48 protein-coding genes and 2 tRNA genes (2 of these 50 only partly in view) are annotated in these 57671 nt (G+C 64.9%); 24 read left to right on the forward strand and 26 right to left on the reverse strand.

The features are described from left to right. The 5 genes from ASF77_RS20595 to ASF77_RS20615 form a co-directional block, all read left to right on the forward strand. A protein-coding gene (locus tag ASF77_RS20595) for an H-NS family nucleoid-associated regulatory protein (protein ID WP_056343802.1) crosses the window boundary here: on the forward strand, positions 1 to 91 show its 3' portion. The gene continues 221 nt to the left of window position 1, outside the view; only the last 91 of its 312 coding nucleotides appear in the window; its start codon lies off the left edge, out of view; the stop codon is at positions 89 to 91. Between the two features lie 353 nt (positions 92 to 444). After that, positions 445 to 1830, forward strand: coding sequence for a phosphomannomutase/phosphoglucomutase (locus ASF77_RS20600; protein ID WP_056343805.1), 1386 nt, complete (start codon positions 445 to 447; stop codon positions 1828 to 1830). Between the two features lie 12 nt (positions 1831 to 1842). Further along, positions 1843 to 2823, forward strand: a complete 981-nt coding sequence (gene waaC, locus ASF77_RS20605) for a lipopolysaccharide heptosyltransferase I (protein ID WP_056343808.1) — start codon at positions 1843 to 1845, stop codon at positions 2821 to 2823. Next, on the forward strand, positions 2820 to 4100 hold the full coding sequence (gene waaA, locus ASF77_RS20610) for a lipid IV(A) 3-deoxy-D-manno-octulosonic acid transferase (protein WP_056343812.1): 1281 nt from the start codon (positions 2820 to 2822) through the stop codon (positions 4098 to 4100). Before waaC ends, waaA begins: the two co-directional genes overlap by 4 nt. Positions 4101 to 4147: 47 nt before the next feature. Continuing rightward, positions 4148 to 4687 (forward strand): YcxB family protein, encoded by a 540-nt coding sequence (locus tag ASF77_RS20615; RefSeq protein ID WP_056343814.1) that lies wholly within the window; start codon positions 4148 to 4150, stop codon positions 4685 to 4687. Positions 4688 to 4792: 105 nt separating this feature from the next. Here the strand turns inward: ASF77_RS20615 and ASF77_RS20620 are convergent, their stop codons facing one another. The 7 genes from ASF77_RS20620 to ASF77_RS20650 form a co-directional block, all read right to left on the reverse strand. After that, a complete protein-coding gene (locus ASF77_RS20620) occupies positions 4793 to 5722 on the reverse strand; it encodes a M48 family metallopeptidase (protein ID WP_056343818.1) in 930 nt (309 codons plus the stop codon). A 41-nt stretch (positions 5723 to 5763) separates the two neighbouring features. Further along, positions 5764 to 6456, reverse strand: a complete 693-nt coding sequence (locus ASF77_RS20625) for a 1-acyl-sn-glycerol-3-phosphate acyltransferase (RefSeq protein WP_056344234.1) — start codon at positions 6454 to 6456, stop codon at positions 5764 to 5766. A gap of 83 nt (positions 6457 to 6539) precedes the next feature. After that, positions 6540 to 7094, reverse strand: coding sequence for a D-glycero-beta-D-manno-heptose 1,7-bisphosphate 7-phosphatase (gene gmhB, locus ASF77_RS20630; protein WP_056343821.1), 555 nt, complete (start codon positions 7092 to 7094; stop codon positions 6540 to 6542). 9 nt (positions 7095 to 7103) lie between these two features. After that, positions 7104 to 9191 (reverse strand): glycine--tRNA ligase subunit beta, encoded by a 2088-nt coding sequence (gene glyS, locus ASF77_RS20635; protein WP_056343823.1) that lies wholly within the window; start codon positions 9189 to 9191, stop codon positions 7104 to 7106. Between the two features lie 27 nt (positions 9192 to 9218). Further along, positions 9219 to 10142, reverse strand: coding sequence for a glycine--tRNA ligase subunit alpha (glyQ, locus tag ASF77_RS20640; RefSeq protein WP_056343826.1), 924 nt, complete (start codon positions 10140 to 10142; stop codon positions 9219 to 9221). Between the two features lie 81 nt (positions 10143 to 10223). After that, a complete protein-coding gene (gene lnt, locus ASF77_RS20645) occupies positions 10224 to 11801 on the reverse strand; it encodes an apolipoprotein N-acyltransferase (protein ID WP_056343829.1) in 1578 nt (525 codons plus the stop codon). Next, on the reverse strand, positions 11801 to 12688 hold the full coding sequence (locus ASF77_RS20650) for an HlyC/CorC family transporter (protein ID WP_056343832.1): 888 nt from the start codon (positions 12686 to 12688) through the stop codon (positions 11801 to 11803). The genes lnt and ASF77_RS20650 overlap by 1 nt, the downstream gene beginning before the upstream one ends. A gap of 159 nt (positions 12689 to 12847) precedes the next feature. On the opposite strand from ASF77_RS20650, the gene ASF77_RS20655 reads away from it, so the two are divergent. Beyond that, positions 12848 to 13300, forward strand: a complete 453-nt coding sequence (locus tag ASF77_RS20655) for a (2Fe-2S)-binding protein (protein WP_056343835.1) — start codon at positions 12848 to 12850, stop codon at positions 13298 to 13300. Between the two features lie 22 nt (positions 13301 to 13322). Further along, positions 13323 to 15554, forward strand: a complete 2232-nt coding sequence (locus tag ASF77_RS20660) for a xanthine dehydrogenase family protein molybdopterin-binding subunit (protein WP_056343837.1) — start codon at positions 13323 to 13325, stop codon at positions 15552 to 15554. A gap of 69 nt (positions 15555 to 15623) precedes the next feature. Here ASF77_RS20660 and ybeY read toward each other — a convergent pair whose 3' ends face one another. Genes ybeY through miaB form a run of 3 tightly spaced genes read right to left on the reverse strand, consistent with a single transcriptional unit; the run spans position 15624 to position 18512 of the window. Beyond that, on the reverse strand, positions 15624 to 16094 hold the full coding sequence (gene ybeY, locus ASF77_RS20665) for an rRNA maturation RNase YbeY (RefSeq protein WP_056343840.1): 471 nt from the start codon (positions 16092 to 16094) through the stop codon (positions 15624 to 15626). Next, positions 16069 to 17154 (reverse strand): PhoH family protein, encoded by a 1086-nt coding sequence (locus tag ASF77_RS20670; protein WP_056343843.1) that lies wholly within the window; start codon positions 17152 to 17154, stop codon positions 16069 to 16071. The genes ybeY and ASF77_RS20670 overlap by 26 nt, the downstream gene beginning before the upstream one ends. Further along, on the reverse strand, positions 17151 to 18512 hold the full coding sequence (gene miaB / locus ASF77_RS20675) for a tRNA (N6-isopentenyl adenosine(37)-C2)-methylthiotransferase MiaB (RefSeq protein WP_056343846.1): 1362 nt from the start codon (positions 18510 to 18512) through the stop codon (positions 17151 to 17153). Before miaB ends, ASF77_RS20670 begins: the two co-directional genes overlap by 4 nt. 626 nt (positions 18513 to 19138) lie before the next feature. Here miaB and ASF77_RS20680 point away from each other — a divergent pair. The 3 genes from ASF77_RS20680 (at position 19139) to ASF77_RS20690 (ending at position 21101) form a co-directional block, all read left to right on the forward strand. Further along, the gene (locus tag ASF77_RS20680) at positions 19139 to 19522 is read left to right on the forward strand and encodes a hypothetical protein (protein ID WP_056343850.1); all 384 of its coding nucleotides are present in this window, start codon (positions 19139 to 19141) and stop codon (positions 19520 to 19522) included. Between the two features lie 366 nt (positions 19523 to 19888). After that, a complete protein-coding gene (gene gstA / locus ASF77_RS20685) occupies positions 19889 to 20494 on the forward strand; it encodes a glutathione transferase GstA (RefSeq protein WP_056343853.1) in 606 nt (201 codons plus the stop codon). Between the two features lie 40 nt (positions 20495 to 20534). Beyond that, entirely contained in the window at positions 20535 to 21101 is a 567-nt protein-coding gene (locus ASF77_RS20690) for a DUF1697 domain-containing protein (RefSeq protein ID WP_056343856.1), read from the forward strand. A 24-nt stretch (positions 21102 to 21125) separates the two neighbouring features. Here ASF77_RS20690 and ASF77_RS20695 read toward each other — a convergent pair whose 3' ends face one another. After that, positions 21126 to 21371 carry a PEP-CTERM sorting domain-containing protein gene (locus ASF77_RS20695; protein ID WP_056343859.1) on the reverse strand — a complete coding sequence of 82 codons (246 nt, stop codon included), beginning with the start codon at positions 21369 to 21371 and terminating at the stop codon, positions 21126 to 21128. 554 nt (positions 21372 to 21925) lie between these two features. On the opposite strand from ASF77_RS20695, the gene ASF77_RS20700 reads away from it, so the two are divergent. Continuing rightward, entirely contained in the window at positions 21926 to 23884 is a 1959-nt protein-coding gene (locus ASF77_RS20700) for an AAA family ATPase (RefSeq protein WP_056343862.1), read from the forward strand. A gap of 164 nt (positions 23885 to 24048) precedes the next feature. Here the strand turns inward: ASF77_RS20700 and ybaL are convergent, their stop codons facing one another. Next, positions 24049 to 25752: a YbaL family putative K(+) efflux transporter gene (ybaL, locus tag ASF77_RS20705; RefSeq protein WP_056343865.1), complete on the reverse strand. Its 1704-nt coding sequence runs from the start codon at positions 25750 to 25752 to the stop codon at positions 24049 to 24051. A 170-nt stretch (positions 25753 to 25922) separates the two neighbouring features. Between ybaL and ASF77_RS20710 the strand changes: the two genes are divergently transcribed. From ASF77_RS20710 to ASF77_RS20730, 5 genes are read left to right on the forward strand one after another with little or no spacing between them, the layout of a single operon-like run. Continuing rightward, a complete protein-coding gene (locus ASF77_RS20710; RefSeq protein ID WP_056343868.1) occupies positions 25923 to 27104 on the forward strand; it encodes a lipid-transfer protein in 1182 nt (393 codons plus the stop codon). A gap of 7 nt (positions 27105 to 27111) precedes the next feature. Then, on the forward strand, positions 27112 to 28257 hold the full coding sequence (locus tag ASF77_RS20715) for an acyl-CoA dehydrogenase family protein (RefSeq protein WP_056343871.1): 1146 nt from the start codon (positions 27112 to 27114) through the stop codon (positions 28255 to 28257). Positions 28258 to 28277: 20 nt separating this feature from the next. Beyond that, entirely contained in the window at positions 28278 to 29429 is a 1152-nt protein-coding gene (locus ASF77_RS20720; RefSeq protein ID WP_056343873.1) for a CaiB/BaiF CoA-transferase family protein, read from the forward strand. A gap of 35 nt (positions 29430 to 29464) precedes the next feature. After that, positions 29465 to 30733 (forward strand): DUF445 domain-containing protein, encoded by a 1269-nt coding sequence (locus tag ASF77_RS20725; RefSeq protein ID WP_056343875.1) that lies wholly within the window; start codon positions 29465 to 29467, stop codon positions 30731 to 30733. A gap of 30 nt (positions 30734 to 30763) precedes the next feature. Then, a complete protein-coding gene (locus ASF77_RS20730; RefSeq protein ID WP_056343877.1) occupies positions 30764 to 31084 on the forward strand; it encodes a putative signal transducing protein in 321 nt (106 codons plus the stop codon). Positions 31085 to 31125: 41 nt separating this feature from the next. Here the strand turns inward: ASF77_RS20730 and ASF77_RS20735 are convergent. From ASF77_RS20735 to ASF77_RS20755, 5 genes are all read right to left on the reverse strand, one after another. Further along, positions 31126 to 31202 (reverse strand) — tRNA-Met (locus ASF77_RS20735). Between the two features lie 71 nt (positions 31203 to 31273). Next, positions 31274 to 31350 (reverse strand) — tRNA-Met (locus ASF77_RS20740). A 36-nt stretch (positions 31351 to 31386) separates the two neighbouring features. Beyond that, the gene (miaA, locus tag ASF77_RS20745; protein ID WP_056343880.1) at positions 31387 to 32394 is read right to left on the reverse strand and encodes a tRNA (adenosine(37)-N6)-dimethylallyltransferase MiaA; all 1008 of its coding nucleotides are present in this window, start codon (positions 32392 to 32394) and stop codon (positions 31387 to 31389) included. After that, positions 32395 to 34278: a DNA mismatch repair endonuclease MutL gene (gene mutL / locus ASF77_RS20750; RefSeq protein WP_056343884.1), complete on the reverse strand. Its 1884-nt coding sequence runs from the start codon at positions 34276 to 34278 to the stop codon at positions 32395 to 32397. It abuts the gene before it with no gap. Positions 34279 to 34414: 136 nt separating this feature from the next. Further along, positions 34415 to 35335 carry a peptidylprolyl isomerase gene (locus tag ASF77_RS20755; RefSeq protein WP_056343888.1) on the reverse strand — a complete coding sequence of 307 codons (921 nt, stop codon included), beginning with the start codon at positions 35333 to 35335 and terminating at the stop codon, positions 34415 to 34417. Positions 35336 to 35494: 159 nt separating this feature from the next. On the opposite strand from ASF77_RS20755, the gene ASF77_RS20760 reads away from it, so the two are divergent. Together ASF77_RS20760 and ASF77_RS20765 are read left to right on the forward strand one after the other, a co-directional pair. Continuing rightward, entirely contained in the window at positions 35495 to 36139 is a 645-nt protein-coding gene (locus tag ASF77_RS20760; RefSeq protein WP_056343893.1) for a VTT domain-containing protein, read from the forward strand. A gap of 181 nt (positions 36140 to 36320) precedes the next feature. Beyond that, entirely contained in the window at positions 36321 to 37445 is a 1125-nt protein-coding gene (locus ASF77_RS20765; protein ID WP_082493963.1) for a carbonic anhydrase, read from the forward strand. 127 nt (positions 37446 to 37572) lie between these two features. On the opposite strand, the gene ASF77_RS20770 is transcribed toward ASF77_RS20765, so the two are convergent. The 3 genes from ASF77_RS20770 to tsaE all read right to left on the reverse strand — a co-directional run bounded on the left by ASF77_RS20770 (position 37573) and on the right by tsaE (position 40286). Continuing rightward, on the reverse strand, positions 37573 to 38376 hold the full coding sequence (locus ASF77_RS20770; RefSeq protein WP_056344237.1) for a D-hexose-6-phosphate mutarotase: 804 nt from the start codon (positions 38374 to 38376) through the stop codon (positions 37573 to 37575). Between the two features lie 69 nt (positions 38377 to 38445). After that, positions 38446 to 39837, reverse strand: coding sequence for an N-acetylmuramoyl-L-alanine amidase (locus ASF77_RS20775; RefSeq protein WP_056343899.1), 1392 nt, complete (start codon positions 39835 to 39837; stop codon positions 38446 to 38448). Then, entirely contained in the window at positions 39807 to 40286 is a 480-nt protein-coding gene (tsaE, locus tag ASF77_RS20780; protein ID WP_056343902.1) for a tRNA (adenosine(37)-N6)-threonylcarbamoyltransferase complex ATPase subunit type 1 TsaE, read from the reverse strand. The genes ASF77_RS20775 and tsaE overlap by 31 nt, the downstream gene beginning before the upstream one ends. Positions 40287 to 40355: 69 nt before the next feature. Between tsaE and queG the strand changes: the two genes are divergently transcribed. After that, on the forward strand, positions 40356 to 41438 hold the full coding sequence (queG, locus tag ASF77_RS20785) for a tRNA epoxyqueuosine(34) reductase QueG (protein ID WP_056343905.1): 1083 nt from the start codon (positions 40356 to 40358) through the stop codon (positions 41436 to 41438). Here the strand turns inward: queG and ASF77_RS20790 are convergent. From ASF77_RS20790 to ASF77_RS20800, 3 genes are all read right to left on the reverse strand, one after another. Next, on the reverse strand, positions 41433 to 41786 hold the full coding sequence (locus ASF77_RS20790) for a DUF3052 family protein (RefSeq protein WP_082493934.1): 354 nt from the start codon (positions 41784 to 41786) through the stop codon (positions 41433 to 41435). The two genes, queG and ASF77_RS20790, sit on opposite strands and share 6 nt — an antisense overlap. A 212-nt stretch (positions 41787 to 41998) precedes the next feature. Further along, positions 41999 to 42580 (reverse strand): response regulator transcription factor, encoded by a 582-nt coding sequence (locus ASF77_RS20795; protein WP_056343911.1) that lies wholly within the window; start codon positions 42578 to 42580, stop codon positions 41999 to 42001. A gap of 24 nt (positions 42581 to 42604) precedes the next feature. Beyond that, entirely contained in the window at positions 42605 to 44608 is a 2004-nt protein-coding gene (locus tag ASF77_RS20800) for a sensor histidine kinase (RefSeq protein WP_056343914.1), read from the reverse strand. Between the two features lie 107 nt (positions 44609 to 44715). Between ASF77_RS20800 and ASF77_RS20805 the strand changes: the two genes are divergently transcribed. Beyond that, positions 44716 to 45708, forward strand: coding sequence for a TRAP transporter substrate-binding protein (locus tag ASF77_RS20805; protein ID WP_056343917.1), 993 nt, complete (start codon positions 44716 to 44718; stop codon positions 45706 to 45708). Positions 45709 to 46250: 542 nt separating this feature from the next. On the opposite strand, the gene ASF77_RS20810 is transcribed toward ASF77_RS20805, so the two are convergent. After that, positions 46251 to 49157 carry an EAL domain-containing protein gene (locus tag ASF77_RS20810; protein ID WP_082493935.1) on the reverse strand — a complete coding sequence of 969 codons (2907 nt, stop codon included), beginning with the start codon at positions 49155 to 49157 and terminating at the stop codon, positions 46251 to 46253. Positions 49158 to 49280: 123 nt separating this feature from the next. Between ASF77_RS20810 and ASF77_RS20815 the strand changes: the two genes are divergently transcribed. The 3 genes from ASF77_RS20815 to ASF77_RS20825 all read left to right on the forward strand — a co-directional run bounded on the left by ASF77_RS20815 (position 49281) and on the right by ASF77_RS20825 (position 50945). Then, the gene (locus ASF77_RS20815) at positions 49281 to 49805 is read left to right on the forward strand and encodes a methylated-DNA--[protein]-cysteine S-methyltransferase (RefSeq protein WP_056343919.1); all 525 of its coding nucleotides are present in this window, start codon (positions 49281 to 49283) and stop codon (positions 49803 to 49805) included. Further along, positions 49778 to 50680, forward strand: a complete 903-nt coding sequence (xerD, locus tag ASF77_RS20820; RefSeq protein WP_056343922.1) for a site-specific tyrosine recombinase XerD — start codon at positions 49778 to 49780, stop codon at positions 50678 to 50680. Before ASF77_RS20815 ends, xerD begins: the two co-directional genes overlap by 28 nt. 76 nt (positions 50681 to 50756) lie before the next feature. Further along, positions 50757 to 50945 (forward strand): hypothetical protein, encoded by a 189-nt coding sequence (locus ASF77_RS20825; RefSeq protein WP_056344244.1) that lies wholly within the window; start codon positions 50757 to 50759, stop codon positions 50943 to 50945. A 268-nt stretch (positions 50946 to 51213) separates the two neighbouring features. On the opposite strand, the gene ASF77_RS20830 is transcribed toward ASF77_RS20825, so the two are convergent. Both ASF77_RS20830 and ASF77_RS20835 read right to left on the reverse strand, forming a co-directional pair. After that, positions 51214 to 54333, reverse strand: a complete 3120-nt coding sequence (locus ASF77_RS20830; protein ID WP_056343925.1) for an efflux RND transporter permease subunit — start codon at positions 54331 to 54333, stop codon at positions 51214 to 51216. Between the two features lie 4 nt (positions 54334 to 54337). Next, complete coding sequence (locus ASF77_RS20835; protein WP_056343928.1) at positions 54338 to 55552, reverse strand: efflux RND transporter periplasmic adaptor subunit; 1215 nt, start codon at positions 55550 to 55552, stop codon at positions 54338 to 54340. A gap of 310 nt (positions 55553 to 55862) precedes the next feature. On the opposite strand from ASF77_RS20835, the gene ASF77_RS20840 reads away from it, so the two are divergent. Then, positions 55863 to 57671, forward strand: partial view of a bifunctional diguanylate cyclase/phosphodiesterase gene (locus ASF77_RS20840; RefSeq protein WP_229445521.1) — the 5' portion only. It continues 345 nt past the right edge of the window; only the first 1809 of its 2154 coding nucleotides appear in the window; its start codon is at positions 55863 to 55865; its stop codon lies off the right edge, out of view.

Below are 57671 nucleotides of genomic sequence, written 5' to 3' on the forward strand. Positions count from 1 at the left end.
GTCGCAGCAGTGGACTGGCCGCGGCCGCCAGCCGAAATGGGTCAAGGAATGGGTTGAAGGCGGAAAGTCCCTAGACAAACTCCGCGTCTAATGATGGGGCCTCGATAAACCTACTGCGCGTCGAATCTTTGGCCTGCGGTGCTCGCTGTACATTCGTACAGCTGCGCTTCTCGGCCAAACCTTCTTCCGCTCGCTACGGTTTCTCGAGGCCCCGTTACGTTAGTGGCTAATCCTCTTTAGGAGATTCAAAGCCATTAACGTCCAGGTGTCACGTACCCAGCACTCGCTGGTAACACCTACACCGGCCATTGGAGTTACCCGAGGGCCGCGCTTGCCGCTACAATACTCCCTGTTTTGTCATCCTCTCATCATTTTGGCGTTGGCCGCCTGCCGTTGGATTCGGCTGGGCCGTGCATGACGACGTCCGACTCTTCAAGGTAGAACATGGTTGCTCTCTCAAAAACGATTTTCAAAGCTTATGACATTCGCGGCGTGATCGACAGCACGCTCGACGCCGGCGTGGCGCGCAGCATCGGCCAGGCCTTCGGCCAGGCAGCCTTGGCCAAGGGAGAGCGCAAGGTCGTGATCGGCCGCGACGGCCGCCTGTCGGGCCCGAGCCTGTCGGCAGCCCTGGCCGAAGGCCTGCAGGCAGCCGGCGTCGATGTGATCGACCTGGGCATGGTCGCCACGCCGATGGTGTATTTCGCCACCAATGTGCTGGAAGGGACGCGCTCGGGCATCATGGTCACCGGCAGCCACAACCCGCCGGACTACAATGGCTTCAAGATGGTGCTGGCCGGCGAAGCGATCTACGGCGATGCCATTACCGGCCTGTACGAGAGCATCCAGGCGCACGACGGCAGCAGTGCCGCCGAACAGGGCAGCTACAGCACCCACGACATCCGCGCCGCCTACCTCGAGCGCATCATCGGCGACGTGAAGATTTCGCGTCCGATCAAGATCGCGGTCGACTGCGGCAACGGCGTGGCCGGCGCCTTCGCGGGGGACCTGTACCGCGGCATGGGCTGCGAAGTGATGGAACTGTTCTGCGAAGTCGATGGCCACTTCCCGAACCACCATCCGGATCCGGCGCACCCGGAAAACCTGCAGGATCTGATCCGCGCGCTGCAGACGAGCGACGCCGAAATCGGCCTGGCCTTCGACGGCGACGGCGACCGCCTCGGCATCGTCACCAAGGATGGCCACATCATTTATCCGGATCGCCAGATGATGCTGTTCGCAGCCGATGTCCTGTCGCGCAATCCGGGCGCCGAGATCCTGTACGACGTCAAGTGCACGCGTCACCTGGCGCCCTACATCGAGCAGCACGGCGGCCGTCCGTTGATGTACAAGACCGGCCACTCGCTGGTGAAGGCCAAGCTGCGCGAAACCGGCGCGCCGCTGGGCGGCGAAATGAGCGGCCACATCTTCTTCAAGGATCGCTGGTACGGCTTCGACGACGGTCTGTATTCGGGCGCACGCATGCTCGAACTGCTGACAAAAGCCGACGATCCGTCGGCCCTGCTGAACGCGCTGCCGATGGCGATCAGCACCCCCGAGCTGCACCTGCACCTGAACGAAGGCGAGAACGTCGCCCTGATCGACAAGCTGCGCACGGACGCTTCGTTCCCTACCTCGGACAAGATCAACGACATCGACGGCCTGCGCGTCGAGTATCCGGACGGATTCGGCCTGGCCCGCTCGTCGAACACCACCCCGGTCGTGGTGCTGCGTTTCGAAGGCGAGAATCCGGAAGCGCTGGCGCGTATCCAGGACGAGTTCCGCAGCGTGATCCTGGCCGCCAAGCCGGACGCCAAACTGCCGTTCTGAAGCGGGCGCGTTGTGAAGATCCTGCTGGTGCGGGTCTCGTCGCTGGGCGACGTCCTGCACAACCTGCCGATGGTGGCCGACATCCTGCGCCACCATCCGCAGGCGACGATCGACTGGGTCGTGGAAGAGGGCTATGTCAGCCTCGTGCGCCTGCATCCGCAGGTGCGCAACATCATTCCGTTCGCACTGCGGCGCTGGCGCAAGGGCCTGCGTGATCCAGCCGTGCGCGCCGAAATAAAAGCCTTCTTCCGCACCCTGCGCGAAGAAGAGTATGACCTCGTGTTCGATACCCAGGGCCTGCTGAAAACGGGCGTCATCATGGGCGCCGCGCGTGTCAAACGCGGCGGGCGCAAGGTGGGCCTGGCCAACGGCAGCGAGGGGTCGGGTTACGAAGGTATTTCGCGTGTGTTCCATACCGAGAGCATCCCGCTCGATCCGCGCACCCATGCGGTCGCGCGCGGACGCCTGGTCGCGGGCGCCGCGCTCGGCTACCCGGTGGACACGCCGCCCGACTTCGGCCTGCCGCCGCCCGAAGCGAGCAAGCGCCCCGACTGGCTGCCGCGCGAGGACTATGCCGTCTTCTTCCACGGCACCGCGCGCGACGCCAAGAAGTGGGCCCCGGCCAACTGGATCGCCACGGGCAAGGCGTTGGCGCCGATGCCGGTGCTGCTGCCCTGGGGTTCGGAGAACGAGAAGCGCGAAGCAGACAGCCTGGCGGCGCAATTGCCGAATGCGCGCGTGCTGCCGAAGCTGTCGATGATGGATGCCGTCACCGTGGCGCAGCAGGCGGCGCTGGCGATCGGCGTCGACACGGGCCTGACCCACATCGCCGCCGCCTTTTACCGGCCGACGGTGGAGATCTATGCCGACTCGCCGAAGTGGAAGACCGAGGGCAACTGGTCGCCGCGCATCGTCAACCTGGGCGACAAGGGCCTGCCACCGTCCTCCGACGAGGTGATCGCCGCCGCGCGCCGCCTGCTGGACGCGCGATGAACCGCCCCCTGTATTCCTTCCTGTGGTGGCTGGCGCTGCCGCTGGTGCTCGCGCGCCTGTGGTGGCGCGGGCGCAAGGAACCCGGCTACCGCGCGCAGTGGGGCGAGCGCCTCGGTTTTTACGGAACGGCCCCGAGCGCGCGCCGCACCTTCATGGTGCATGCCGTCTCGGTGGGCGAAACCCGCGCCGCCGAACCGCTGGTCGAAGCGCTGCTGGCCGGCTGGCCCGACAGCCGCGTGCTGCTGACCCACATGACGCCCACCGGCCGCGCCACCGGCCGCGCGCTGTTCGCCCATCACGGCGAGCGCGTCATCCAGTCCTATCTGCCCTACGACACCGGCTTCATGGTGCGCCGCTTCCTGCGCCACTTCGCGCCGCGCATCTGCATCCTGATGGAGACCGAAGTCTGGCCGAACCTGATCGCCGGATGCGCCGCGCAGGGCGTGCCGGTGGCGCTGGTGAACGCGCGCCTGTCCGAGCGCTCGCTGCGCCGCGGCCGCAAGTTCGGCAAGCTGATGGGCGAAGCCGCGCAGGCGATCACGACGGTCGCCGCGCAGACCGAGCCCGATGCGGCCCGTATCCGCTCGCTGGGCGCGCCGAAGGTGGCCGTCACCGGCAGCATCAAGTTCGACGTGGTGCCGCCGCAAGCGGCGCTCGAGACCGGCGCCTGGCTGCGCGCGCGTTTCGGCACGCGCCCGGTGCTGCTGTGCGCCAGCACGCGCGAAGGCGAAGAGGCCTTGATCCTGGACGCCTGGACGCGCCTCGCCGACAAACCGGCGAATATGCTGCTGGTCGTCGTGCCGCGCCACCCGCAGCGCTTCGACGATGTCGAAGGTTTGGTGCGCGCGCGCGGCCTGTCCGTGCAGCGGCGTTCGGCGATGACGGCTGCAATGACCGATACTGCGGTCGGCGCCGACGTGGTGCTGGGCGACTCGATGGGCGAGATGTTCGCCTATTACGCGGCCTGCGATTGCGCCTACATCGGCGGCAGCCTGCTGCCGCTGGGTGGACAGAACCTGATCGAGGCCTGCGCGCTGGGTAAACCAGTGCTCGTTGGCGAGCACACGTTCAACTTCCTGGATGCCACGGAGGAAGCGGTGGCGGTCGGTGCGGCCGTGCGCGTACCCGATGCGGATCGTTTGTTGGCGCAGGCCGTATCGCTTTTGTGCGACACACATGCGCGCAGCGCAATGGGTACTAAAGCAGCCGAATTTGCAAGCCGCCATCGTGGCGCGACCCTGCGCACTGTTGAACTCCTGCAACGGGAATTTGACTAGGTTTTGTTACCATTGTTTTTTGAGTTCGGTAGAAAAAGGGGGCGCGCATGTCGTCATTCAATCACCTGGGGCAAGGCGGCAGCGGCAAGCCGATGACCATGATGGCGCATGGAGCAACCGACGGTGCCGGTGACGGTTTCTATGGCGCTGCCAGCGCGCCGGCCGTGCCGGCGGTCGGCACCAAGCTGGGCGACCTGCATTTCTTCGTACGCTATTCGCTGCGCGAATACATCGGCTTCATGTGGCAGCACGGCGGCTTCCTGATCCGGCGCCGCCGCATCCGCTGGCCAGCCAGCCTCTACCTGCGCATCAAGAGCACCGCCAGCGCGGCGTTCAATTTCGTGATGCTGGGGCGCGGTCGCCGCACCTACGAATTCACCATCGACGAACACGGCATCGTGCGCACCAGCGGCGGCGTGACCCTGATCGACTGGGCCGACGTGATGGCCGTGCGCACCTATTCGCGTGGCTTCATGATGGTGCTGAAACGCGGCACGCTGCCGATTCCGTTCCGCTGCCTGAACGAGACTCAGCGCGGCGCGATGCGCGGGCTGGCGGAGGCACGGCGGGATCATCTGCTGAACTAGATCAGCCAGGCGCGTGGACGGCATAGCCGTCCATCCTACATCGACGTGTACCGATACCTTGTAGGGTGGGCGGCTTTGCCGCCCACACGTCCAACCAGCCCTGGCTCAGTCGGTAAACAACACCGGCATCTCGTGCGACCTGCGCCGCAACTCCAGCCGCGCCCCATCGTAATCCGCATACACCGAACCGACGACGGCCCAGAAGCGCGGGCTGTGGTTCATCTCGCGCAAATGCGCCAGTTCGTGAACGACCACGTAGTCGAGCAGCGGCAGCGCGTAGTGCACCAGGCGCCAGTTCAGGCGGATGCTGCCGCCGATCGTGCACGAACCCCAGCGCGTGCCGGCCGAAGACAGGGTCAGCGCGCTGTAGCGCACGCCGAGCTGCGGCGCATAGAAGTCGAGGCGTTCGGTGAACAGGCGCTTGGCTTCGGCCTGGAACCAGATTTTCACGAGCTCTTTGATCTGCCACTCGGTCAGGCCCGGCGTCACGCCGACCCGCAGTTCGCGCGTCTCGGCATCGAAGACGCAGTGGCTGCGCGCAGCCGGCTTCAGGCGCAGCACGATCTCGGCGCCCAGGTAGGGCAGGCGGGCGCCGTCTTCCCACACCAGCGGCGCGCTTTCGGCGCGCTTGGCGCGGCGCTCGCCACGTTCGTGCAGCTTGGTCAGGATCCAGCGCTGCTTGGCGCGGATCGCATTGTCGATGTCGGGCAGGATGGCGCGCCGCGGCGCCGTCACGTGCAGGCCGTCGTCGTCGATCATGAAGCCGATCGAGCGGCGCGCGGAGCGTTTCAGTTCGTAGTCGACCGCGTAGTGACCCAGCACGATGCGGCGCAGGGGCGGATCGTCGGGCGTGCGTGGCGGAGAGGGAAAATTGATGCGGGGCGGGCTGGGCGGCGCCTTGAACAGCGGCTGCGGCGGCACCGGCTTGGCGGCCGGCGCCGGGGGCGCATGCAGGATCCGCTGAAACGGATCCTGGGTACTGGAGGGTTGTGCGAACAGGTCTAGCTGGGGCCCGGCGATCTTGGGGGAATTCATGTCATGCGTTGGAGGTGCTTTGATCAGGGCGCCAACTTCGTTCAGCCATCGGTGTAGACGTGGGGCGAAATGACGCGCATTTCTGATTCTATCCAATTTTCGACCTCTTGCATCAGGCTGTCAGGAGTATGGTTGTCAGGCGAGATCGGCTTGCCGATCGAGACCGTCACGAGTCCTGGCCGTTTGATGAAGGAATTCTTCGGCCAGCACTCACCTGAATTATGCGCGATCGGGACGATGACGGCTTGGGTTTCTACAGCCAACCTGGCGCCGCCGCTCTTGTACTTTCCCTTTTTTCCAACAGGGATGCGCGTCCCCTCCGGGAACATGATGATCCACTGGCCATCGGCCAGGCGGCGCTTGCCATGGCGGACGACGTGGGCGAAGGCGTTCTTGCCTTCGCTGCGGTCGATCGGGATCATGCGCAGGAGCGCCATCGCCCAGCCGAAGAAGGGGATATACAGGATTTCCTTCTTGAAGACAAAGACCAGCGGACGAATCAGGTTCGGCAGCAGGAAGATCGTCTCCCACGCCGACTGGTGCTTCGAGAGCACGATGGCCGGCGCATCCGGCAGGTTCTCGTAGCCCTTGAACTGGTAGCGGATGCCGCAAATGACCTTCGCGCACCAGATGATGAAGACGTTCCAGCGCGAGGTCACCCAGAAGCGCTTGTTGTAGGGGAGGGGCGCGGCGAGAAAGCAGACGCAGGCCCAGACCACGGTGGCCAGCACCATCACGATGGTGAACAACAGGGAACGCAGGAACGGGACGACGGTACGCAAGCGGGACTCTCTTTGGTTTGATGATGGGGGGTGATTCAGCCGCCGGCGCGCGGCGCCGTTTTCAGCAGCGCCGTCACCATTACGGCCAGGTCGGGGTAGACCTGGGTGCCGGGCGGCAGGCCGCCGGTCTCGTGGGTCTTCTCGCCCTTGCCGGTCAGGACGAGGTGCGGCAGGCAGCCGCTGATGAAACCGGCCTGCAGGTCGCGCAGCGAGTCGCCCACGGTCGGCACGCCCTTCAGGCTGACCTTGAAGCGCTTGCTGATCTCCTCGAACATGCCGGCCTTCGGCTTCCTGCAGTCGCAGTGGTCGCTGGCCGCGTGCGGGCAGAAGAACACCGCGTCGATGTCGGCGCCGACCTGCTGGGCGGCGTTGTGCATCTTCTGGTGGATCGCGTTCAGGGTCGGCATGTCGAACAGTTCGCGTGCGATGCCCGACTGGTTCGAGGCGATGATGACGCGGTAGCCGGCCTGGTTCAGGCGTGCGATCGCCTCGAGCGAGCCGGGGATCGGAATCCACTCGGCCGGGCTTTTAATGAAATCCGGCGAGTCGTGGTTGATGACCCCGTCGCGGTCGAGGATGATCAGCTTCATGAATCTACCTTACGCCGCCAGCTTCGAGATGTCGGCGACGCGGTTCATCATGCCGTGCAGGGACGACAGCAGCGCCAGGCGGTTGTTGCGCAACGCCTCGTCCTCGGCCATCACCATCACGTCGTTGAAGAAGCCGTCGACGTCGTCGCGCAGCTGGGCCAGGGTTTTCAGCGTACCGGCAAAATCGCCGCCGGCAAAGGCCGCATCCACTTCCGGACGCACGCGCTCGATGCTGGCGGCCAGCTTGCGCTCGGCCCCTTCCTGCAGCAGATCAGGCGAGACGGTGCCGATGGCGGCGTCGGTCTTCTTGAGGATGTTGGTGATGCGCTTGTTGGCGGCGGCCAGCGAGGCGCTTTCCGGCAGCGCGGCAAAGGCCTGCACCGCTTCCAGGCGGCCGACGACGTCGTCGACGCGATCCGGGTTCTGGGCCAGCACCGCTTCCACTTCGTTCGGCGTGAAGCCGCGCTCGCGCAGCATGCCGCGCAGTCGGTCGAGCATGAAGGCTTTCACCTCGGCGGTAGGATCCTTGAAAGCAGCCTGGCCTGCGAACACGCCGACCGCGTCCGCAAGCAGCGCGGACAAGGACAGCGGCAGGCGCTTCTCGACCAGCATGCGCATCACGCCCAGGGCGTGGCGGCGCAGCGCGAACGGATCCTTCTCGCCGGTCGGCTGCAGGCCGATGGCCCAGATGCCGACCAGGGTTTCGAGCTTGTCGGCCAGCGCGACCACCAGGCCCGTGTTCGTCGACGGCAGCTTGTCACCGGCGAAGCGCGGCTGATAGTGCTCGGACGCGGCCAGCGCGACCTCGTCCGGCTCGCCATCGTGGCGCGCGTAGTACGTGCCCATGATGCCCTGCAGCTCGGGGAATTCGCCGACCATGTCGGTCAGCAGGTCGGCCTTCGCCAGGCGCGCGCCGCGTTCGGCCAGCGCCACGTCGTAGCCGAGGCGCTTGGCAATCGCGCTCGCCAGCTGCGTCACGCGTTCGGTGCGTTCCGCCTGCGTGCCCAGCTTGTTGTGGTAGACGACATTGGCCAGCTGCGGCAGGCGCGATTCCAGGGTCTTCTTCTTGTCCTGCTCGAAGAAGAACTTGGCGTCCGACAGGCGCGGGCGCACGACGCGCTCGTTGCCGCCGACGATGTGCTGCGGGTCGTCCGTGGCGATGTTCGAGACGATCAGGAAGCGCGAGCGCAGCTTGCCTTCCTTGTCCGTCAGCGCGAAATACTTCTGGTTCGTTTGCATGGTGAGGATCAGGCATTCCTGCGGCACCGACAGGAACACGTCCTCGAAGCGGCATTCGTACACGATCGGCCATTCGACCAGGGCCGCGACTTCGTCGAGCAGCGACTCCGGCATCAAGACCTGGTCGGCGCCCGCTTTTTCCAGCAGCTGGGCGCGGATGCTTTCCTTGCGCGCCTCGGCGCCGGCGATCACCTTGCCTTCGGTCTCCAGGATGCTGGCGTACTTGTCCGCATGCGTGATCGCGATCGACTGGCCGTGCGACAGGAAGCGGTGGCCCATGGTCTGGCGGCCGGCGTCCAGGCCGAGCAGGGTCAGGGGCAGCACCTGTTCGCCGAACAGGGCAAGCAGCAGGTGCACCGGACGCACGAACTGCACGGTGGCGCCATCGGGACGCTGGTAGCTCATCACCTTCGGGATCGGCAGCTTGGCCACCGTATCGGCCAGCACGTCCTGCAGGCCGCCGGCCAGGGCGCTGCCCGGCGCCGTGTAGGTGTAGAAGAAGCTTTCCGCCTTGCCGTCCTGGGCGCGTTCCAGGTCGGCGATGCGCAGGCCGGGGAAGCCGAGGGCCGCCAGCTTTTTCGCCAGCGGCGCGCTCGGGTTGCCGTCCTTGTCCAGGGCGACCGACACCGGCAGCACCTTTTCGCGGATCGATTTATCCGGCGAGGTCGCGCGCACCTTGGTGATCGAGACGGCCAGGCGGCGCGGCGTGGCGTAGGGAGTGACGACGCTGTCTTCATCGAGGAAGTCGCGCGCCTTCAGGCCGTTGGCGATGCCGGCGGCAAAGGCGGCGCCCAGTTTGACGAGCGCTTTCGGTGGCAGTTCTTCGGTCTGCAGTTCGACGAGTAGTGTTTGATTCATGGGTTCTGTTCTTGTCTGTTCCAGGACTTAGGCAGCGGCTTGGGCAGGCTGGACGGCATTCGGCGCCATTGGGAAGCCGAGCTTTTCGCGCGAGTCGTAATAGGCCTGGGCCACCAGGCGCGAGAGCGTGCGCACGCGACCGATGTAGGCGGCACGCTCGGTCACGGAAATGGCGCCGCGCGCATCGAGCATGTTGAAGCTGTGCGAGGCCTTCATGATCTGCTCGTAGGCCGGCAGGGTCAGTTCCAGCTCGATCAGGCGCTTGGCTTCGGATTCGTGGTTGGCGAAGGCCTGGAACAGCAGCTCCGTGTTCGCGTGCTCGAAGTTGTAGGTCGACTGCTCGACTTCGTTCTGGTGGAAGACGTCGCCGTAGGACAGCTTCTTGGTCACGCCATTTTCTTCCCACTCCGTCCAGACCAGGTCGTAGACGTTTTCCACGCCTTGCAGGTACATCGCCAGGCGCTCGATGCCGTAGGTGATCTCGCCCAACACTGGTTTACAGTCGAGGCCGCCGACTTGCTGGAAATAGGTGAACTGGGTCACTTCCATGCCGTTCAGCCAGACTTCCCAGCCCAGGCCCCAGGCGCCCAGGGTCGGGCTTTCCCAGTCGTCTTCGACGAAGCGCACGTCGTTCTTTTTCAGATCCAGGCCCAGGGCTTCGAGCGAACCGAGGTAAAGGTCGAGGATGTTTTCCGGCGCCGGTTTCAGCACGACCTGGTACTGGTAATAGTGCTGCAGGCGGTTCGGGTTCTCGCCGTAGCGGCCATCCTTGGGACGGCGCGATGGCTGCACATAGGCGGCGCGCCATGGCTCGGGGCCGATCGCACGCAGGAAGGTGCCGGTGTGGAAGGTGCCGGCGCCCACTTCCATGTCATACGGCTGGAGCAGGGCGCAACCTTGCTTGTCCCAGTAGGTTTGCAAGGTCAGGATGATTTGTTGGAATGTGAGCATCGTGGGTAACGCCGCAGTAAGTTTGCCAAATGACCAATTCTAGCGGGTTTTGCCCAGCCTCTGGGGCCGAGTTCACCTCAACTATTCGACATCGGCCTTTTTCTTCCGATAATTTCGCCCAGACAGCCACGCGCCCGCCAGCGCCAGCCCGCCCAGCAGCAGGAAGGTGTAATTGCCGAAGCGGATGTACGGTGTGAAGCCGCTGGTGCCGCGCACGGTCGCGCTGAGCACGCCTTCCGTATAGAAGGGCAGCGCCTGCCGGACGACGCCGCGACCGTCGATGATGGCGGTGGCGCCATCGTTGGTCGAGCGCAGCATCGGGCGGCCCGTTTCCAGCGTGCGCATGCGCGAAATCTGCAGGTGCTGCGGGATCGCGTACGACTGGCCGTACCAGGACAGGTTCGACATGTTCAGCAGCAGCGTCGCCGGCCGTGGCGCGTTGCGCAGCTGGTAGGCGATCTCTTCGCCGAAGACGTCCTCGTAGCAGATGTTCGGCAGCACCAGCTGATCCTTCACGGCGAAGGGCAGCTGCATGGCCTTGCCGCGCGTGGCGTCGTTCAGCGGAATGTTCAGCATGTCGGTAAACCAGCGGAAGCCCGGCGGAATGAATTCGCCGAAGGGCACCAGGTGCGCCTTGTCGTAACGGTAGGGCGCCGGCTGCGGCGTCAGCGCGATGACGCTGTTGGCGTACTGGCGCGGGCCGTCCAGCAGGGGAATGCCGACCGCCAGCGCGCTGCCGCTGGTGCTGGCAAAGCGCTGCAGGCTTTCCAGGTAATTCGGCGGCAATTGCTGGGGGAAGCTCGGGATCGCCGTTTCCGGTGTGGCGATCAGGTCGGCGGGCGCCGCCGTGATCATCGCATGGTATTTGTCGAGGATGCTCGTGAGGAAGGCCTGGTCGAATTTTTGATCTTGCGGGACATTGCCTTGCAAGAGGCGCACGCTGATCGGCGCACCGGTTTCCTGCGTCCACTCGACCGTGCGCAAGACGGCGCCGACGGCCAGCAGGGCCGCCAGCAAGCCGACCGCCTGCAGCCGCTTGCGCTGGGTCAGCATGACGAGGCAGGCGGCGCACAGGGCGACCAGCACGCCGATGCCGTACACGCCAATCAGCGGCGCATAGCCCGCCAGCGGCGCGCTAACGTGGGCATACCCCGAGACCGACCAGGGGAAACCGGTAAACACCCAGCCGCGCATCCATTCGGACACGCCCCAGGCGACCGGCAGCGCGACCATGACAAACGCGCCCAGCGGCAGCGCCCAGCGCCGCCGCAGCCAGGTGGCGGCACCTAGCGCAAAGGCGCCGAACAGGCCCATGTACAGCCCGAGCAGGACGATGCCGATGGCACCCAGGATCGCCGGCAGGTGGGCGAAACGGGTCATCAGGATATACAGCCAATGCATGGCGCCGACCGACCAGCCGAAGCCGAAGGCCCAGCCGAGCAGGGTGGCGCGCTTGACGCTGTTGCCCAGGCCGACCCGATAGAACAGGTAAGCCAGCAGCAGGAACTGCAGCGGCCACCAGCCGAAGGGCTCGAAGGAAAAGAGGGAAGCGCCGCCGGCCAGGGCCGCCAGCACCAGTTCACGCAGGGAAGGACGCGCGCCCCGCACAGTCGGTGTTTGAGCGCTGCGCGGCGCGCTCGCGGGACGGCGGCGCAGCATCAATCGTCGTCGTCGCGGGCGTGCTGCGACGGTGGCAGCTTCTCGACCAGCAGTACGTGGATCTGGCGCGCGTCGGCGCGCAGCACTTCGAAGCGCAGGTTACGCAGGGTGAATTCCTCACCCTTGTGCGGCATGCGGCCCAGGTGGCCGGCGACGAAACCGCCGATGGTGTCGGCCTCGTCTTCCGGCAGGTCGACGCCGATTTCTTCGTTGAACTGGTCGATTTCGGTCAGGGCTTTCACGCGCCAGCGCGGGCCGAGCTGGCCTTCCTTGACCGACAGGACATTGTCTTCTTCCTCGTCGAAATCGTATTCGTCCTCGATGTCGCCGACGATCTGTTCCAGCACGTCTTCGATGGTGATCAGGCCGGCCACGCCGCTGTACTCGTCGACGACGATGGCCATATGGTTGTGGTTGGCGCGAAAGTCGCGCAGCAGCACGTTCAGGCGTTTCGATTCCGGGATGAAGATCGCCGGGCGCAGCATGGCGCGCACGTCGAACGACTTCTCGGTGTAATAACGCAGCAGATCCTTGGCCAGCAGGATGCCGACCACCTTGTCGCGCTCGCCTTCGATGGCGGGGAAGCGCGAGTGCTGGGTTTCCAGCACGATCGGCAGCCATTCCTCGATCGGATCGGTGATGTCGATCACGTCCATCTGGGAACGGGGCACCATGATGTCGCGCGCGGAGAGATCGGAGACCTGGAACACACCTTCGATCATCGACAGGGCGTCGGCGTCGATCAGGTTGCGCTCGTGTGCTTCGTGCAGCACTTCGAGCAGCTCGGTGCGGTTTTCTGGCTCAGGGGAGATGAGTGCGGTCAGTCGTTCGAAGAGCGACCGGTGGGGTTTGGCGTCCGATCGGACGTCACTGGGATACTCGGGCATAGTTGGCGTGAAGCCGTTGTTACGATGGACGTAGCATACACCAAAAGCGAGCCCGCCAGAGCGCGCGAGGCCGCCGGCGCCGATCCGCGCCCCCTCCTCAGCGCGTCCGACGTGCTTGCTTTATCATGGTTTGATTGGCCAAATAGCAAAGGAAAACGCATGCCCGCCCTTACCATCAACGGCACCACTACCAACCTCGACGTCCCCGACGACATGCCCTTGCTGTGGGTACTGCGCGATGTGGCCGGGCTGACCGGCACCAAGTTCGGCTGCGGCCAGGCCCTGTGCGGCGCCTGCACCGTCCACCTCGACGGCCAGCCGATCCGCTCCTGCGTCACGCCGGTAGCAAGCGCGGCGGGCAAGAAGATCGTCACCATCGAGGCCATCGGCCAGGATCCGGTCGGCGCCAAGGTGCAGGACGCCTGGCGCCAGATCGATGTGGTGCAGTGCGGCTATTGTCAGTCGGGCCAGATCATGTCGGCCACGGCCTTGCTGCAGACGACCCCGAAGCCGAGCGACGCCGATATCGACAATGCGATGTCGGGCAATATCTGTCGCTGCGGCACCTATGGGCGCATCCGCCAGGCGATCAAGATCGCCGCCGCAAAATAATAAGGGAAGCGAAAGAGCGCACATGAGCCAAATCAAAGAAACGAAGATCCCGAATTCGCGCCGCCGCTTCATGCAACTGGGTGCGACCGCCGGCGGCGGACTGCTGTTCGGCTTCTCGCTGTTCGGCTGCCAGAAGGAGAGCGAGCGCAAGGAAGCGCCGCCGGAAAAGGCGGTGGGGCAGGCCAGTACCAAGCATTCCGACACGCCGCCGGGCCTGGCGCGCGACGCGTTTATTCGCATCGACCGCACGGGCATCGTCACCCTGATCGTCCACAAGGTCGAGATGGGGCAGGGCACGTTCACTTCGATGCCGATGCTGCTGGCCGAGGAACTCGGCGCCGACCTGGCGAAGGTGAAGCTGGAGCAGGCGCCGGCCAACAACGAACTGTATGCCGACCCGCTGCTCGGCGGCCAGGTGACGGGCGGCTCGACCTCGGTGCGCGGCGCCTGGAAACCGCTGCGCGAAGCCGGCGCCATGGTGCGCAGCGTGCTGGTCGCGGCCGCGGCCAAGAACTGGGATGTCGATACGAACGAACTGCAGGTCGTGGCCGGTTCCGTGCGCCACCAGGCCTCCGGCCGTTCGGCCCACTTCGGCGAACTGGTCGACGCGGCCTCCACCATGGAGTTGCCGAAGAACGTCAAGCTGAAGACGCCGGAGCAATATGTTCTGATCGGCACATCGATGAAGCGCCTCGATTCGGCGCCCAAGACGGACGGCACGGCCCTGTTCGGCATCGATGCGCGCCTGCCGATCATGGGCATCGCCGCCGTCGCCGCCTCGCCGGTCACGGGCGGCAAACTCGTCGGCGTGGACGAGGCCAAGGCCATGGCCGTGAAGGGTGTGCGCCAGGTGTTGCGTCTGGAGGGGGCCGTGGCCGTGGTGGCGGATCACTTCTGGGCCGCCAAGCAGGGCCTGGCGGCGGCAGCCCCGCGCTGGGACGATGGCGCCAACGCTAAAGTGTCGCTGGCCGGCATCATCAGCGACATGATGAAAATGTCCGAGGGAACTGGTGCGGTCGCCAAGAACGCGGGCGACGCCATCAAATCGCTGGCCCAGGAAGGCGGGCGCAAGGTCGAAGCCGTCTATGAGATGCCTTTCCTCGCCCACGCCACCATGGAACCGATGAATTGCACGGTCGACCTGCGTCCCGACGGCTGCGACCTCTGGGTCGGCACCCAGGTGCCGGCGCTGGCCCAGGGCGCGGCGGCCAAGGTCGCCGGCATCCCGGTCGAAAAGGTCAAGGTGCATAACTATTACCTGGGCGGCGGGTTCGGCCGGCGCCTGGAAGTCGACTACGTGATCCAGGCGGTGGCCTTTGCAAAACTGACCAAGGGCCCGGTCAAATTCATCTGGACGCGCGAAGAAGATATCCAGCACGACATGTTCCGTCCATATTATGTGGATCGCCTGGCGGCGCGCCTGGACGACAAGGGAAAAGTGGCGGCCTGGTTCCACCGCGTGACGGGTTCGTCGATCATGGCGCGCTTCGCGCCGCCGGCAGTCAAGAACGGCGTCGATCCGGATGCGGTGGAAGGCGCGGCCGACCTGCAGTACACGATTCCCGACATGCGGGTCGAGTATGTGCGCCACGAACCGCCGGGCGTGCCGACCGCCTTCTGGCGCGGCGTCGGCCCGACCCACAACGTGTTTGTGGTGGAAAGTTTTATCGACGAACTGGCGCAGGCGGCGAAGCAGGATCCGCTCGCCTTCCGCCGCGCCTTGCTCGATAAATCGCCGCGCACGCTCGGCGTGCTGAACCTGGCCGCGCAAAAGGCGGGCTGGGGCAAGCCGCTGGCGCCGATTGCTGGCCGCAAGGTCGGGCGCGGCATCTCGACCCAGTTCGCCTTCGGCAGCTACATGGCGCAGGTGGCGGAAGTCTCGGTCGGCCCGGATGGCGACGTGCGCCTGCACCGCGTCGTGTGCGCGGTCGACTGCGGCCAGGCGATCAATCCCGACACCATCGTCGCCCAGATGGAAGGCGGCATCGTCTTCGGGGCGACGGCGGCGCTGTGGAACGAGATCACGCTCGCCAACGGCCGCGTGCAGCAGACCAATTTCGGCGACTATCGCATGATGCGCATCAATGAAGCGCCGAAAGTGGAAGTGCACATCGTCACCAGCACCGACGAGCCGGGCGGTATCGGCGAGCCGGGCACGTCCGGCATCGCGCCGGCGCTCACCAATGCCGTGTTTGCGGCGACCGGCAAGCGGATTCGCAAGCTGCCGATCGGAGATCAATTGAAGCGGGCGTAAAAAAACCGGCGCGGATGAGCTTGCCATCTGCGCCGGTTGTTCGTTATCCGGATAATGCGTCGTGCGCGCTTATTCGGTTGCGTACGGATCCGGATACCCGAGCACTTCCATGATGTCGCGCTCGAACTGTTCCATCTCCTCGGCTTCCTCGTCGTGCTCGTGGTCGTAGCCCTGCGCATGCAGCACGCCGTGCACCACCAGGTGCGCCGCGTGTTCCTCGACCGTCTTCTTCTGCTCGTCGGCTTCGCGCTGCAGCACGTCCGTGCACAGGATGATGTCGGCCTGGGTCGGCTCATCCTCCGCCAGCTCCTCGCCTTCGTTATAAGCGAAGGTGAGCACGTTGGTGGCGTAATCCTTGCCGCGGTAGTCGCGGTTCAGCGTCTGCCCCTCGGCACTGTCGACGAAGCGGATCGTCAGTTCGGCCGGCCCGAGCAGGGTGGCGCGCACCCAGCGCTCCACCAGCTCGGGCGTGATGGTCGATTCGAGGCGGGCGTCCGGGTACTGGACGTCGAGGTCAAGCGGATGATTTTTTTCTTGCATTGCTGGTCTTGGTTGGTTTTGGCAAGGCGCCCATTTCCTGGACGGCGGTCGCCTTTTCGTAGGCGTCGACGATGCGGCCCACCAGCGGGTGGCGCACCACGTCGGCACTCGAGAACTGGGTAAACGCGATGCCGCGCACGTCTTTCAGCACGTGCATGGCGTCGACCAGGCCGCTGCGCTGGGTTTTATGCAGGTCGACCTGGGTGACGTCGCCCGTCACCACGGCCTTGCTGCCGAAACCGATACGCGTCAGGAACATTTTCATCTGTTCGACGGTCGTGTTCTGCGCCTCGTCCAGGATGACGAAGGCGTGGTTCAGCGTGCGGCCGCGCATGTAGGCCAGCGGGGCAATCTCGATCACCTGTTTCTCGAACAGCTTTTGCGTGCGGTCAAAGCCGAGCAGGTCGTACAGCGCGTCGTACAGCGGACGCAGGTAAGGATCGACCTTCTGGCTCATGTCGCCCGGCAGGAAGCCCAGGCGCTCGCCGGCCTCGACCGCAGGACGGGTCAGGATGATGCGTTTCACGGCGTCGCGTTCGAGCGCGTCGACGGCGCAGGCGACGGCCAGATAGGTTTTACCCGTACCGGCCGGGCCGATGCCGAAGCTGATGTCATGCTCGAGCACGGCCTTCAGGTACTGGATCTGGTGCGGCGTACGGCCGCGCAGGTCGCTGCGCCGGGTTTTCAGCGTCGGGCTCACGAGTTCGGCGTCGTCGGCCTCGGCTTCGCCGTCGTCGGACTGTTTATCCTGGCGCTCCTCGTCGGCGGCGGTTTCGGTTTTCGGTTTCAGGCCGGCGCGCTGCTCGACCAGGGCCAGCTGCACTTCCTCGATCGGCACGACCTTGTTGGCCACCACATAGAAGCGCTCGAGCAGTTCGACCGCGCGCTCGGCATTGGCGCCGGTGACGATAAATTTTTCGCCGCGGCGGAAGATGGTCACGTCGAGCGCCGCGCCGATCTGGCGCAGGTTTTCGTCGAGCGGGCCGCAGAGGTGGGCAAGCCGCGTGTTATCGAGCGGCTCGGGAATGAAATAGGACGGCTGGGTTGGCTGTGTTTTCAACTGGCGATGGCGATCGTATCGAGATTGGCGACGAGTTCGCCGCGCAATGAATAATCCAGGCTCTCGGTGACACGCACGTCGACCAGCTGGCCGATCAGCGTATGACCCGAAGCGCCCGGTGCGAAAAAGACCACCCGGTTGCTCTCGGTGCGGCCTTGCAGTTCGGATGCCTCTTTCTTCGACGGCCCCTCCACCAGCACACGCTGCACCGTGCCGACCATGGCTGCGCTGAACTTGCGCGTGTTGGCATCGATCAGGGCTTGCAGGCGCTGCAGGCGCGCGAGCTTGACCTCGTGCGGGGTATCGTCTTCCAGGTTCGCGGCCGGGGTGCCGGGACGCTTGCTGAAAATAAAACTGAAACTGTTGTCGAAGGCGACGTCTTGCACCAGCTTCATCATCGCCTCGAAATCGGCGTCGGTTTCACCAGGGAAGCCCACGATGAAGTCGGACGAGATCGCGATGTCCGGGCGTACCGCACGAATGCGGCGGATGATCGATTTGTATTCCAGTCCGGTGTAGCCCCGCTTCATGGCGCCGAGGATCCGGTCGGAACCGTGCTGCACCGGCAAATACAGGTGATTGACCAGCTGCGGGATCTTGGCGTAGGCGTCGATCAGGCGCTGGGAAAATTCCTTCGGGTGGCTGGTGACGAAACGCAGGCGCTCGATGCCGGGAATAGCAGCCACATATTCGAGCAGCAAGGCAAAGTCAGCCATCTCGCCCGATTCCATCGTGCCGCGGTAGGCATTCACGTTCTGGCCCAGCAGCATGATTTCCTTCACGCCCTGGGCAGCCAACCCAGCCACTTCCGTCAACACATCCTCGAAGCGGCGCGATACTTCCTCGCCGCGGGTATAGGGCACGACGCAGTAGCTGCAATATTTGCTGCAGCCTTCCATGATCGACACATAGGCCACCGGGCCTTCGATCTTGGCAGGCGGCAAATGATCAAACTTCTCGATCTCCGGGAAACTGATGTCGACCTGGGCCGTGCCGCTACTGCGGCGCTCGCGGATCATTTGCGGCAAGCGATGCAGGGTTTGCGGCCCGAACACCATGTCCACATGCGGCGCCCGCTTGACGATCTGTTCGCCTTCCTGCGAGGCGACGCATCCGCCTACACCAATAATGAGGTCGGGACGTTCGCGTTTCAAGGCGCGCAAGCGGCCGAGGTCGGAAAATACTTTTTCCTGCGCCTTTTCTCGTACGGAACAGGTATTGAACAGGATGACATCCGCATCGTCAGGCGTGTAGGTACGCACGAGGCCATCGGACGCGCCGAGGACATCCGCCATCTTGTCCGAGTCGTACTCGTTCATCTGGCAACCAAAGGTCTTGATAAATACTTTTTTCTGCATGAGTGCTGGGGGAGGGAAGAGGCGGGTACGGTGACAAGGCGACAGGCTAGTTTACCGTAATTCGGTACTGCTCACCAAAAAACGCCTGATGCCGGGAGAATAATCAGTGCAACCAGGAATTAACTGTTGCCATGCTCAGAACGATTGCCATTCTAATCAGATTGTTAAATTGCACTCAGGAATCAAATCGCCGAGAGTAAGGTAGAGTCGGCGTTTGCTCAATATCTTTCCTGTTGTAAATCAAGACCTTCCCCTCGAATTCTTTTACACAAATTACTAAAAAAAATCTCTTGCGTGCGCCACAAATTGTCTCCATGTGTTGAAATGCTTATGTGACAAGCTTTCCACACGATAGCTTGATTTCTAACAATGAGTCATGTGCTCAGGACGGACACGAAGGGTTCGTAGGAGTCTGATAATTTGTTTGAAAGACAAGTGCGTTCGGGAAGTGTTTAAGCAGGACGCATGTATGTCGGCATTGTTTTTAAGCTAGGACTCAGATTGCTTCTGCAGACTTTGTCCTGTTTCATGCTTAAAACAATGTCCGGGAACTTATGTTGACGAAAGGCAGTCATTAACAAAGTTCGTAACGGAACTATTTCATTCACTTTACGAGGTAAAACATCATGGCACACCATGCTTTGTCATCACAGGAAAGTTACAACCCGAACCACCTGCTCGACATTTTGCTGGGCAAGATGCAGCTGAAGAATGACGCGGCCCTGTCGCGCATGCTCGAGGTGGCGCCACCGGTCATCAGCAAGATCCGCCACCACCGTTTGCCGGTCGGCGCCTCGCTCCTGATCCGCATGCACGAAGTTACCGGCATGAGCATCCGCGACCTGCGCGACCTGATGGGCGATCGCCGCACCAAATATCGCCTGTCCGACGCCCAGGGCCGTCCAAAGCCAGAAGAGAAGGCAGCACAGGCAGCGGCGCAACAGCAGCAGCAACAGCAGACGCAAAACACCGAGGCAACGCCTTCGTCGTCCGGCAACTATGCGCACTGATACCGACGGCTCGGCAGCACTGCCTGCCGTGCCTTCGGTTAAGCCAGGCAGCGGCCCGGCGTCCTGAGCGACGCTGCGCACGCTGCCTTTTTTTCGCGTCCCGCTGGCGCTGGCCTGCCGGATGCGTAGTCGTTTCCGCTTCCGCTTTTCCTTCCGGCTGTCCCCGCTTCAGTCCGCCATGCGCATGCCGCCTGCGCGGCGCTTTTCCGCTGTTCTACGTTTTATATCACCTGATCCCGGCGCTGCCGCGCGTCGCCAAACCTACTTGTGCCGCCCCAAGCAAGCCGGCGCCTCTTATTGTATTCTCGCCATGCTTCGCCGGGCAGGATCTGCCTGGCGCTCACCACCTTTGGATCAAGGATCACCATGAAACTGTACTTCAGCCCCGGCGCCTGCTCGCTCTCTCCCCATATCGTCCTGCACGAGGCCGGCCTGGACTTCAGCACCGAGCGCGTCGACTTGCGCCAGAAGCTGACGGCCGGCGGCGTGGATTTCGGCACCATCAGCCCGAACGGCTATGTGCCCGCGCTGGCGCTGGATGACGGCACCGTGCTGACCGAAGCCGCGGCCGTCGTCCAGTACCTGGCGGATCGCGCGCCGGCCAGCGGGTTGCTGCCGCCGGTGGGCGATATTGCCCGCTACAAGGTGCTGTCCTGGCTGACCTTCATCTCGTCGGAGCTGCACAAGAACTTCAGTCACCTGTTCAACCCGGCGGCCAGCGAGGACATGAAAGCCCATGGGCGCAAGATGCTGGCGCTGCGCCTGGCCTATGTGGCCGCCCAACTGGAGGGACGTGACTATCTGGAAAGCCAGTTCAGCGTTGCCGATGCCTATCTGTTTACCGTGCTCGGCTGGGCCGATCTGGTGAAGGTCAGCTTGGCGGAGTGGCCGGTACTGGGCGAATACCGCGCCCGCATCGCCGCGCGTCCAGCCGTGCAGCAGGCGCTGCGTGCCGAGGGCCTGGTCAAATAAAGAGGTGCCGCCCGGCGGGCAAGGGCGGTAACATGGACGCATGACAAGTCAACGCTATATTGCCCTGATCCGCGGGATCAACGTCGGCCGCGCCAAGCGCGTGGCCATGGCCGATTTACGCAAGCTGATCGACGAGCTCGGCTATCGCGACGTACGCAGCGTCCTCAACAGCGGAAATCTCGTCTTCACGGCCGACGGTCTCGATCCCGCCGTCGCCGCGGCGGCAATCGAAGAGCAAATGGTGCTCAAGTTCGGCGTCGCGGCGCGCGTCATGGTGCTCAGCGGCGAGGAGCTGGCCGCTGTGCTGGCCGAGAACACCTTGCTGTCCCAGGCGACCGACCATGCGCGCCTGCTGGTCTTCATCCTGGGCGACGTGGCCGTGCGGCCCGCACTGGCGCCGCTGGGCGAACGCAGCTGGAGCCCGGAGGCGCTGGCGCTGGGCCAGCGCGCCGTGTATGTGTGGTGTCCGGAAAGCGTGCTCAGCAGTGCAGCAGCCAGTGCGCTCGGCAAGCAGCTGGGCGACAACACCACTTCGCGCAACTGGAATACCTTGTGCAAGCTCTACGCGCTCTGCAACGAGCCCGCATCGGTGCCGCCCGGCGCCTGAGCTGCCGCTACTTGCAGCGACGACCTACTTGAATTTCTCGCGGCTGTCCCGACGTGCCCGGTAGCCGAGCAGAACCAGGCCGACGAGCATCATGGCGAACACTTCCGGCTCGGGCAATTCGGAAATGCCCGACGGTAGCGCGTATGCCTTCGTCATTGCGCTGTGCGCCGGGCTGACGGCCGCCGCTTCCGGAATCAAGTCGATGACTTTCGCCTGTGCCACGCTGCTCAGCCCAATGGCGAGCGCTGCTGCGAGTGCGAATCTGTTCACGATTCTTCCTTCCTTGCAATGGTGCCAATACCAGGAAAGCGGGAGGGCATCGCAGGGACACCTTCACAGCCAGCATAGCAAAACGATTTCGTGTAACGCTGTACGATTCGGGCAGAAAACGACCGTATGGAAAGTAGGTGACGCGACGCGGCGAGTCGCGAGCACGGTGTGAAAGAAATGCGACAGGAAGCTAATCCGACAATGTCGAAACGCCACGTATTTCAGCCTGTTTTATTGAAACAGCATCAACTGTTTTCCATAAAGACCACACATAGGGGTGCATTTTTTGCCAAGCCTGCAATACATAGCGTTATCAGGTTTTCCAGCTATGAGACCGATCAAGAAATTTTAAGCGTGGCGTATACATCTGCGTTTTTTTTACAGGTATAGTCTCTCTATCCCATTGCCTCACGGCATCAAAACAATGTCGAATCCATATTCGACATGTCACGGCCTCCAAGAGCCGCCCCGCCTTTCCCCCCGCAGCATTCGGAACGGCAACCGCTGTTTGCACTGTCGCATACGCGCACCCATACATTTGTAGAGTACCGATCATGCCCAACTTTGCCCGACTTCAGATTGCCTTCAAGAATGTCTATGTGCGCATCGCCGCTGCCGTCCTGTTGGGCGCCGCGACCGGTTTCGCCATTTATACGTCCGATGTGCCGCAGGATGCGAGCCCGGTCGTCCATTCGCAGGACATTTCTGAAATCACGCGCTTGGCCGGCCAGAAGGACAAGCTCGACTACCTGATGGTCGCCAAGCCGCTGTCGGAGTCGCCGCGCTATGTCTTCAAGTTCAAGAACGCGCCCGAATTGCACGTGGTCAAGGTGCCGAGCACCTCGCACCTGTCGCTCGAGCGTGAAGTGCTGTTGAAGAATGCGATTCCGTATTCGATCGCCAAGGACGAGTTCCTGGCTTCGCACAAGGCCGTACTCGATGAAGGCGGCTCGATGGGCGCCGCCGCCGGCGACTTCCTGAAGCGTCACGCGTTCGAAATCGTGCTGCTGCTGTTGATCGTCTACTGCCTGAAATTCGGTATCCCGGGCATGGGCGCCAGCGCGACGATGATCACCCCGGACAAGCTCAAAGGCAGCATGGACGACCTGATTGGTATGGAAGACATCAAGCAGGAAGTGCTGCACCTGGAAGACATGATCCGCAACCGCGACGAATACGCTTCGCACAACATCGACAAGCCGTTCAACGTCATGCTGACCGGGCCTGCCGGTACCGGTAAAACCAAGCTGGTCGGCTACCTGGCCAAGCGCCTGAACATGCCGCTGATCTCGGCCTCGGGTTCGGCACTGGAATCGGGTTATGTCGGCGGCGGCTCGAAAGCCCTGAACGCCCTCTACCGCAAGGCCTGCGCCAAGGGCAAATGCATCATCTTCCTCGACGAAGGCCAGAGCCTGTTCATGCCGCGCGGCCGCAGCGAGAAGAAATGGGAAGACGATACCGCCAACACCCTGCTCGGCCTGCTCGACGGCGTGAAGAGCGACAAGGGTCAGGGCGTGATCTGGGTCATTGCCTCGAACTTCGACGACGCCTCGACCGAGATGGACGAAGCGATGCTGCGCCGCTTCTCGGTGAAGATCAACTTCCGCCTGCCGAACAAGGGCGAGCGCCGCGAACTGCTTAAAAGCTTCCTGTCGCGTAAAAAAGAGGGCCTGGTCGACTACGACGACCTCGACCTGGATCAGGTGGCCGAGATCACCCAGAACCTGAGCCCGGCGCTGCTGGAAACCGTGGTCGAACGCGCCTCGATGCTGTCGATCCAGGAGAAGACGATCATCAACACCGACCTGCTGTTCCGTGCCTACGAGCGTGCCACGATCGGCCTGACCGACCGCGCCACGACGGCCGAGAAGCACAAGCAGCGCGAGCGTATCGCCCTGCACGAACTGGGTCACTTCTTCATGCAGATCGACCCGCACCTACGCGCCGGCCTGTCGCTGGCGGAAGTGAAGGAAAAGTCGCACCTGCTGAAGATTTCGACTGAAGCGGTCTCGAAGATCGGCGCCCTGGGTTACGTGCTGCAGTCGGGCGACGACATGTCGCTGCGCACGCTGGAAGAACTCGAGCGCGACGTGGTCGGCCTGTACGGCGGCATGGCGGCCGAAGAGCTGTTCTACGGAGCCCGCGGCATCTCGGTCGGCGCCCAGAACGACATCGAGAAAGTGACCAAGATGCTGAACCTGATGGTCAACCGCCTGTCGATGTACTCGCGCTCGAAGATCGACTACAGCCAGCTGCAGAACGACGCCAGCGGCGAGCACACGCTGCGCCAGATGGAAGAGAAGGCCGATGAGCTCTACAGCTACACGCTGGGTGCGATGCGCGACTACCGCGCCCTGATCGAGTCGCTGAAGGACACGCTGCTCGACCAGTACGTGCTGTCGAAGGACGCCGTGTTCGCCCTGCTGGAAGAGCGCAAGGAACTGCTCAACTTCGCACCGAAGCACGCCAACCTGAAGCTGTGCTCGGAGACCGGCGAGATGGTCGCCGCCTGACACTGAAACGCCCGTTAAAAAAGCCCGCTGTGCGCACTGCGCCAGCGGGCTTTTTCATTTCGACCTATACGCAGGCAATGGTGGGCACAGGGTGCCCACCCTACGAGAACAACAGCCGATGTAAATGTAGGGTGGGCGCTCCGTGCCCACCGACCCGCGCAGCCTCAATGCGCATGCGCCTTCTTCTCCAGCGTCTCCACCACGTAACGCGTCATGCTCCCCGCCAGCTCCTGCTCGCCGATGAAGACCCTGCCGCCGGTCTCCTTGCGCAGCAGCTCCGCCTCTTCCTCGTTGTGGGTACGCACTACGCAGCGGATCGTCGGGTTGAGCATCTTCGCCGTTTCGATCATCGCGCGCACCTCGAAGGTGTCGGGCGTGGCGATCACCAGCACGGCCGCGCGCGCGATGTGGGCCTGGATCAGCACCGCCGGCTCAGCCGCGTTGCCGACCACGGCGGGCTGGTCGCGGCGGCGTAGCGCCTCCACCAGTTCACGGTTCTGTTCCGCCACCACGAAGTGCACGCCCTGCGCCGTCAGCTCGTCGGCGATGCGCCGGCCCACGCGGCCGAAGCCGACCAGCACGACCTGGCCGGTGAGGCGCTCGTGCGGCACCGACATCGGCAGTTCGGCCAGCGGATCGGGCGAGGCCTCCATGTTGCGCACGGCCTGCGAATTGGTGCGCAGCCAGCGCTGCAGCGGCTCGATGGCCGTGAACAGCAGCGGGTTCACCGCGATCGAAATGATGGCGCCGGCCAGGATCAGGCTTTGCCCTTCCTGCGGCATCAGCCCCAGCGAAATGCCGAGGGCAGCCAGGATGAACGAGAACTCGCCGATCTGCGCCAGGCTGGCCGAGACCGTGATCGCCGTGTTCAAGGGATAGCGCAGCGCCAGCACCAGCAGCATGGCCGCGATCGACTTGCCGAAGATGATGACGGCGACCACCGCCAGCACCCTGAACGGGCTCTCGACCAGCACCATCGGATCGAACAGCATGCCGACCGAGACGAAGAACAGCACCGAGAACGCGTCGCGCAGCGGCAGCGATTCTTCGGCGGCCCGGTGGCTCAAGTCCGACTCGCGCAGCACCATGCCCGCGAAAAAGGCGCCCAGCGCGAACGAGACGCCGAACAGCTCCGACGAACCATAGGCGATGCCGACCGCGGCGGCGATCACCGCCAGCGTGAACAGTTCGCGCGAAGCGGTCTTCGCCACCTTCCACAGGAACCAGGGGAAGAGCTTGCGGCCCACGATCAGCATGAAGGCGACGAAGGCGCCCACCTGCAGCAGCGTCTTACCCAGCGCGTAGAGGAGCGACGTGTCGCCGCCGTCCGCGCTCTTGCCGCCCAGCGGGCCGGCCAGCGCCGGCAGCAGCACCAGCACCAGCACCGTGACCAGGTCTTCGACCACCAGCCAGCCGACCGCGATGCGGCCGTTCATCGAGTCGAGAATGCCGCGGCTTTCCAGCGCGCGCAGCAGCACCACGGTACTGGCCACCGACAGCGCCAGGCCGAACACCAGTCCCGCACCCAGGCTCCAGCCCCACAGGTACGCCATGCCGATGCCCATGGCGGTTGCCACGGCGATTTGCAGGATCGCGCCGGGCAGGGCGATCTTGCGCACATCGAGCAGGTCGCGCAGCGAGAAGTGCAGGCCCACTCCGAACATCAGCAGCATTACCCCGATCTCGGCCAGTTGCGAGGCCAGTCCAACGTCGGCGACGAAGCCCGGCGTGGCGGGGCCGATGACGATGCCGGCGGCGAGATAGCCGACCAGCGCCGGTAATTTCAGGCGCACGGCGAGCATGCCGAACAGGAGGCCGAAGCCCAGTGCGGCGGCGATGGTGGTAATCAGGCTGAGTTCATGATGCATGCAGGACGTCTCCTTATCGGGGTGGGATCTCAGCAGTATAAGCGACGTTGACGACATGGTCGAAAAATAGAGGAGACCTTCGGTGGCCCGGCCGTTCCGGCCTGCCGCGCGCTGGCTATAATCGATCCGATAAAGGCCGGCAGACCACGAACGCATCCACAGGAGACAGCATGAACAAGGTATTCGTCACGGGCGTAGGCATGATCCCCTTCGCCAAGCCGGGCGCCAGCGCCCCCTATCACGTCATGGCCGCCGAGGCCGCCCGCGCTGCGCTGCAGGATGCCGGCGTCGACTACAACGACATCGAGCAGGCCTACGCCGGCTATGTGTACGGCGACTCCACCTGCGGCCAGAAGGCCTTGTATGGCGTCGGCATGACCGGCATCCCGATCGTCAACGTCAACAACAACTGCTCGACCGGTTCCACTGCCCTGTTCCTGGCGCGCCAGGCGATTGCCAGCGGCGTGGCCGACTGCGTACTGGTGCTGGGCTTCGAGCAGATGAGCCCCGGGGCCCTCGGTTCGGTCTTTACCGACCGTCCGGCGCCGTTCGACGACTTCGACGCCGTCACCGACCGCCTGGTCGGCAAGCCCGAGATCCCGCTGGCGCTGCGCTACTTCGGCGGCGCGGGCCTCGCCCACATGGAAAAATACGGCACGCCCCTGGAAGCGTTCGCCCGGATCCGCGCCAAGGCCAGCCGCCACGCCGTCAACAATCCGCTGGCGCTGTTCAAGAAGGAAGTCACTGCGCAAGACGTGCTCGATGCGCCGATGATCTGGCCCGGCGTGATGACGCGCCTGATGGCCTGCCCGCCGACCTGCGGCGCCGCCGCCGCCGTGCTGGTCTCGGAAGACTTTGCAAAGAAGCGCGGCCTGCGCAGCGACGTCTTCATCGCCGCCCAGGCCATGACCACCGACCGCGCCAGCACCTTCGAGGCGAACGACATGATGCGCCTGGTCGGCTACGAGATGAGCCGCGAAGCCGCGAATAACGTCTACCAGCAGGCCGGCATCGGCCCGGAAGACCTCGACGTCGTCGAACTGCACGACTGCTTCGCGCACAATGAACTCATTACCTACGAAGCCCTCGGCCTGTGCCCGGAAGGCGGCGCCGACAAGTTCATCGTCGACGGCGACAACACCTATGGCGGCAAGGTCGTCACCAATCCGTCGGGCGGCCTGCTCTCGAAGGGCCACCCGCTCGGCGCCACGGGCCTCGCCCAGTGCTTCGAGCTGACCCACCAGCTGCGCGGCAGCGCCGGCGCGCGCCAGGTGGAAAACGCGCGCACCGCCCTGCAGCACAACCTGGGCCTGGGCGGCGCCTGCGTCGTCACCCTGTACCAGGCGGCGTGAGGCGGTGATGGAACTGATGACCCCCTCCTGGATGAACCCGGAACTGGAAGGCTTTCGCGACGCCGTGCGCCGTTTCGTCGCCAGCGAAGTGGCGCCGCACGGCGAGCGCTGGCGCGAGCAGCAGCACGTCGACCGCGAGCTGTGGACGAAGGCCGGTGAAATGGGCTTGCTGGCAGCCGACATTCCCGAGGAATACGGCGGTTCGGGCGGCGACTTCGCCCACATGGCCATCGTCTTCGAAGAACTCGGCTACGTCGGCGACATGGCCTTCGGCTTGCACGTACATGCGATCGTCGCCCATTACCTGCTGAATCAGGGCACCGAGGAGCAGAAGCGGCGCTACCTGCCCAAGCTGGCCAGCGGCGAGATGATCGCGGCGATCGCCATGTCCGAGCCGGGCGCCGGCTCCGATCTGAAGGGCATCCGCACCACCGCCGTAAAGGGCAGCGACGGCTACCGCGTCAACGGTTCCAAGACTTTTATCTCGAACGGCTACCTGGCCGACCTGATCCTGGTGGTGGCGAAGACCGATCCGGCGGGCGGTGCGAAAGGCATTTCGCTGATGCTGCTCGAGACGAAAGACAATCCTGGCTTTCGCGTCGGCCGCATCCTGGAAAAGGTGGGGCAGAAGGGGCAGGACACCTGCGAGCTGTTCTTCGACGACGCCCATGTGGCCTTCGACGGCGTGCTCGGGGGCGAAGAGGGCAAGGGTTTCGTGCAGCTGATGACGGAGCTGCCGTATGAACGCACGATCATCGGCGTGGCCGGCGTGGCCGCGATCGAGCGGGCCTTGCAGCTCACCGTCGAACACACCAAGGAACGCAAAGCCTTCGGCCAGGCCCTGATCGAGATGCAGAACACACGCTTCGTGCTCGCCGAAATCAAGACCGAGGCGACGGTGGCGCGCATCTTCATCGACCGCTGCATCGAAGACATGCTGGCCGGGCGCATGGACACGGTGCGCGCCTCGATGGCGAAGTACTGGATCTCGGACTTGCAGTGCAAGGTCGTCGACCAGTGCGTGCAGCTCTTCGGCGGCTACGGCTACATGCTCGAATACCCGATCGCCCAGATGTATGTCGACGCGCGCGTGCAGCGCATCTACGGCGGCGCCAACGAGATCATGAAAGAGATCATCGCCCGTTCCCTCTGACGTTTTCGACTGGATGACGCATGCCTGGCCCGCTTACCGGAATCAAAGTGATTGAAATGGTCGGCCTCGGCCCTTGTCCCTTCGCCGGCATGATGCTGGCCGATATGGGCGCCGAGGTGATTCGCATCGACCGCAAGACCAAACCCGGCGCCGACAATCCGTTCCCGATGCTGGGCACGAAATTCGACGTCATGGCGCGCGGCCGCCGCTCGCTCGCGCTCGACCTGAAGCACCCGCAGGCCCGCGAAGTCGTGCTGGGGCTGGTCGAACGGGCCGACATCCTGATCGAGGGCTTCCGGCCCGGCGTGATGGAGCGCCTCGGCCTCGGCCCCGACGCCTGCCAAGCGCGCAATCCCAGGCTCGTCTTCGGGCGCGTCACCGGCTGGGGGCAGGACGGTCCGCTGGCCCAGGCCGCCGGACACGACCTGAACTACATCGCCCTGTCCGGCATGCTGCACGCGATGGGCCGCGCCGACACGCCACCGAGTCCGCCCCTGAACCTGGTCGGCGACTTCGGCGGAGGCGCCATGATGCTGGCCTTCGGCGTGGTCTGTGCGGCGCTGGAAGCGAAGACCTCGGGCAAGGGCCAGACCGTCGATGCCGCCATGACCGACGGCGCGGCCCTGCTGGGCGCGATGATGTACGGCCTGCGCGCCTTTGGCTCCTGGCAGGATGCGCGTGAAGCGAACATGCTCGATGGCGGCGCGCCCTTCTATGACACCTATGCCTGCCGCGACGGCAGATTCCTGTCGGTGGGCGCGATCGAGCCGCAGTTCTATGCCCAGCTGCTCGACCTGAGCGGAGCAAGCGATCCCGATTTCCAGAAGCAGTGGAGCGTCAAACGCTGGCCCGATTTGAAGGCGAAGTTCGCGGCGCTGTTCGCAACGAAAACGCGCGACGAATGGTGCGCGCTGCTGGAAGGGACGGACGCCTGCGTTGCGCCCGTGCTCGACATGGCGGAAGCGCCCGCGCACCCGCACAACGCGGCGCGCGCCACCTTCGTCGAGATCGACGGCGTGACCCAGCCGGCGCCGACGCCGCGTTTCAGCCGCACAGTGGCCGAAGCAGGGCAGGCCGCCGCTGCGCCGGGGCAGCATAGCGCGGCGGTGCTCGCGGACTGGGGCTGGACGAACGAGGCAATCGAATCGCTGAAAACGGCCGGAGTCATATAGGATTGCCACGGTAACGATGAGCTACCGTGAGCACCATGACCAAGGCACTTGAACTCGACAAATCGAAACGGCTGGCGCTGGGCTTCTTCATTGGCGCGGCGCTGCTGTTCGTGCTCAGTTTTTTCCTGCCGTCCTCCTGGTGGACGGGGCTATTGAAAGCTTTTGCCGAAGCGGCAATGGTGGGCGCGCTGGCCGACTGGTTTGCCGTCGTCGCCCTGTTCAAGCGGGTGCCGATTCCCATCGTCTCCACCCACACGAACATTATCCCGAACAACAAGGTCAAGATCGCCGATAACCTGGCGCTCTTCGTGCGCGAGAAATTCCTCGATACCGAATCGATCGTGCGCCTGATCCAGAAGCACGACCCGGCCCAGAAAGTCGCCGACTGGCTGGTAAAACCGGCGAATACCCAGCACATGGGCGGCTATCTGGTGAAGGTGGCGGGCTGGATGCTCGACTTCACCGAAGACGCGGCGATCCAGAATTTCCTCAAAAAGGCCGTGCACACGATGGTCGGCAGCGTTGATCTATCGAAAACCGCCGGCACCATCCTGGAAAGCCTGACCAAAGGCGGGCGCCATCAGGAACTCCTGAACGAAGGCATCTATCAGCTGGCGAAGCTGCTCGACAACGAGGACACGCAGGCGGCCATTTCGCAGGGCATCGTCGATTGGCTGAAGGAAGAATATGCGCTCGTCGAAAAGATGCTGCCGTCCGACCTCATCGGCCGCAAGGGCGCCGATATCGCCGTCAAGCTGGCCTTCGGTATCCTGGAAAAGGTGGCGCACGACCCCAAGCATCCGCTGCGCCAGCGCTTCGATGCGTTCACCGAAGAATTCATCGAACGCCTGAAAGCCGATCCGCAATTCGCCAGCAAGAGCGAGGAAATCAAGCATTACCTGCTGAACGACGACACGCTCAACAATTATCTGGCATCGCTGTGGGGCGACCTGAAAGCCTGGCTGAAACAGGATCTGGAAAGCGGCGATTCGACCTTGCGCCGGCGTCTGGAAGCAACCGGCACCTGGCTCGGCAAGACGCTGGCCGAGGATCCGCAACTGCGCCGGTCGCTGAACGACAACCTGGAAATGGCGGCGCGCGCGGCGGCGCCCGAATTCGCGGTCTACCTGACCCGCCACATCGCCGATACGGTCAAGAACTGGGACAGCGCCGAGATGTCGGAACAAATCGAACTCAATATCGGCAAGGACTTACAATTCATTCGCATTAACGGCACGATCGTCGGCGGCCTGATTGGCGTGACGCTGTACCTGCTGTCGTCGCTGCCGGCATTCGTTCACTGAACAAGCGGTTCATCCATCGGGAGAGAAGTCATGGAACAGGCCTTGAATGAATGGCTGGCCGCGCATCCGGAAATCGAAGCGCTGCCGGGACGCGATTTGTTTATCGTGGCGCGCTATCTGATCCCGATCGAAGCAGCGCTGGTGCAGGGCTGCCTGGAAGCGTCCGGCATTCCGGCGGTCTTGGCCGACGCCCACCTGATGCAAACGGATTTGCTGCTGGCGCCGGCGCTCGGCGGCGTGCGCATCCTGGTGCCGGCCTCGTTCGTGCAGCAGGCGCAGGCGACCATCGAGGCATTCAAGCGCGGCGAATTCGCGCTCGACGAGAATGCGGATGTGGGGTCGATGGAATGAAAAAAGCCGCCGGCTCGTATGAGCGGGCGGCTTTTGAAATCTGGTGGTGATAGGTGGACTTGAACCACCGACCCCAGCATTATGAGTGCTGTGCTCTAACCAACTGAGCTATATCACCAAAATCTGCAAGAGCAAACTTTGAAAGCAAAATGGCCCGGCTCGTGAGAGCCAAGCCATCTGCTTGAATCCTGGTGGTGATAGGTGGACTTGAACCACCGACCCCAGCATTATGAGTGCTGTGCTCTAACCAACTGAGCTATATCACCAAGAGATCGCTATTATCCAAGGCATGACGCCTTGTGTCAAGGCTGTGTGCGCCGAGCAAGCACGGTTTTTTCGCGGTGCTGCCAAGTTTGCAAGCCTTGCAACTGTCCGAGGAGCTCGCCCGTCGGGTCGCGCCCCAGGCAGTCGACGACGATCCGCTCCGGCATCGCGCGCAGCCAGGTCAGCTGGCGCTTGGCCAGCTGGCGGGTGGCGATGATGCCCGTTTCGCGCAGGCCCGCGCGGTCGATTTTCCCGTCCAGGTAGTCCCAGCTCTGGCGATAGCCGACGCAGCGCATCGAGGGCAGGTTGGGCGACAGGTCGCCGCGTGCGCGCAGGCGCGCCACTTCGGCAACGATCCCTTCGTCGTCCGAGTCGCCCAGCATCTGGTCGAAACGCAGGGCGATGCGCCGGTGCAGCACCGCGCGGTCGGAGGGCTCGAGCGCGAACGAGACGAGTTCGAACGGCAGCTCGGGCTTGGCCCGCCGCGCCAGCAGCGAGGACATCGGCTGGCCCGTCAGTTCGATGATCTCCAGGGCGCGGTTGATGCGCTGGGCGTCGTTCGGCGCGAGGCGCGCGGCGGTGACCGGGTCGAGCGCCTGCAGCTTCGCATGCATGCCCGGCCAGCCGATGCGCGCGGCTTCCGCGTCGAGCGCGGCGCGCACGCCGGCGTCGGCCGTCGGCAGGTCGTCCAGGCCATCGGTCAGCCCCTTAAAGTACATCATCGTGCCGCCGACCAGCAGCGGCAGCCTGCCGCGCGCGCTGATCTCGGCCACCAGCCGCAGCGTGTCGGTCCTGAACTGCATGACCGAATAGGCGTCCAGCGGGTCGATGATGTCGATCAGGTGGTGCGGCGCGCTCGCCAGTTCCTCGGGCGTGGGCTTGGCCGTGCCGATGTCCATCTCGCGGTAGACGAGGGCGGAGTCGACCGAGATGATCTCGCTTGGGATCTCGCGCGCGATCGCGAGCGCGGCCGCGGTCTTGCCGGAGGCGGTCGGCCCCATGATCGCCACAGCCAGCGGCTTGGCGTGCTTTGCTTCGACAGTCATTTATTGGCCGCGCAGGAAGAGTTTGTCGAGCGCCGAGATGTCGAGCTGTACCCAGGTCGGGCGGCCGTGGTTGCACTGGTCGGCGCGCTCGGTGCTCTCCATCTGGCGCAGCAGCGCGTTCATCTCCTGCGTGGAGAGGATGCGGTTGGCGCGCACGGCGGTGTGGCAGGCGAGGGTGCCGAGCAACTCGTTGCGGCGCTCGATCAGCACGCGCGAGCCGCCGTATTCGCGCACGTCGCGCAGCACGTCGCGCGCCAGGGTCTGGGCGTCGGCGTTTTTCAGCAGCGTCGGCACCGCGCGCACGGCCAGCGTCGTCGGCGACAGGGCGGCGATGTCGAAGCCGAGCGCCTTCAAGGTGTCCTGATGGTCGGTGGCGGTGGCCACTTCGATCGCGTCGGCGAAGAAGGTGACGGGAATCAGCAGCGACTGCACCCCCATGTCCTGGCCGCCAACCTGGGCGTCGAGCGCGTTTTTCAGCTGCTCGTACAGGATGCGTTCGTGCGCGGCGTGCATGTCGACCAGCACCAGTCCCTTGGTATTCTGGGCCAGGATGTAGATGCCGTGCAGCTGGGCCAGCGCGAAGCCGAGCGGGAAGTCGTCGTTGCTGGGCGCGCTCGACGGCTGGGGCATCGGCAGCGCGCCCGCCGTGGCGGTGCGCTCAGGCGCGGCGAACAGCGCGCCGTAATTGGCCGTGCTCTGGGCGACGCCTTGCGTGGCCGGTGCATCCCAGCGGCTGCCGGGCGGGAAGGGAGAAGGCGAGAAGGTCGGCGCCAGCTGGGCGCCGAAACCGGTCTGCTCGTGCGGCCGGCGCCAGTCCGAACCGCCGGACGGCGCGATCTCGGCCGCCGTGATCGGCGCCGGCACGCTGCCGTGGGCGGTGGCCGAGGTGGCGGCCAGCGCGCGCTGCACCGCGTGGAACACGAACTGGTGCACCGCGCGGCTGTCGCGGAAGCGCACTTCGATCTTCGAGGGGTGGACGTTGACGTCGACCAGCGCCGGATCGAGATCGAGCGCCAGCACGTAGGCCGGGAAGCGATCGCCGTGCAGCACGTCCTGGTAGGCGGCGCGCACCGCGTGCACCAGCAGTTTGTCGCGGACAAAACGCCCGTTCACGTAGAAGAACTGACCGTCGGCGCGCGCCTTGGAGGCCGTCGGCAGGCCGGCATAACCGTGCAGGCGCAAGGGGCCGGCCGCCTCGTCGATCGGCAGGCGCGCCTCGGCGAAATCGCTGCCCAGGATCTGGGCGCTGCGGCGCGCCATCTCGCACACGTTCCAGTGGTCGATGGTGCGGCCATTGTGGGTCAGGCTGAAGGACACGTCCGGCCGCGCCAGCGCGATGCGGCGCACGACTTCGGCGCAGTGGCCGTATTCGGTCTGCTCGCTTTTCAGGAATTTACGGCGTGCCGGCGTATTGAAATACAGATCCTGGACGTCGATCGTGGTGCCGCAGGGGCCGGACGAGGGGGCGACCATGCCCAGATGCGAGCCGACGATTTCCCAGGCATGCGGCGCATCGGCCGTGCGCGAGGTGATCGACACCGCCGCCACCGAGGCGATCGAGGCGAGTGCCTCGCCGCGGAAGCCCAGGGTGGCCACGTTCTCGAGGTCGGTCAGCGAAGCGATCTTCGAGGTCGCATGGCGCGCCAGGGCCAGCGGCAGCTGGTCGGGCGCAATGCCGCGGCCGTTGTCGGTAATCGCAATACGCTTGACGCCGCCTTCTTCGAGGCGCACCGTGATCTGGGTCGCGCCCGCGTCGAGCGCGTTTTCCAGCAGCTCCTTGACCACGGCCGAGGGCCGTTCGACCACCTCGCCGGCGGCGATCTGCGAGATCAGCTGGTCGTTCAGCTGCTGGATGGGGCGGTGGGTGGGGACGGGCGCGTTCATAAGCGCGATTATATCCCGTCGGAGCGCGCGAAAATGCCTCCATGGCTGCGTTGCGTCGTCTTGCCGTACTCACGTACTGTCTTCGACGACGCGCCTTGCCCTGAAGGTTTTTTCACGCGCTCCTATTACAGCTGAATTACTTCTGTTCCCGCACCGGAATCGGCGCCGCGCACAGGTCGACATGGCCGGCCGCGACCTTCGTCCACGGGCCGCCGCGGTTGCGCTGAGCCTCCACCACTTTCTGGAAGGCCGCGCTCTCGGTACGCATGACTTCGAAGTTGCTGCGCTCGCCTTCCGGCACATCCGCCGCCACACGGAAGGACTTGATCGGGATCTGCATCTCCGGCTTGTCGAAAAAGCCCATCGGCGCCGGGCCGCGCGGCACGGTCGACAGCAGCGGCATGCCGGACACGACGCGGCCGACCACGGTGATGTTGCGGTCGAGCTGGCGCGGCGCCTGGCCGGTGACGACGTAGAGGGCGGTGCCGCCGCCGCTGTCGGCATCGGCGTCGCGGCCGACGCCGACCATGGCGTAGCAGTGGGCCAGCCAGGTCTGGCCCGCCTTCGGGTCGCGCCCGACGGGGAAGCCGTTCGAGTGCCCGACCTGGGGCGCATAGCCGTCGACATCCTTCAGGCGCGTGAATCCCTTGTCGTTCTTCAGCGGCACCGTGAACTCGCCCTTCAGGGTCATCTTCGCCTTTTTTGGCTGGCGCGGATTCTTCTCGTCCGGGTCGCCCCACTGGACGACGAAATTGTCTTGCGAGCGCAGGATCACGAGGCCGTCGAAATAGTTTTCGCGGGCCAGGGCCTTGATGTTGGCGGCGTGATTCGGGGCGAAGGTGGGCGCCAGTTCGATCACGACGCGGCCGCCCGGCAAGTCCATGTAGAGGGTGTTTTCGGGGTCGAGCGGGCGCCAGTCGGCCGCCTTCGATTCCTTGATCACCTCGGCCACGCTGGGCTTGGGCGGCAACTCCTTCGCCGGGGCCGCCTGCGCGGCGGCGCTTCCCAGCACGGCCAGCGCCACGCTTACCTGAACTGCGATCTCGACTGCCTTCATCTCCGCTCCCGTGTTGTTTGTATTGAGCAATTGTAATCCTGATTATTGCCCCGTCTATAAAACTTGACGCTTCTCTCCGCTCCGCTCCCTGCTTTCGCCATGCACCGGATTAGGGCGGCTGACTGGTGGTATCATTCGCTGTTACCGATTAGGAAAAATATGGATCTGATGCAATTTTTCGACATGATTCTTCATGTCGATAAGACGCTGGGCGTGCTGCTGGCCGAGTACGGCATCTATGTTTATATTGTCCTGTTCGCGATCGTGTTCCTGGAGACCGGTCTGGTCGTGATGTTTTTCTTCCCGGGCGACACCCTGCTCTTCATTGCCGGCGCCTTCTGCGCCACCGGGCAGATGAGTTATCCGCTTCTGATGGCGCTGCTCATCGTTGCCGCGATTACCGGCAATACCCTGAATTACCATATCGGCGAGGCCGTCGGCCAGCGCATGTTCACCCAGAACTATCGCTGGCTCAACAAGGACGCGCTGCACCGTACCCACGATTTCTTCGAAAAACACGGCGGCAAGACCATCATCGTGTCGCGCTTCGTCCCCATCGTGCGTACCTTCGCGCCGTTCGTGGCCGGGGTATCGGACATGACCCACTGGCGCTTCCAACTGTACAACGTGACCGGCGCCGTGCTCTGGGTCGCCAGCCTGGTGACCGCCGGCTACTTCTTCGGCAACATCCCGGTGGTGCGCAGCCACCTGACGGAAATCGTCATCGTCGGCGTCAGCCTGGCGCTGGGGCCGCTCGCCATCGGCGGCCTCTACAAGTTCGGGCGCAAAGTACTCAGCCGCTAGATAAGCGCGCGACAAGCTTCTTGCATGAATGACCAGCGTGCCGGATTTATTCGGCGCGTTAACGTTGTGGCGCGCATTTTTCGCTCAAGTTTCCGTAGGGCAGCGTCGTTAAGAGGAGGTGAGTTCACTTTCCCCCACCCCCATGCGTAACCTGATCGCCCTGTTTGCCTGCAGTTTTGTCATGCTCAGCGCAAACGCCTCCGAACCGCCTGCCGCCAAGGCGGCGTCGGATGCCAAGAAGACCGCCGAGGCCGCGGCCAAGCTGGCGGCCGAGCTGTCGAAGCCGGCCAAGGCGATCGAGAAGCCTGCCGCCGACAAGGCCGACAAGGCCGAGAAGGCCGAGAAGGGCGCGGCCGCACACGCGCCGCTGATCGAGAAGCCGTCGATCGACAAGTCGCTCGCCGAAAAGCCGCCCAAGGCCGTCCCCAGCGCCGCCACCGCCGACCGTGTGGCCGCCGCCGTCTCCGCCAGCGAAGACGAGGCCCAGGTCGACCTGTCGGTCAAGATCGCCGAGCGCCTGGCCGAAATGCGCGCCAAGCAGGCCGCGCGCGCCGCCGCCGCCGCCAAGGCGCGCAAGGCCGCCGAGGCCAGGCGCAAGAAGGAAGCGGCGATTGCCGCCGCGCCGAAGATCAGCAACCATTGGGATTACGACGGCGAATTCGGCCCGGACAACTGGGGCAAGATCAATCCGGCCTGGGCCCAGTGCGGCAGCGGCAAGCGCCAGTCGCCGATCGACATCCGCGACGGCATGAAGGTCAACCTCGACGAGATCGATTTCGACTACCGCCCGGCGAGCTTCAGCGAGATCGACAACGGCCACACGGTGCAGGTGAATGTCGGCGCCGGCAACGTCATGCACGTCGGCGGCGAGCGCTACGAACTGCAGCAGTTCCACTTCCACCGGCCGTCGGAAGAAAAGGTCAACGGCAAGGGCACCGAGATGGTGATCCACCTGGTGCACCGCGGCCCGCGCGGCAAGCTGGCGGTGGTGGCCGTGCTGCTCGAGCGCGGCAAGGCGAACGAGGCGATCCAGCTTGTCTGGAACAACATCCCGCTCGAGAAGGGCCAGTTGGGCACGCCCGATGCCGACCTCGACCCGCTCGAACTGCTGCCGAACCGGCGCGAGTACTACACCTACATGGGTTCGCTGACAGAGCCGCCCTGCACCGAGAACGTGCTGTGGATCGTGCTGAAGCAGCCGATGACGGCTTCGCCGGCGCAGATGGCGCTGTTCTCGCGCCTGTATCCGCTGAATGCGCGGCCGCTGCAGGACAGCGGCGGGCGGATGGTGAAGGAATCGAACTAAATACGGTAGGGTGGGCGCCCTGTGCCCACGCTAAAACATATGCCGTGTTGACGCATCATTCCGCGTGGGCACGGGGCGCCCGGTAAACCCGTGGTCGAGGCCATTGGCCTCGACAACCCCTACAAAATCAGCTGACGTGGTATTTACCGGCCCAGCGCTGGCCCGGTTCCAGGGCCGGTGCATCAAGCAAGGCCGGCTCGATGCAGACAAAACGCCGGTATTCCTCGTCCGCCATGTCCGCCAGCGCCGCCGCATCCTCGGCGCCTGGATTCCACACGACCGCATCCGCAAAACCTTCCTGGCGCAGGGTCAGCACGACGCCGCCGTCGACCATGGCCAGGCGCGGCGCGACACCTTCGTACACGCGGTCGAATTTACCCGTGATTGCCAGTTCTTCCGTCTCCACGCCATCGATGCGCACCGAGGCAATGTCGTCGACCAGGAAATACGTGTGCAAGGCCGCCGCGAAGGGGAAGGCTTCAGCACCGGTATTGCGGACTTCAAAACGCATGGTCAGCTCGTTGGCGCGGATCGCAATGCGCAGGGCTAGCTCGAATCCGTGCGGCCAGGCCTGCGCGTGGGCCGGCGCCAGGTCGGCCGGCGCCAGCGCCAGCGTGGCGAAGGCCCAGCCGTCGTCGACGCCCTGGCCGATCGCGCGCCAGGTGCTCACGCGTGCAAAGCCGTGGCGCATGCCGGCGCCGCGTTCGGCGAACTGGGGGAAGATGACGGGCACGCCGCCGCGGATCGCCTTGCTGCCGTCGAGCGCCGATTTGGCGCTGCAAAACAGCCGCTCGCGGCCGTCAGCGCCGCGCCAGGAAATCAGGTGGGCGCCGTACAGCGTGATGCTGGCCTGGGCGCCGTCGGGCGCGGTGAGCAGGAGGGCCGGCAGCTGGCCGAAGGTGGTGGAACGCACGGCGTCAAGATGGTTCATGTCGAACACCTAAGGAATCGGGGCGCGTAGTATGCCATGCCTGCGCCGGCATGCCGCGCCCTCGAGCGCTCAGGTCGTGCGGCTCTTGGCCATCGGCGGATTGGCCGAGAAATAGCGCTTGATGCCCTTGGTGATCGCGTTCGCCAGCTGTTCCTGGTAGCCGTCGTCCTTCAGTTTCGCTTCCTCTTCCGGATTTGAAATGAAGGCCGTCTCGACCAGGATCGAAGGGATGTCCGGGGCTTTCAGCACGGCGAAGCCGGCCTGCTCGACGGCCGCCTTGTGCAGGCGGTTGATGCCGCCGATTTCGCCCAGGACAGCCTTGCCGAGTTTCAGGCTGTCGTTGATCTGGGCGGTCGTCGAGAGGTCGAACAGCACGCTGGCGAGCTGCTTGTCGTGGCGCGCAAGGTTCACGCCGCCGATCATGTCGGCCTTGTTCTGGTCGGTCGCGAGCCAGCGCGCCGCCGTCGAGCTGGCGCCTTTTTCGGAGAGCACGAAGACCGAGGAGCCGCGGGCGCGCGCCTCGATGAAGGCGTCGGCGTGGATCGAGACGAACAGGTCGGCCTGCACCTTGCGCGCCTTTTCCACGCGGGTGCCGAGCGGGACGAAATAGTCGCCGTCGCGCGTGAGCATGACGCGCGTGTTCGGCAGCGCCTCCAGGCGCGCTTTCAGCTTTTTTGCCACCGCCAGCACGATGTCCTTTTCGCGCGTGCCGCTCGGGCCGATCGCGCCGGGGTCTTCGCCGCCGTGGCCGGGGTCGAGGGCGATCGTCACCATGCGCACCACGTTGTTGGCCGGCGGCTGCGGCTTGATGACGGGTTTCCCGGGCGCGGGCGGCGGCTGCACCGGTGGCGTGCCGCTCATGGCGGCGATCTCCGCTTCCAGGCGCGCGACCGGATCGGGGGCGACCGGCTGCGTCGATGGACTCGGCACGGCCGGCACCGCGGTCGGCGTGCCGTCACCAGGCGACCATTCTCCCTTTTCGATCAGGGCGGCGATCGGATCGGCTTCCTTGATCGGGTACAGGTCGAAGATCAGGCGGTGCTTGTATTCGGCCACGGGCGCGAGCGTGAACACCTGCGGCTTGACTTCCTCTTTCAGGTCGAACACCAGGCGCACCACATTCGGGCGGTTCTGACCGACGCGCACCTGCTTGATGTACGGGTCGTTCGACTCGATCTTCGCCACCAGGCTTTTCAGGGTGTCGTTCAGGGCCAGGCCATCGATGTCGACCACCAGGCGCGGCGGATCGGGCACCAGGAAGTGCTCGGCCTTCAGGTTGGTGTCGTTTTCCAGCGTGACACGGGTGTAGTCGTCGGCCGGCCAGACGCGCACGGCGAGGATCTGCGCGGCGCGCGCGGGCAGCGGGGCGATCACGGACAGCAGCAGCGTACCGCCCGCTTTCAGGATGGTACGGCGGCGCACGGGGGAAGTCAGGGGGCGAAGGAGAGGCGGTCGAGGCATAGCAGGCCCTGTGGGGACAACGCCTGCAATTCTACAGCACGGCCGGCGCCGCTGACGCTAAGCAATACTCGGACGTCGGGTGGCGGCAACACCGGCTCGCCCTTTTCCGGCCATTCGACGATGCAGATGTTCTTGCCGTCGAAGTCTTCGCGAAAGCCGGCGTCGAGGAATTCTTCCGGGCTCGACATGCGGTACAAGTCGTAGTGGATGACGTTCACAGGTGCGCCATCGACCTGCACGCGGTAGGGTTCGGACAGGGTATAGGTCGGGCTTTTCACCGTGCCCGTGTGGCCTGCCGCCTGGATCAGGGCGCGCGTGAGCGCGGTCTTGCCGGCGCCGAGATCGCCGTGCAGGTAGATGACGAGGCCGGGCACGAGCGCCTGCGCCAGCGCGGCGCCGAGAGCGAGCGTGGCCGATTCGTCCGGCAGGTAGGCTGCGAAGTTCTGCATCAATTAAAATGGTAGGTTTGGCGGCGCAGGTTCGCGCCGCGATTGTCATCGCTGTTACTGCTTGCCTCAATGTCCATCGAATCCCCCGACCTGCAGGAATTGACCCGCGCCATCAAGGCCTGGGGCCGCGAACTCGGCTTTGCCGAGGTGCGCATCGCCGACGTCGACCTCGCGCACGCCGAAGAAGGGTTGAGTGCCTGGCTGGCGGCCGGCCACCATGGCGAGATGGATTATATGGCAAGCCACGGCATGAAGCGCGCCCGGCCGGCCGAACTGGTGCCCGGCACCGTGCGCGCGATCGTGGCGCGCATGGATTACCTGCCCTTGACCGAGGGCTGGCGCGAACGCGAGCTGGCCCGCCAGCTGGAACCCGGCGCCGCGGTGGTGTCGATGTATGCGCGCGGCCGCGATTACCACAAGGTGCTGCGCAACCGCTTGGCCCAGCTGGCCGAGCGGATCAAGGCCGAGATCGGCGAGTACGGCTACCGGGTGTTTACCGATTCGGCGCCGGTGATGGAATTGCCGCTGGCGGAAAAGGCGGGCCTGGGCTGGCGCGGCAAGCACACGCTGCTGCTCTCGCGCGACGCCGGCTCGACCTTCTTCATCGGCGAGATCCTGGTCGACCTGCCGCTGCCGGTCGATGCGCCGACCTCGAATCACTGCGGCGCTTGCAGCAACTGCATCGACCTCTGTCCGACCGCGGCCATCCTCGGCCCCGGCCGGCTCGACGCGCGCCGCTGCATCTCCTACCTGACGATCGAACTGAAGGGCAGCATTCCGGTCGAGCTGCGGCCGCTGATCGGCAACCGCATTTACGGCTGCGACGATTGCCAGCTCGCTTGTCCGTGGAACAAGTTCGCCCAGCGCGCGAGCGTGCCGGATTTCGACGAGCGCAACGGCCTGGGCGAGTCGAGCATGCTGGAACTGTTCGCCTGGAACGAGGAGGAGTTCAACCGCCGCATGGAAGGCAGTCCGATCCGGCGCATCGGCCACGAGCGTTGGCTGCGCAACCTGGCGGTCGGACTGGGTAACGCCGCGAACAAGCGTCGCGGCGATCCGCTGATCGTGGCGGCGCTACAAGCGCGCGCCGGCCACCCGTCCGCGCTGGTGCGCGAACATGTCGAATGGGCGCTGCACCAGCATCAATCATAGTTCGATACGTTTTGCGCGCATGGCTGACCAGTCGCCATCGATCGAGATCATCGCCACGGCTGTGATACCGTTTTCCTTCAGATAAGCGTTGATCGAGTCGCGATTGATATCAGTGGCCTTCGAGGCCGTCTGCTTCAAGTAGGCGATCCAGAGCGAACCCTTGTCGCCCAGGCGTTCCTTGGCCTGCGGCAGGTATTGCTCGAGATCCTTGCGGTTCATGCAGAACATCATGATCACGTCGAAGGGGCCGTCGCCTTCCTTGATCAGTTCTTGCGGAAATTGCGACACGACCGTCGGGTGCACCCCGCCATTGATGATCTGCATCGCTTTCGCGTTTCGCAAAAACATCCTGTCTGCAACTGTCTTGTCGTTCATCTGCTTTCCCTCAAAAAGTTGACGTCGCGGGAGCCGCAGGCGGCGACGCGTTCAATTTGATTTTACAAGCGATCGTCGAAAAGGGCGGGCGCCGACACGTTCTGTGCGCGCCGCTTTGTGACCGAGAGTGGTGGCTGAGTTGTCGTGCTTCAGCGCGCAAAGGGCGGGGCCATTGCTAATGAAAATTACTTCAGCAAGCCCGCCAGCTCCACCGCCGTCTTGACCTGCATCTTGTCGAAGATGTGGGCACGGTGCACCTCCACCGTGCGCATGCTGATACCCAGCTCGTCGGCCACGACCTTGTTCATCTTGCCCGCCAAAATCAGGTCGAGCACTTCGCGTTCGCGCGCCGACAGGGTGGCCAGGCGCGCCTGCACTTGCGCCGCGCTGGCGGCGTTGCGCGAGGCGGCCAGGGCCTCGTCGACGCGGTCCATCAGGTCGTTGTCGTTGAAGGGCTTTTCGAAGAAATCGAAAGCGCCGCGTTTCAGGGAATCGACCGCCATCGGCACGTCGCCATGGCCGGTGAGGAAGATGACGGGCATGCGCGCCAGCCAGCCGCGCTTGATGAGCTGTTCGAAGACGGCGATGCCGTTCATGTCGGGCATGCGCACGTCCAGCAGCACGCAGTCGCCGCCGGCATCGGGCTCGCCGACGCCGTCGAGAAAGGCCTGGCCGCCCGCATAGCCGCGTACGGCGAGGCCGCGCGATTGCGCCAGCCAGGCGAGGGCGTCGCGGATCACGTCTTCGTCGTCGACGATATGCAGCATGGGGTCTCCTGGTCTTCTTGTGCGCTATTTTAGCTCGGCGGCCGCGGCGGCGGTGCTGGCCGGGCGCGGCAGGCTGAAGGTGAAGACGGTGCCGCCGCCCGGGTTCGGTGCATGGTTCAAGGTGCCGCCATGGAATTCGATCGCCGTGCGGCAGATCGACAGGCCCATGCCCATGCCTTCGGCCTTGGTCGAGAAGAAGGGCGAGAACAGGCGCTCGGCCACGTCGGACGCGATGCCGTGGCCGCGGTCGATCACCGAAACGGCCACCTGGGCCGCGTCGGCGCCCGCCGTAATGCGCAGCACGCGGCGCTCGGGCGGCACGGCCGCCATCGCCTCGATGCCGTTGCGGGTCAGGTTCAGCAGCACCTGTTCGAGCATCACGCGGTCGGCCAGCACCGGCGGCAGGACGGCCGGCAAGTCGATCTGCAAGGCGACATAGGATTTGCGCGCCTGCAGGTCGATCAGGGCGCGCACGCCCTCGACCACGTCGTGGATCGCCACCGTCTCGCGCTGCGGCTCGCTCTTCTTGACGAACTCGTGCACGCTCTTGATGATCTGGCCGGCGCGCTGGGCCTGCTGGCGCGCCTGTTCCAGCGCGCGCCGGAGCATGGTCGGCTCGATCGGCACGCCCTTGTCGGCCCGTTCCAGCACGTTCAGGGCGCCGGCCGTGTAACTGGAAATCGCCGCCAGCGGCTGGTTCAGTTCATGCGCCAGCATCGACGAGATCTCGCCCATGGTCGCCAGGCGCGCGCTTGTTTCCAGCTTTTCCTGCTGCTGGCGGTTGAGTTCCTCGGCCTTCTTGCGGTCGGTGATGTCGAGGATCGAACTCATCCAGCCGGTCTGCTCACCGCGGCTGTCCCTAAGTGGCGCTTCGAACACCAGCACCGGCACGCGCACGCCGTCCGAGCGCTGGAACACGGTTTCGAACTGGGGTGTGATGGTGCCGGCCAGGACGCCGGCGAAGCGTTCTTCGTAGTCGCCGCGCACTTCCGGCGCCCAGTAGGGCATGGGCGGCTTCCTGCCGAGCAGCTCTTCCGGCGGCAGGCCGACGATCTCGCAAAAGGCCTTGTTGACATAGGTGACGCGGCCCTCCAGGTCGCGCGCGCGCAGGCCCGTCATCAGCGAATTTTCCATCGCCGTGCGGAAGGCCATCTGCTGGCGCAGCGCGGACTCGGCCGCCAGGGTGCGCGAGATGTGGCGCCACAGCGTGCTCAAGCTGAGCAGCAGGCCGAGGGCCAGCACGATCACCGAACCGACCAGCAGATTCGGCAGCAGGCGCGGCGCGCCCTTGACGCTGTCGGTGGCCAGCACGATCGAGGCGCCCGGCAGGTCGAGCGCGCGCCGGTGCGTGTAGACGCCGCGGCCCGGCCCGCCGTCGGCGCGCGTGGCGACCGCCACGTCGTTACGGTCGAGCAGGGCGAGGGCGTTGTCCTGAGCGAACCACCAGGGCACGGTCTCGTCGAGCAGCACCTTCAGGCTGTAGGTCGCCATCAGGCTGCCGGCATACACGCCGTCCCGGTACAGGGGCAGGTAATAGTCGAGCATGCCCGTCTGGTGCGCGCCGGCGCCGTAGGACTCGGTGTAGCGGCCGGCGCGGGTCAGGCGCGCCATCTCCTCGGTGTCGGCCAGGGCCGGCGGCGGCGCGCCCTGGGGCAGGTCGGCGCCATGGCGCGCCAGCAGCTCGCCGTTCCGGCCCAGCCACAGCAGGCGATGCAGCTCGGGGCCGTTCTTGAACAGCTGCGCCATGCGCGCCTGCAGGACGTCGGCGGCCGGCGGCTTGCCGACCAGGTCGGCGCCGAGCGTGGCCAGGGCCTCTTCGCTGCGCGTCAGCTCGAAGCGCAGGGTCTGCTCGACCCACAGCGTGTCCGCAATCAATTGCTCCTGACGTTCATTGCTCTCCATCTGGCGCGCCTGCCAGGGCAGCCAGAACAGGACGGCGAGGAAGAGCAACACCAGCAGCAGCGGCACCAGCCAGCGCCAGGGGCGGGCCAGGTTGGCGCGCCGGCGCAGCGAGAACGGGTTTTTCATGGGAAAGTGGAAGCTTTTCTTGTCCGATGCTATTGTGGACTTCTGTAGCGGCAACGCAACTGCGGTCTGCGCTGCTGCTCTTCTATTGCTAATCTTTTAATCGACGCATGCACATCAAGTTCCTGGCGGCGGCGCTGCTGCTCGCCGCCTCCCTGGGCGGCGCCCGGGCGCAGGCCCCGATCGTCATCAAGTTCAGCCACGTGGTCGCACCCGACACACCGAAAGGGCAGGCCGCCGAACGTTTCAAACTGCTCGCGCAGCAGTTCACGCGCGGCCGCGTCAAGGTGGAAGTGTATCCGAACAGCCAGCTCTACAAAGACAAGGAAGAGCTCGAGGCCCTGCAACTGGGCGCGGTGCAGATGCTGGCCCCTTCGCTCGCCAAGTTCGGGCCGCTCGGCGTGAAGGAATTCGAGGCTTTCGATCTGCCGTATATTTTCCCGTCGAAGGCGGCGCTGTATGCGGTGACCGAAGGCCCGATCGGACGCGATCTGCTCAAGAAACTCCAGTCCAAGGGCATCACCGGCCTGGCCTACTGGGACAACGGCTTCAAGTTGATGTCGGCGAACCGGCCGCTGCACGTGCCGGCGGACTTCCGCGGCCTGCGCATGCGCATCCAGTCCTCGACCGTACTCGACGCCCAGATGCGCGCGCTTGGCGCCCGGCCCCAGGTGATGGCCTTCTCGGAAGCCTACCAGGCGCTGGAAACGGGCGTGGTCGACGGCACCGAGAACCCGCCCTCGAACATGTACACCCAGCGCATGCACGAGGTGCAGCGGCACGTCACGGTATCGAACCACGGCTACCTGGGCTATGCGGTGATCGTCAACCGCAAGTTCTGGGACGGACTGCCGGGCGACGTGCGCGCCGCGCTCGAACGGGCCATGCATGAGGCGACGGTGTTCGAGAAAACGATCGCCCAGCGCGACAACGACCGCGCCCTGGAGGCCATCCGCAAGGCCGGCAAGACTACGATCCATTACCTGACGCCGCAGCAGCAGGCGCAGTGGCGCGCGGCCCTGCTGCCGGTGCACCGTCAGATGGAGCGCCGCATCGGCAAGGATCTGATCGAAGCGATTGCCCGGGAAACGGCTAGAGAATAATGACGCCGCGGTCAGTAAAGCCGGCCGCTGGTTGGACCTTGTGGCAGACAAACCTCGTCCATGTTCGGTTTTCAAAAACCGTATATAAAAAACTATTCTCTGTCGGACAGTTGCGTTATGATTGGGCGCTGTGGCACCAAAGCGGTGCAGGCAACCCGGACACACGTCTTGGGGAGGGCAGAAAAAGTCGGTAGTCCATACCGGAGATCATGAGAGGAGACACACGTTCGACAGAAGCCGTTGGTACTGCCAAACGGCCGGGACGTGCCTGATGATTGAAGCGCACCTTTGGGTGCGCTTTTTTTTCGGCTGGATTTACATACGACCCGTCGACGTATCAATTTCACGGAACGGATGTGCACCGTAGGGTGGGCATGCCCACGCGTTCGCACCGCATGAGCAAACGCGACGTGACGTAAAAGAAAACGCGTGCACAGCAGCATTAGATTGAAATATTGCGGTACGCATCGGCACGTACGCGTGGGCGTGCCCAGTGAAGCCGTGGGCGAGGCCATTGGCCTGGCCCACCCCTACAAAAGCCGCTACGCCGCGAGCTCCTCCAGCGTGCGCGCATCCACTGGCCGGCTGAATAAAAACCCCTGCCAGTGATCGCAGCCGATTCCCGCCAGGAAGGTGCGCTGGGCCTCGGTCTCGACTCCTTCTGCGATGATTTTTAGGCCCAGCGATTTGCCGAGTGCCACCACGCTGCGCGCGATCGAGGCGTCGTTCGGGTCGATCAGTACGTCGCGCACGAAGCTCTGGTCGATCTTCAGCTGATCCAGCGGCAGGCGCTTCAGGTAGCTCAGCGACGAGTAGCCGGTGCCGAAATCGTCGAGCGAGAAGCAGATGCCGTGTTCGCGCAGGGCGCGCATTTTGCCGATGGTTTCCTCGACGCCCTCGATCATCAGGGTCTCCGTCAATTCCAGTTTCAAACGCGCCGGATTGGCGCCGCTGGCCTGGACGATGGCGAGCGTCTCCTCGACGAAATCGGCTTGCAGGAACTGGCGCACGCTGACGTTCACGGCGAGCGTGAAGTGGGCCGTGGCCGGCGACTGCGCCCACAGCGCCAGTTGGTCGCAGGCCGTGCGCAGCACCCAGCGTCCGAGCGGCACGATCAGCCCCGAGGCTTCGGCGATGCCGATGAAGCCGGCCGGGCCCACCAGTCCGCGTGTCGGATGCTGCCAGCGTACCAGCGCTTCGGCGCCGGTCAGGATGCCGTCGCCGTCGACTTGCCCCTGGTAGTGCAGCACGAACTGCGAATGCAGCAGCGCGGCGCGCAGCTCCGTTTCGATCTCGGTGCGGTAGGTGACCTCGCTTTCCATCGACGGATGGAAGAAGCGCAGCGTGTTGCGGCCCTGGCGCTTGGCCTCGTACATGGCGAGGTCGCCGCGCCGCATCAGGTCGTCGAGTTCGTCCTTCTGGCCGATGCACAGCGTGACGCCGATGCTGCAGCTGGCGTGGTGCACGGCGCCGCCGACCTCGAACGGCTCGCGCAGGGCGGCGAGGATCTTCTCGCCAACGGTTTCGGCGTGCTGCTGCGCCTCCTGCCCGTCGACGCCGCTCGATTCGAGCAGGATCACGAATTCGTCGCCGCCCAGGCGTGCCACGGTATCGGTGTCGCGCGTGCAGGCCAGCAGGCGCGCCGCGACTTCCTGCAGCAGCTCGTCGCCGACGGCGTGGCCGCGGCTGTCATTGAGATCCTTGAAATTGTCCATGTCGAGGAACAGCAGGGCGCCAGTGCGGCCCGTACGGCCATGCAGGCCGAGGCAGTGCCCGATCCTGTCGTACAACAGGCGCCGGTTCGGCAGGCCGGTGAGCGAATCGTAGTAGGCCAGCTGGACGATCCGCTCGTCGGCCTGCTTGCGCGCGCTGATGTCGGACTGAGTGCAGACGAAATTGGTCAGCAGGCCGTCGGCGTCGCGCACGGCGCTGACCGTCAGCCAGGCTGGATAGCGCGTGCCGTCGTGGCGGCTCATCCAGACTTCGCCCTGCCAGGACTGCGCTTCGCGCACGCTGTTCCACATGCGTTCGCGGCCGTCCTCGCCATCCTGCTCGATCGAAAAGCGGGGGAAGGGCGTTCCCGGAAGTGTGTCGGCGGGTTGGCCGCATAGTACACCCCAAGCCTGGTTCGCTTCGATCATCACGGCATCGGGGCTGAGCACGCACATGCCTTCGCCCGACTGGAACACGGTGGCGGCGATGCGCAGCGATTCCTCGGCCTGTTTATGGGGCGTGATGTCGGTCGTGATGCCGCACAGTTCGTGCACTTCCTCGCCGCGCACGAGCGGAATCTTCGTCGTGAGATAGACCTTGCCGAGCAGGTGCTCTTCGGTGACGAAGCGCTGGTGTTCCTCGATCACGGCGAGGTCGCCGGCGCGCGTCATCTTCGCTTTTTCCAGCCCGAACAACAGCTCGTCGGTCTGGCCGACGATCGCCGACGCCGGCCGGTTCAGCAGGCGGCACATGGCGCCGTTCACGTACTGGTAGCGCGACTGCGCATCCTTGATGTAGATGAGGCTGTCGACGCTGTCGAGGATGGTCGCGAGCTTGCGCTCGTTGTCGCGCAGTTCGCGCGTGCGCACGGCCACCTCGGTGCGCAGCCAGCTGGCAACGGCCAGCGCCGACAGCAGCAGGCCGACGGTGGCGGCCAGTGCCCACAGCAGCGAGGTCGGCACGGCCGGCGCCGGGCCGCCGGTCTGCCAGCGGCGCAGGGTGCTGAAATACACCGAGTTCGGATCGGCGCGCCAGGCCGTCAGGCGGCGGTCGATGGCATCGAGCACCGCCTGCTGGCGCCCGGGCATGGCAGCGTAATGCAGGCGCGCCGGATTGAACACCACGGGCGTGGCTTCCAGGTTGTGCAGGCCGGCCACGGCGTCGCCGAAATAATGGCTGGCCGCAACCGCATCGGCCTGGCCGTCGGCGACCAGGGTGAACGCACGTTCGAGCGAGGAGGAAGGCACCAGCACGGCGCCATAGCCGGCCAGGACGTTCGGCAGGATCTGCGCCTGGATCGAGCCGGCCAGCACGGCGATGCGGCGCCCCTTCAGGTCGAGCAGGGTGCGGATCTTGTGGCCGCGCTGGGCGTAGATCTGCGACCAGCTGTGCAGCGCCGGCACCTGGTGGAAGGCGTAGCTGCGGGCGCGCTCTTCGGACCAGGCCACGTCCGGCAGCAGGTCGATCTGTCCCGCTTCCAGCGCATGCAGGCAGGCCTGCCATTCGCAAGCGACGAATTCGAGCGGCCAGTGCTCGGCGCTGGCCATCTCGCGCAGCAGGTCGACCAGGATGCCGGAGGCCTTGCCGTCGGCATCGACGAAGACCTTGGGCGCATTCGGATAGACGCCGACCCGCAGCGGCGTTGCCTGCGCCTGCGCCGCCTGCAATGCCCCCTCCGCCTGGGCCAGGGCGCCAAGCAGGAACAAGAGGGCCAGTATGCGTTTCGCGGGCGGCATGGGTTTCCTGTCACGTATGGCTGAAGGATAATCTTTTTCCGCTGAGTCAGCCGCCACGCACGAGTAATTTCCCAAGCGAAAAAGGAGTGGTGGCCGCGCCGTCCGAGGAGTAAACTGGAAAGCATGAACATACAACAAGGCAGCGAGCTGTTTTCCGCCATCGTGGCGGCCCCGTTCGGCGCGATCGGCATTCGCACCGAGGATCAGCGGGTGCGCGAGCTCGTCTATCTGCAGCCGCGTTTCCACGAGAAGGACGCCCAGGATCCGGTGGCCGAAGCCGCCGCGCGCCAGGTCGAACGCTACCTGCGCGATCCCGACTTCGCCTTCGACTTGCCCCTGTTCGAAGCCGGCAGCGTTTTCCAGAAACGCGTCTGGGAGGCGATCAGCGCCATCCCGCGCGGCACGGTACTTACCTATGGCAAGATCGCCAAGGACATCGGCTCGGCCCCGCGCGCCGTCGGCCAGGCCTGCGGCGCCAATTGGTTCCCGCTCGTCATTCCCTGCCACCGGGTGACGGCCGCGGGCGGCCTCGGCGGTTTTTCGAACAACGACGACGAGAACGGATTCCACTTGTCGGTCAAGCGCTGGCTGCTGCGTCACGAAGGCGCCACCGCATCTCCATGGCAGCAGCAGGCGATCTGGGACTGATCGACGAGTTCTGCGACACGCTCTGGCTCGAGCAGGGCCTGGCGAAGAACTCGCTCGACGCTTACCGGCGCGACATGCGCATGTTCCTGACCTGGCTCGACACGAAGCGGCCGGGCTGCGGCCTGCTCGGCGCCGGCCCGGCAGACCTGGCCGCTTATTTCGCCGAGCGCCATCCCGACACCAAACCAAGCACCGCCAACCGGCGCCTGTCGGTACTGAAACGGTTTTATGCGCTGGCGCTGCGCAAGCACCAGGTCGTCGAAGATCCCTGCCTGAAAATGGCGACGGCGCGCCAGCCGACCCGCTTCGTGCACACGCTCTCCGAAGCGCAAGTCGAGGCCTTGCTCGCCGCGCCCGACGTTGCCACGCCGCTTGGCCTGCGCGAACGCACGATGTTGGAGCTCATGTATGCCAGCGGCTTGCGCGTGTCGGAGCTGGTGGCCCTGAAACTGGTCGAACTCAGCCTGAACGACGGCGTGTTGCGGGTCACCGGCAAGGGCGCGAAAACGCGTCTCGTCCCCTTCGGGGCAGAGGCGCGGAAATGGCTCGAACGCTATCTTGCGGATGCGCGCGGCATCATCTTGAACGGGCAGGTCGACGACGCCCTGTTCGTGACTGGCCGCGGCGGGCCGATGACGCGCCAGATGTTCTGGGTCGTGATCAAGAAGCATGCGCTCAAGGCAGGCATCCGCGCACCCTTGTCGCCGCACACGCTGCGCCATGCGTTTGCCACCCATTTGCTCAACCACGGCGCCGACTTGCGAGTAGTGCAATTATTGCTGGGACACTCGGACATTTCCACCACACAGATCTATACCCATGTTGCGCGCGAACGCCTGAAGGGCTTGCATGCGCAACACCATCCACGTGGTTAATTCAAATCTCAAAAGCTTAACTGGCGCATAATAGTCGCGCAGTACAACCCTTCAAGTCAGCGCATAAGAGGTGATCATGGCCAAAACCAACTTCCAATACGAGAAGCGGCAACGGGAACTGGAAAAGAAGCGCAAGGCAGAAGAAAAAGCCAAGCGGAAAGCGGAAGCGAAGAATCACCCGGAAGGGGAGGCAATGACGACGGAAGCGTCGGACGAGGCCGAAGTCGAGGCAAATGAGGATGCGCAGGAGACGCAAACACCGTGATGTGATTTCGTAGGGTGGGGCGTGGCGGGGAATTCGTGCAGCATGCTGCCCGCCCGCGAAGCGCCCTGCCCGACAGGGCAGGGCGCGAGTGCCCACGCGGATGCGGCTGTTGATCATTCGCGCGGCATGCAATATCGCTCGTGACAATTCCAATTTTTACGACAACGCGCCGCTGTGTTGGCTTCGATGGAAGCTAACACAGCGGCGCGGTTACGCGTGGGCATGCCCACCCTACATGGCAACGGGATGCATGGGCATCCCGAATCCCTTACATGCTTTCCTTTGCCGTAACCGGCATGACCTCGACAATCTCCTCGTGCCCCTTGGCAAACCACTTGCGGGCGCGCTTGCCGATACTGTCGAGATAGCTGTACGCCACCGGCACCACCACCAGGGTCAGCAGGGTCGAGGTGATCACGCCGCCGATCACGGCGCGGCCCATCGGCGCCTGCGTTTCTCCGCCGTCGCCGGCGCCGATCGCCATCGGCAGCATGCCGAAGATCATCGCCAGGGTCGTCATCAGGATCGGACGCAAACGCACTTGTCCCGCTTCCAGGATCGCCGCGAACTGGCCTTTACCCTCGCGCTGGCCGTGGTTGGCGAAGTCGACCAGCAGGATCGCGTTCTTGGTGACCAGGCCCATCAGCATCACCACGCCGATCACCGAGAACACGTTCAGGGTGCTGCCCGTCGCCAGCAGCGCCAGCAGCACGCCGATGAGCGACATCGGCAGCGACATCATGATCGCGATCGGCTGCAGGAAGCTGCCGAACTGCGAAGCCAGCACCAGGTAGATGAAGATGATCGCGATCGCGATGGCCGAACCGAAGTTGGCCATGGTTTCGGCCATCTGCTGGGCGTCGCCGCCGACGTCGAAGCGCACGCCTTCCGGCAGTTCGATGGAATCCATCGCCTTCTTGATGTCGGCGTTCACGTCGCCCGAAGGACGGCCCTCGATGCCGGCGTAGATCGCCACCCGGCGTTCCAGCGCCTGGCGTTTCAGCACCTGCGGGCTGAACGAGGGCACGAATTCGACCACCTGGCGCAGCGGCACCATGATCGGGTTGCCGGCCGCGTCCATCCGCGAGGACGCCAGCGACAGGTCGGCCAGATCCGCGACCTTCTGGCGGCTGCTGCGCGGCAGCTGGACGTTGACCTCGTAGTTCTGGCCGTCCGGCGCCAGCCACTGGCTGATCTGGTCGCCGCCCACGAAGGGACGCAGCGCCGCACCGACCTGCGCCACCGACAGGCCCAGGTCGCTGGCCAGCTCGTTGTTGATCTTGATGACGGTGGCCGGGTTCGCGCCCTCCTGGCTGTACTCGATGTCGGCCACGCCTTTGATCGCCCGCATCTTGTCCATCAGCTTGTGCGCGGCGGCGTCGAGTTTGGCTTCGTCGCGGCCGAGAATCGCGATGAAGATCGGCTTGTTACCGACCGACATGGTGATGCCGGCGATCGAGGACAGGCGTTCGCGGATCACCGCCTCCATCTCTTCCTGCGAGCGCCGTTTGGTCTTCTTCACATCGGTCAGCTTCAGGATGACCTGGGCGCTGTTATGGCCTTCGTAGACGCCGATGGCGCTGCTGATCGCGTCGATCTCCTTGTAGTCGCGCAGCGCTTCTTCCACCTGCTTCACCTTGCCGTCGGTGTAGGCCAGGCTCGAGCCGACCGGCGTCTTGAAGCGCATCTCGATGAAGCCGTTGTCGGTCTTCGGCGCGAACTCGCCGCCGATCATCGGGATCAGGAACAGGCTGCCGACAAAAACACCGAGGGCCAGCGCCAGCGTCGCTTTCCGCCAGCGCAGGGCCAGCGCCAGCACGCGGCCGTAGATCACGTGCACGTGCTCGATGCCGATCTCGATCTTGGCCATCGCGCGGCCCAGCCACGGTACGTACTTGAAGCGGTCTTTCACCGGATCGGGCCACACCGAGGACAGCATCGGGTCGAGCGTGAAGGAGACGAACAGCGACACCAGCACGGCCACCGCCACCGTCACCCCGAACTGCAGGAAGAAGCGGCCGATAATGCCATCCATGAAGGCGATCGGCACGAACACGGCGACGATGGCGAAGGTGGTGGCCATCACGGCCAGGCCGATCTCGTTGGTGCCTTCCTCGGCCGCGCGCAGGTGGCTCTTGCCCATGCCGAGGTGGCGCACGATGTTCTCGCGTACCACGATCGCATCGTCGATCAAGAGGCCGATGCACAGCGACAGCGCCATCAGCGTCAGGAAGTTCAGGGTGAAGCCGAAGTAGCGCATCGCGATGAAGGAGGCGAGCACCGAGATCGGCAAGGTCAGGCCCGTGATGACCGTGCTGCGCCAGGAGTGCAGGAACAGGAACACGATCACCATGGTGAGAATGGCGCCCTCGATGATGGTGCGCTTGACGTTGTCGAGCTGCTGCTGGACGGTGGTCGACTGGTCGTCCATCACGCGGAACTGGACGTCGGCCGGCATGGTCTTGCGCAGCTGTTCGACCATCTTCATGATGCCGGTGCCGACTTCCACGGTGTTCGCGTCCTGCACCTTGGTGACGTCGAGCGAGATGGCGCGCACGCCGTTCACACGCGAGATCGAGGTCTCCTCGCGTTCGCCGTCGACCACTTCGGCCACCTGCGACAGGTAGACCGGGCCGCTGGCGCGGCGTGCCACGATGATGTTGTTGAACTCGCGCGCATCCTTCATCTTGCCCTCGACCCGCACCAGGCGCTCGGCCGCGCCGTACTGCAGGTTGCCGGCCGGGAGATTGGTGTTGGTCGCCTGGATCGCGCGCAGCACTTCGTCGATGCCGATGTTCTGGCTGCGCAGCTGTTCGGGCTTCACATGCACCAGGATCTGACGCCGCGCGACGCCGCCGGTGCGCACTTCGCCCACGCCCGCGACGCTCTGCAGGCGCTTGACGATGACCTGCTCGGCCAGCGTCGACAGCGCGCGCATGTCGCGCTCGCTGGAGGTGACCGACAGGCGCACGATCGGCTGCTGGTTCTCGCCGTCGGCGCGGATCACGAAGGGTTCCTTGACCTCCTTCGGGAAGCCGGGACGCACGCGCGCCACCTTGTCGCGCAGATCCTGCATCGCCTTGTCCATGTTGGTGGCGATGTGGAATTCGATCGAGACGCCGCTGCGGCCTTCCCACGAGTTACTGCGGATGTTCTTGATGCCGCTGACGGTATTGATGGTTTCTTCCATCGGCCGCGTGACATCGTTCTCGACCTGTTCCGGCGAGGCGCCCGGATACTGGGTCTCGACCCAGGCGAAGGGGATATCGACATTGGGCATGCTTTCCACGCCCAGCGAACGGTAGGAGAACAGGCCGAGCACCATCAGGCCGACCATGACCATGGTGGCGAAGACAGGGTGGCGAATACTGACTTTGGTGATCCACATGGCCTTAGTCCTTCTTCGCCAGGGTCGCGACAGCCGGCGCCGCGGTCGCGGGCGCAGCCAGCTTCACCGCGCTGCCGGGCTTGACGCCGTCGAGCGGCACGGCCAGCAGCACCGCGCCGGCGTCCACGCCGCCGGTCACTTCGGCCAGGCCTTCGTCGTCGCTGCGCATGCCCAGCTGCACCGGCTGGGCGACTACTTTACCGCTGTCGACGCGGTAGACCACGTCGCGCGCGCCGTCCTTGCGCAGGGCGGCGAGCGGCACGATCGGCCGCGCCGCCGATTTCTCGGTCGTGATTTCGCCCTTGGCGAACATGCCGGCGCGCAGCAGGCCGTCGTCGTTGGCCACGCTGATATATACCAGCATCGAGCGCGAGCCGGCCTCGGTGGCCGGATTGATGCGCGCCACCTTGCCGGAGAACGCGCGGCCGTTGAAGCCGTCGACCTTGAAGCGCACGTCCTGGCCGACTTTCACGCGCGGGATGTCGGAGGCCGGCACTTGCGCGTCGAGCGTCAGGTGCTGCAGGTCGACGATGGCCATCACCGGGCTGTCGGGCGAGAGCTTTTCGCCGGCCTGCACGAAGCGCTTGCTGACCACGCCCGACAGCGGCGCGCGGATGAGCGTGTCGTTCAGGGCGATGCGCGCCAGGTCGAGCTGGGCGCGCGCCGCGTCGACCGCCGCCTGCGCCAGTTCGACGCCGTTGCGCGTCGTGTCGAAGGAGCTTTGCGAGATGTAGTTCTGCTTGAGCAGGGCCTGGCTGTTCGCTTCGTTCTTGGTGGCCAGGGACAGGCGCGCCGTGGCTTCCTTCAGCAGCGCCGCCTGCTGGGCCACGCGGGCGCGCGCGTCGGCGTCGTCCAGGCGCGCGATGACCTGGCCGGCCGCCACGTTCATGCCTTCGCGCACGCTCGTCTCCAGCACCACGCCCGAGACCTTCGACTTGACGGTGGCCTGCGACAGCGGTGCAAGCGAGCCCGACAGCGGCAGGCGCAGCGCCAGTTCGCGCGACTCGACCGTGACGACATCGTTGCGGGCCAGTTCGAAGACGACCGGTTTTTCAGGCTTTTTCGCCGCCGCCGCGGCTGGCGCCGGCGCCTTTCCCTGCAGGGCGTACCAGCCGCCGCCGGCCAGGGCCACGACGGCCAGCGCGATGGCCGGTTTGCGCCAGCGGCGCCGGGTGGGGAGGGGAGTGGCGGTGCCGAGCGGCAGGGTTTCGATTTTCATGGCGGCCGTTGTTTGAGTTGTTGAGCGCGGGAATAGGGAGCGCGCGTGCTCCACCTGGTGGGAGGCGAAGCTCCGTGCGCATGGTGGGGACTATAGAAATTGACAAGTCCCGGCGCCATCGGAATGCGACAAGCAGTGAATTCCGGACGCTGAAGTGCAGAAAAGGCGGACGGAACGCAGTCGCCTACCGGGCCGTTCATGCGCTTGGCTTACCTTTGCGTGTGCGCAAACGAAATCGGGCGGGCGCCGACAAGAATGAGGCGGTCAGGGCGCGGCGTCGCCCTCGTTTCATTCGAGAAAAGGATCCTTCGTGAGCAGCGAATTGCCTGAGCCGCCCCTGTCCGCCATTCCCGGCGGCCCGGCGCGTGAAGCGCTGGATTGGCTCTACCGCTTCGTCGCGGCGATCGAGCTCAGCCCTGCGGTGGCCGTGCACAGCCAGGATCGGCAAGGGGTGGTGCGCTTCTGGAACCGCGCCTGCGCCGAGCTCACCGGCATTTCCGCCGACGAGGCGGTCGGCCAGCCTTTCACGGAGCTCGTCCGGCACCTGGGCGGGCAGGACGAATTCGACGCGGTCATGGCCTCGGTCTGGCGCAGCGGCGAGGCGGTCAAGGCGCGCGAGTGGCATGTCGAACTGCGCGACGGGCGCCGTTTGTGGCTGCAGTCGAGCCATTTTCCGATTCCGGAAAACGGCGAGACACGGCAAGTGTTCTGCATGGAAGTCGACGTCACCGCGCGTAAAGAGCTCGAAGATTCGCTGCGCCAGGCCGGCCAGGTGTTCGACCATGCGCGCGACGCCATCCTGCTGGTCGACCGCGAGCACCGCGTGTTGGCCGCCAACCGCGCCTATGTCGAGCTGACTGGTTATATGGTGGAAGAAGTGGTCGGCGCGGAACTGCCGAGCCTGCAGCTGGGCGTGCAGGATCGCGCCTTCTACGACCGCCTGCGCGAGCAGCTCGACGGCCACCAGCACTGGGAAGGAGAACTGTGGGGCGTGCGGCGCGACGGCAGCACGATCCCGATCCGCGCGGCCCTGTCGCCCATCACCGACGTGAGTGGGGCGGTCACCAGCTATATGGTGATGCTGACCGACATCAGCGAGCGCCACCGCGCCGTCGAGCAGGCGCGCCACCAGGCCGAGCACGACGCGCTGACCGGGCTGCCGAACCGGATCCTCTTCATGGATCGGCTCGAGCAGGCGCTGGCGAGCGCCGCGCGGCGCCGCCATCAGTTCGCCTTGATGTTCATCGACCTCGACCATTTCAAGGCGATCAACGACAACCACGGCCACGAGGTCGGCGACGCCGTGCTGCAGGAAGTGGCGCAGCGGCTGCGGCGTTGCGTGCGGCGGGTCGATACCGTCAGCCGGCTCGGCGGCGACGAATTCGTCGTGCTGCTGGCCGATATCGGCGGGGTCGACCAGGCGGCCCATGTGGCGGCCACGATCATGCAATCGGTGGCGCGGCCGATCGCAGCCCAGGCCGGCTCGGTGGCGCTGTCGGTGTCGATCGGCATCGCCATCTGCCCGAGCGACGGCGACGACCCGAAAACCCTGCTGCGCCATGCGGACGTGGCGATGTACCACGCCAAGGAAAGCGGCCGCAGCGCCTTCCAGTTCTTCAGCCAGGAAATGAATTCGCGCGTGCTCGAGCGCGTGCAGATGGAGAACCGGCTGCGCCAGGCCCTGGAAAACGGCGAATTCGAACTCGAGTACCAGCCCGAGATCGACATCGGCAGCGGCCGCACGGTCGGCTTCGAGGCGCTGATCCGCTGGCGCGACCCCGAGCGCGGCCGCCTGCTGCCCGAGGCCTTCATCGGCGCGGCCGAAGAATCCGGGCTCATCGTCCCGATCGGGCAATGGGTGCTTCTTGAGGCCTGCCGCCAGGGGCGGCGCTGGCACGACGCCGGCTTTCCCGTGGTGGTGGCGGTCAACCTGTCGAACGTCCAGTTCGTCCACGACGACCTGCTGCGCTTCGTCGACGAGGCCTTGCAGAGCTCAGGCCTGGCGCCCGAATTCCTCGACCTCGAGATCACCGAGAAGACCATCATGAACGGCGACGCGGCCACCCTCGCCACCGTCAATACCCTGCGCGGACGCGGCGTGCATCTGACCATCGACGAC

Source organism: Massilia sp. Leaf139 (genome assembly GCF_001424165.1).
Taxonomy (GTDB): domain Bacteria; phylum Pseudomonadota; class Gammaproteobacteria; order Burkholderiales; family Burkholderiaceae_D; genus Telluria.

Coding starts and splice junctions, on each gene's coding strand:
- miaA (WP_056343880.1), bottom strand. CDS start 32,394: ATGACTGTCGAAGCAAAGCACGCCAAGCCGCTGGCTGTGGCGATCATG.
- ASF77_RS20775 (WP_056343899.1), bottom strand. CDS start 39,837: ATGCCTCGACCGCCTCTCCTTCGCCCCCTGACTTCCCCCGTGCGCCGC.
- ASF77_RS20600 (WP_056343805.1), top strand. CDS start 445: ATGGTTGCTCTCTCAAAAACGATTTTCAAAGCTTATGACATTCGCGGC.
- ASF77_RS20615 (WP_056343814.1), top strand. CDS start 4,148: ATGTCGTCATTCAATCACCTGGGGCAAGGCGGCAGCGGCAAGCCGATG.
- ASF77_RS20730 (WP_056343877.1), top strand. CDS start 30,764: ATGGAACAGGCCTTGAATGAATGGCTGGCCGCGCATCCGGAAATCGAA.
- ASF77_RS20800 (WP_056343914.1), bottom strand. CDS start 44,608: ATGAAAAACCCGTTCTCGCTGCGCCGGCGCGCCAACCTGGCCCGCCCC.
- ASF77_RS20795 (WP_056343911.1), bottom strand. CDS start 42,580: ATGCTGCATATCGTCGACGACGAAGACGTGATCCGCGACGCCCTCGCC.
- lnt (WP_056343829.1), bottom strand. CDS start 11,801: ATGCTGCGCCGCCGTCCCGCGAGCGCGCCGCGCAGCGCTCAAACACCG.
- ASF77_RS20805 (WP_056343917.1), top strand. CDS start 44,716: ATGCACATCAAGTTCCTGGCGGCGGCGCTGCTGCTCGCCGCCTCCCTG.
- ASF77_RS20810 (WP_082493935.1), bottom strand. CDS start 49,157: ATGCCGCCCGCGAAACGCATACTGGCCCTCTTGTTCCTGCTTGGCGCC.
- ybeY (WP_056343840.1), bottom strand. CDS start 16,094: ATGCAAGAAAAAAATCATCCGCTTGACCTCGACGTCCAGTACCCGGAC.
- ASF77_RS20760 (WP_056343893.1), top strand. CDS start 35,495: ATGGATCTGATGCAATTTTTCGACATGATTCTTCATGTCGATAAGACG.
- ASF77_RS20690 (WP_056343856.1), top strand. CDS start 20,535: ATGACAAGTCAACGCTATATTGCCCTGATCCGCGGGATCAACGTCGGC.
- ASF77_RS20710 (WP_056343868.1), top strand. CDS start 25,923: ATGAACAAGGTATTCGTCACGGGCGTAGGCATGATCCCCTTCGCCAAG.
- ASF77_RS20660 (WP_056343837.1), top strand. CDS start 13,323: ATGAGCCAAATCAAAGAAACGAAGATCCCGAATTCGCGCCGCCGCTTC.
- ASF77_RS20765 (WP_082493963.1), top strand. CDS start 36,321: ATGCTCAGCGCAAACGCCTCCGAACCGCCTGCCGCCAAGGCGGCGTCG.
- ASF77_RS20715 (WP_056343871.1), top strand. CDS start 27,112: ATGGAACTGATGACCCCCTCCTGGATGAACCCGGAACTGGAAGGCTTT.
- mutL (WP_056343884.1), bottom strand. CDS start 34,278: ATGAACGCGCCCGTCCCCACCCACCGCCCCATCCAGCAGCTGAACGAC.
- miaB (WP_056343846.1), bottom strand. CDS start 18,512: ATGCAGAAAAAAGTATTTATCAAGACCTTTGGTTGCCAGATGAACGAG.
- ASF77_RS20835 (WP_056343928.1), bottom strand. CDS start 55,552: ATGAAAATCGAAACCCTGCCGCTCGGCACCGCCACTCCCCTCCCCACC.
- ASF77_RS20620 (WP_056343818.1), bottom strand. CDS start 5,722: ATGAATTCCCCCAAGATCGCCGGGCCCCAGCTAGACCTGTTCGCACAA.
- ASF77_RS20815 (WP_056343919.1), top strand. CDS start 49,281: ATGAACATACAACAAGGCAGCGAGCTGTTTTCCGCCATCGTGGCGGCC.
- ASF77_RS20650 (WP_056343832.1), bottom strand. CDS start 12,688: ATGCCCGAGTATCCCAGTGACGTCCGATCGGACGCCAAACCCCACCGG.
- ybaL (WP_056343865.1), bottom strand. CDS start 25,752: ATGCATCATGAACTCAGCCTGATTACCACCATCGCCGCCGCACTGGGC.
- ASF77_RS20655 (WP_056343835.1), top strand. CDS start 12,848: ATGCCCGCCCTTACCATCAACGGCACCACTACCAACCTCGACGTCCCC.
- gmhB (WP_056343821.1), bottom strand. CDS start 7,094: ATGAAGCTGATCATCCTCGACCGCGACGGGGTCATCAACCACGACTCG.
- ASF77_RS20625 (WP_056344234.1), bottom strand. CDS start 6,456: ATGGTGCTGGCCACCGTGGTCTGGGCCTGCGTCTGCTTTCTCGCCGCG.
- glyS (WP_056343823.1), bottom strand. CDS start 9,191: ATGAATCAAACACTACTCGTCGAACTGCAGACCGAAGAACTGCCACCG.
- queG (WP_056343905.1), top strand. CDS start 40,356: ATGTCCATCGAATCCCCCGACCTGCAGGAATTGACCCGCGCCATCAAG.
- ASF77_RS20680 (WP_056343850.1), top strand. CDS start 19,139: ATGGCACACCATGCTTTGTCATCACAGGAAAGTTACAACCCGAACCAC.
- waaA (WP_056343812.1), top strand. CDS start 2,820: ATGAACCGCCCCCTGTATTCCTTCCTGTGGTGGCTGGCGCTGCCGCTG.
- ASF77_RS20770 (WP_056344237.1), bottom strand. CDS start 38,376: ATGAACCATCTTGACGCCGTGCGTTCCACCACCTTCGGCCAGCTGCCG.
- ASF77_RS20720 (WP_056343873.1), top strand. CDS start 28,278: ATGCCTGGCCCGCTTACCGGAATCAAAGTGATTGAAATGGTCGGCCTC.
- ASF77_RS20755 (WP_056343888.1), bottom strand. CDS start 35,335: ATGAAGGCAGTCGAGATCGCAGTTCAGGTAAGCGTGGCGCTGGCCGTG.
- ASF77_RS20790 (WP_082493934.1), bottom strand. CDS start 41,786: ATGTTTTTGCGAAACGCGAAAGCGATGCAGATCATCAATGGCGGGGTG.
- glyQ (WP_056343826.1), bottom strand. CDS start 10,142: ATGCTCACATTCCAACAAATCATCCTGACCTTGCAAACCTACTGGGAC.
- tsaE (WP_056343902.1), bottom strand. CDS start 40,286: ATGCAGAACTTCGCAGCCTACCTGCCGGACGAATCGGCCACGCTCGCT.
- xerD (WP_056343922.1), top strand. CDS start 49,778: ATGGCAGCAGCAGGCGATCTGGGACTGATCGACGAGTTCTGCGACACG.
- ASF77_RS20725 (WP_056343875.1), top strand. CDS start 29,465: ATGACCAAGGCACTTGAACTCGACAAATCGAAACGGCTGGCGCTGGGC.
- ASF77_RS20830 (WP_056343925.1), bottom strand. CDS start 54,333: ATGTGGATCACCAAAGTCAGTATTCGCCACCCTGTCTTCGCCACCATG.
- ASF77_RS20825 (WP_056344244.1), top strand. CDS start 50,757: ATGGCCAAAACCAACTTCCAATACGAGAAGCGGCAACGGGAACTGGAA.
- ASF77_RS20700 (WP_056343862.1), top strand. CDS start 21,926: ATGCCCAACTTTGCCCGACTTCAGATTGCCTTCAAGAATGTCTATGTG.
- gstA (WP_056343853.1), top strand. CDS start 19,889: ATGAAACTGTACTTCAGCCCCGGCGCCTGCTCGCTCTCTCCCCATATC.